Source organism: Methylobacterium sp. Leaf456 (assembly GCF_001425465.1).
In the GTDB taxonomy this organism is placed as follows: domain Bacteria; phylum Pseudomonadota; class Alphaproteobacteria; order Rhizobiales; family Beijerinckiaceae; genus Methylobacterium.
In genome coordinates this window covers 170,009-222,860 of record NZ_LMQV01000002.1, presented here as the reverse complement: position 1 = coordinate 222,860, position 52,852 = coordinate 170,009, and the positions used below count along the sequence as shown (strand labels likewise).

The window sequence follows — 52,852 nt, the reverse complement described above, 5'->3', positions numbered from 1 at the left end:
GCCCCAGACCACGACGACCGGCCGCGGACCCTCGACCGCCTTCGGTGCGAGTTTGGGATCGGCGCTCGCCCCGGCGCGGGCGACCGGCAGCAGGCCCGAGGTCGCCACCGCGAGCGCGACCTCGCTGCCGGGGCCGCGCATCGCCGTCACCCGGAAGGGCAGATCGATCGGCTCGGCCGACACGGAGGCCGGCTCGGCCAGGACGGGTAACGCGACAAGGGCCAGCAGGGCGGTGGGCGCCAGCAGGGCGGCGAGCGCCGCCCGGCGGTCACACATGCTGGCCGCCGTTGATGTGGAGTTCGGCGCCGTTCACGTAGGAGGAGGCCTCGGTGCAGAGGAAGTAGATCGCCTTGGCGACCTCGTCCGGGGTGCCGAGGCGCCGCTGCGGGATCTGCTCGACCAGCTTGTCGGTGCCGGGCGAGAGGATCGAGGTGTCGATCTCGCCCGGCGAGATCGCGTTGACGCGCACGCCGAGCGGCCCGAAATCGGCGGCCATCTCGCGGGTCAGCCCGGCGAGCGCCGCCTTCGAGGTGCCGTAGGCCGCCCCCGCGAAGGGATGGACCCGCGAGCCCGCGATCGAGGACACGTTGACGACCGAGCCGCGGGCGCGGGTGAGTTCATCGCGCAGGCCCCGCGCCAAAAGAATCGGCGCGAAGAAGTTGACTTGGAACACGCGGGCCCAGTCGGCGTACTCGGTGCCGAGCGCCCCGAGCCGCGCGCCGCCGGGGCCCTTCGGCGAGATGCCGGCATTGTTGACGAGCGCGTGCAGCAGCCCGCCCTCGGCGGCGAGCCGCTCGGCCACCTCGCGCACGCCGCGCACGGTGTCGGCGGCATCCGCCAGATCGACCTGGAGGTGGTCCTCGGGTCCCATCTCCCACGGGCAGTTCTCGGGGAAGGGGTGGCGCGAGCAGGTGATGACCCGCCAGCCCGCGGCGGAGAAGCGCTTCACCGTGGCGTGCCCGATGCCCCGGCTCGCGCCGGTGAGCAGCATCACCCGTCGACGTTCGTTGGAGGCCAAGGCCGGTCCCTCGCTGCCCCGTTTCGCGGCATCGCGTGAGGGGCCTGTCCGGCTTCAGGTCTAAGCCGCACGGGGGCGGAAATCCAGGGTCGCCGCTGCGATGCGAAAGAGGAAGCGGGCGGCCCGTCCGGCACGCGGAATTGTAAGGCGGATCGGCGGGGGCCTGCTATCCGTTGGGGACGGTTGCCGGGGCGGGCGTTCCGTGCGACCGGACGCCATGGGCGGGCTCTCGAGAGGGTCGGGGACAAGACGTGTGAGCGAGGCGCTGCCGAGGCCGACCGTGCTCGTGGTCGAGGACGACGCCGTCACCCGCCATGCCGCGGTCGCGATGCTGGAGGACGCCGGCTACGCCGTGCGCGAGGCCAGCAACGGCAACGAGGCGATCCGCCTGCTCGACCGGGAGGTCGGCATCCGGGCCGTGGTCACCGATATCGACATGCCGCTCGGCATCGACGGCATCAAGCTCGCCGCCTGCATCAACCGGCGCTGGCCGGAGATCGGCATCGTCATCACGTCGGGCAAAGTGCGCCCCAAGGACGGCGACGTGCCGGCCCAGGGGCGCTTCGTCCGAAAGCCCTACACCGAGGAGCAGGTGCTCAACGCCATCCGGGCCGTGCTGGCGCCTCATCTCTAAGTTCGTCGATCCCGACGAGGTCGGGTTCGACGGCCCGGCGGACGACCGCCGCCGCGCCTTCGCGCGGGCGAACCGTGTGACGAGCCGGCTCGTCACACGGTTCGAAGTCAGGGATAGAGCCGCGACCGGCTCCACCCCTCGCCCTCGCGGGTGAAGCGCACCCGGTCGTGCAGGCGGTAATCGCCGTTCTGCCAGAACTCCAACCGCACCGGATCGAGGCGGAAGCCGCTCCAATGCTCGGGCCGCGGCACCGGGCCGTCCTCGTACTTGGCCGAGAGCTCCGCCACCGCGGCCATCAGGGTCGGGCGGTCGGCGAGCGGGCGCGATTGTTGGCTGGCGATGGCACCGATGCGGCTGTCGCGGTGGCGGCTCGAAAAGTAGGCGTCGGCCTCCTCCGGCGTCACCGGCGAGACCGGGCCGCGGGCGCGGATCTGGCGGCGCAGCGACTTCCAGTGCAGCACGATCGCCGCCTGCGGGTTGGCCGCGAGCTGCTCGCCCTTGGCCGATTCCCGGTTGGTGTAGAACACGAATCCACGCCGGTCGAAGCCCTTCAGCAGCACCACCCGCACGTCGGGCAGGCCGTCGGCGTCGGCGGTGGCGAGCGCCATGGCGTTGGCGTCCTCGGGCTCGGCGGCTTCGGCCTCCGCCATCCACACGTCGAACAGCGCGAAGGGGTCTGACGACAACGTGAAATCGCTCGGGTCCACGCCGGCGCTGGCGGGCTCACCGTCTCTTAACCGTTCGATGGCCATTTTCACCCCTGTGGCATCCGGGTCGGGGGGCACCGGCACGGGCAACACACCCCGACGCGCATTCCGACGAAGTGGATACCGGTTCGTCGCCCGGAATGCGCGTCAAAATACGAACTGGGAGCCGTGCCCGGCCGGCAGGTCGGGCCTGGCTCCGGACGGACCCTTCAGTCTGCCTTGAGTTCAGGTGTAATGCGTCTGCGTCTGTGTAAAGCCCTCGACCGGGCGGTCCCGGTGGCCTTCGCGTGGATGGCGGCGGGTTTCGCCGTCGCGTCCTGCACCGGCTGCAGCGGCCCCGTGCTGTCCTTCCAGGCGAAGGAACCCGCGGCGGCGCCCGAGCCGCTGGTGACCGGCAGCATCGCCAAGCGCCCGACCCGGTTCGGCGCCGACCTCGGCGACGAGGATTGGCGGCGCGCCCACGGCGCCCTGTCGATGGCGCTCGACCCGCAGGGCAACGGTCGCCCGGTGAAGTGGGACAACCCCGAGACCGCCATGCGTGGCTCGGTCAACCCGACCGGCCTGCCCTACGTCGCGGGCGACGAGATCTGCCGCGACTTTTTGGCGACCGTGGTCGCGGGCGGGGAGGGCAAGGGTGAGAGCAAGGGCCGCTTCCTGCGCGGCACCGGCTGCAAGCTCAGCGGCGGCGAGTGGGAGCTGAAGCGGCTGCGCTCGGCGCGATCATGAGGCTGCCCAAAGGCGTGCAGACGGGTGTTGCAGAACCGCAACGCCCTTCCCACGTTGAAGCGAGGCGGCCATAGCCGTATCTCTCGATCGCTGACCCCACAAAAGAAACCCGATGCGCAACCCCTACGACGTGCTGGGCGTGCCGAAAGGCGCGAGCGAGGCCGAGATCAAGAAGGCCTTCCGCAAGCTCGCCAAGGCCTACCACCCCGACAGCAACAAGGACCCGAAGGCCAAGGAGCGCTTCTCGGAGGCGAACACCGCCTACGAGATCCTCGGCGACAAGGACAAGCGCGGCCAGTTCGACCGCGGCGAGATCGACGCCGAGGGCAAGCCGCGTGCGACCGGATTCGAGGGCTTTTCCGGGTTCGGCGGCGGCGGCGGCTTCGACGGCTTCACGCAGCGTCGCGGCGGCGGCGGCGGGGCCGGCCCCGGCGGGGTCGGCGAGGATTTCCTCAGCAGCATCTTCGAGCAGGCGTTCCGCGCCGGCGGTGCCGGGTCGGGCGGCATGGGCGGGCGCGGCGGGCCGGCCCGCGGCGAGGACGTGGCGGCCGAACTCGGCGTGACCCTCGAGCAGATCGCGGGCGAGGAGAAGATGCGCATCGGGCTGCCCGGCGGGCGCGACGTCGACGTGATGGTCCCCAAGGGCGTCGTCGACGGCCAGACCATCCGCCTGCGGGGCCTCGGCGGCTCCGCCGGCCCCCGCGGCGAGCCCGGCGACGCGCTGCTGACCATCCGCGTGCTGCCCCATCCGGTCTTCAAGGTCGAGGGCGCCGACCTGCGCGCCATGGTCGATCTGCCGCTGGAGGACGCGGTGCTGGGCGGCCCCCTGCGGGTGCCGACGCTGACCGGCGCCGTCGAGATGAAGGTGCCGGCGATGACGGGTTCCGGCCGCACCTTCCGCTTGCGCGGAAAGGGCCTGCCGAAGAAGGACGGTACCCGCGGCGATCTTTTGGCGACGACCGCCGTGACCCTGCCGGCAGGCGAGGACGCGGCGTTGGTCGACTACGCCCGCCGTCGCCGCGAGGCGAAGGCCGGGACGGCGTAAGCCGGCCGTCCCTCCCACCCAATCCCCTCATCCTGAGATGCCCGCGACGCTCCGCACCTCAGGATGAGGGGGATGGATCGGAGGAGCCGATGCAAGGACCTCCCCCATCAAGCGACCTTCAGGCTTCCCCCTCCGCCGCCCCTCCGCTAAGGAAGCGGCCTTGCGCGGGCGGCCTCCGGCAGGGCTGGCCGCTTGGCCGAAGCGAAGGTGACGCATGTCGGATCAGAAGGCGGGCGGATTGCTCGCGGGCAAGCGCGGGCTGGTGCTGGGCGTAGCCAACAACCGGTCGATCGCCTGGGGCATCGCCCGCAGCGCCGCGCAGCACGGGGCCGAGCTCGCCTTCACCTACCAGGGCGACGCGCTCAAGAAGCGGGTCGAGCCCCTGGCCAAGGAGTTGAACGCCAAGGTCGTCGGCCATTGCGACGTGACCGACCCGGCGTCCATCGACGCCGTGTTCGCGGCGACCGCGGACGCCTTCCCCGGCGGGATCGACTTCGTGGTCCACTGCATCGCCTTCTCCGACAAGGACGAGCTGACCGGCCGCTACATCGAGACCTCGGAGGGCAACTTCACCAAGTCGCTCCTGATCTCCTGCTACTCGTTCACGGCCATCGCCCAGCGCGCGGAAAAGATCATGCGCGACGGCGGCTCGCTGCTGACGCTGACCTATTACGGCGCCGAGAAGTGGATGCCGCACTACAACGTCATGGGCGTCGCCAAGGCCGCGCTGGAGGCGAGCGTGCGCTATCTCGCCGCCGACATGGGCCCCAAGCAGATCCGCGTGAACGCGATCTCGGCGGGCCCGATCAAGACGCTCGCCGCGTCGGGCATCGGCGACTTCCGTTACATCCTCAAGTGGAACGAGTACAACGCGCCCCTGCGGCGCACCGTGACCATCGAGGAGGTCGGCGAGACCGCCGCCTACCTGTTCTCCGACATGTCCAAGGGCGTCACCGGCGAGGTGCTGCACGTGGACGCGGGCTACCACGTCGTCGGCATGAAGCACCCCGACGCGCCGGACATCGCCCGCGAGCGGGAATAGGGCTCAGCCCTCCTTCGCCTCGCGCCGCAAGCGGGCGGCGTCGCGCACCAGCGCTTCGTTGATTCGGGTCTGCCAGCCGGGCCCGGTCGCCTTGAACGCCGCCAGCGCCTCGGGATCGATGCGGAGCGTCACCTGCACGCGCTTGTTCGGCGAGGCCGGGCGACCGCGCCGCGTCAGCGCCTCGTAGAGCGCGGGCGGCAGCACTTCGCGGGCCGGCCGCAGCCCAGCCAACTCCGCGTCGGTCAGTTCGGGGGCATCCGGGTCGGCGGCGATGCTGGCCTGAAGTACGGCCTCTTCCGCCGCGTCGAGAAGCGGCACGTTCTTAACTTTGCTCCGCGGCATAGGCCTTCCTCTCGCGGTTGCTGGCGATCCGCAGACTGATGGCGGAGACGGCCTCGGTGCCGAGCGGCGAGAACACCAGCGTCACCAACCTGCCGTCGAGGAGGCCGACCGCCTTGAAGCGCCCTCCACCGTGACGGCTGGGATGGCTCGGTGCGATCACCGCGGTCTCCCAGATGAAGCGGTCGCGGGCATCCGCAAAGTCGAGGCCGTGCCCGGCCGGCGGCGGCTGCCGATTCTTCTCCCGCTTCGGCTCGTCCCAGACCATCCACACCGATTAAAGGTAGCTACGAAAAATCGGAGCGGCAAGGCGGCCACGATATCCGGCGACCCTCCGCCCTTTCATTCCTCGTCCGAAAAATCGCCGCCGAGGCGCAGCCCCTCGATCCAGGTCGCACCGTCGCGCTTCGTCACCACGCGCGGGCGCACGCTGCCCTCCTTCGCCACCGCCGCGGCAAGGCGCTCGGAATGGGTTACCAGCCAGACCTGCGTGCGCCGCGCCGCCCGCACGATCATCCGGGCGAGGGGCTCCATCAGGTCCGGATGCAGGCTGGCCTCGGGCTCGTTCAGGGCCACGAAGGGCGGCAGGCGGTAGGCGAGCAGCGCGCCTGCGAGCGCGAGGTAGCGCAGGGTCCCGTCCGACAGCTCGGACGCCTCGAATACCCGCTTCGGGTAGTCGGGCAGGACGAGGCCGAAGCGCGCCTCGCGCCCCGGCTCGGGCACGACGAGGCGGGCGCCGGGAAAGGCCTCGTCGATCGCCGTGTCGAGGTCGGCGGTGTCGCCGCGGATATGGGCGAGCGTCGCGAACACCGCGGCGAGGTCGTGGCCGTCGGAGGCCAGCGTCGGCGCCGTCACGGCGAGGCAGGGTTTGCGCAGCGGCGAGCCCGCATCGGTGCGGACATCGTGATAGAAGCGCCACGCGCCCATCGCCTGCCGGACGATCTGCAATTCGGGGAAGCGCATTCCGTCCTGAAGCGCGGCGAGCGCCGTCTCGGTGGCGAGGAGCCCCGTGCCGAGCGGACGCTTGCGGCCTTCCTCGTCGCGCACGAAGCCCGATGGGCCGTCGCGGTCGAGCACGACCGAGGGGCGGGCGCCGGCCTGGACGGTGAGCCGCTCCGCCTTCACCTGCGGCTCCAGGCGGAACGCCGCCCCGTAGGTCGCATCGCCGGTCTGCTGCACGAGGCCGACCTCGACGGCGTAGCCGTAGCTGCATCCGGTCTCGTCGTCGGACAGCGCCGCGCGCAGGCTCACCCGGGCCGGCTCGCCCCGGCGGCGGGGGCCGGCCCACAGCACCGATTCCATCCCGCCCTCGGCGGCCAGCTCGCGGGTCAGCGTGCCGGCGGAGGCCGCCTGGAGCAGCGCAAGCGCCCGGTAGAGGTTGGTCTTGCCCGTGCCGTTGCCGCCGACGAAGACCGAGAGCGGGCCGACGGGAAAGCGCAGGCTCCGCAGCGAGCGGTAGCCGGCCGCCTCGATGTCCCGAACCGTCGGCATCCGCGCCTCCCCCCGCCTGAGAGGCCTGAGCCTAGACGGTTCGGGGACGGGCCGTCAGCGTCTCCGACTAGGCTCGCGACCCTCTGATGCCGGGCGAGGCCCCTACCGGAACGCCAGCACCAGCGCCCCCACCGCGATCGCCCAGAGCGCCAGCGTCGACCACAGCGCCCGGCTCTGCTCCAGATGGGCGATGCGCTCCAGCGCCTTCACGTCCCGCGCGCCCTCCTCGTCGAGGCGGATCATGATGCGGCGGATGCGCTGGGCGATGTCGGGGATGTCGGCGACGACCTCGGAGAGCGTCAGGGCGGCCCGCGCCCCGCCCTCGATCCGGCCGATGGGCCCGAGATGGCGGGTGATCCACGAGCGCACCACCGGCTCGGCGCCGGTCCACATGTCGAGCTGGGGATCGAGCGAGCGGGCGACGCCCTCCACCACCACCATGGTTTTTTGGAGCATCACCAGCTCGGTGCGGGTGCTCATGTCGAACAGCGCGGTGACGTCGAACAGCAGGGTCAGCACCTTGGCCATCGAGATCTCGTCGGCCCGGCGCTGGTGGATCGGCTCGCCGATGGCGCGGATGGCCTGCGCGAAGTCGTCGACCGAATGGTGGCGCGGCACGTAGCCGGCCTCGAAATGCACCTGCGCCACGCGGCGGTAGTCGCGGGTGATGAAGCCGAGGAGAATCTCGGCCAGGAAGCGCCGCTCGGCGTGGCCGAGCCGGCCCATGATGCCGAAATCGACCGCGACCAGGATCCCGTCCCGGTCCACGAACAGGTTTCCGGGATGCATGTCGGCGTGGAAAAAGCCGTCGCGGATGGCTTGGCGCAGGAAGGACTGGATCACCGTGCGCCCGAGGGCCTTCGGATCGTGGCCCGCCGCGACGATGCCGGCGCGGTCGTTGAGGCGCACCCCGTCGATCCACTCACTGGTGAGCACGTCACGAGCCGTCAGCGGCCATTCGGGGCGGGGCGTGCGGAAGTCGGCGTCGCCCGCGGTGTTCTGGGCGAGTTCCGACATCGCCGCCGCTTCGAGGCGCAGGTCCATCTCCATGGTGACGGAGCGGGCGAGGATTTCGACCACTTCCCGCGGGCGCAGGCGCTCGGCGTCGGGCAGCAGCGCCTGGACGATGCGTGCCATGAAGCGCATCGCCTGGATGTCGCGGGCGAACCGCTCGCGCACGCCGGGGCGCATCACCTTGACGGCGAGCGTCCGCTGCGTGCCGTCGGCGTCGAGCACGGTCGCCTTGTGGACCTGGGCGATGGAGGCCGCCGCCACCGGCTCACTGAAGGCGGTGAACAGGGCCGAGACCGGCTTGCCGAATTCCTGCTCCACCACCCGTAGGGCGATGCCCTGCGGGAAGGGCGGCACCCGGTCCTGAAGGCGTTCGAGATCGCGGGCGGCGGCCATGCCGACGATGTCGGGCCGCGTCGCCAGGAACTGGCCGAACTTGACGTAGGAGGGCCCGAGCCGGGTCAGCGCCCGCTCCAGCGGGCTGGCGCCCGGATCGGCGGCGATGCCGCGCCGCTCCAGCGAGCGCCCGAGCCGGAGCGCGAGGCGCAGATGGGGGGGCAGGCCGGCCGGATCGATCAGCGCGAGCCCGCCCTCGCGGGCCAGCACGAAGCCGACATGGGCGCCGCGGGCGAGGTGGAAGACCGCGCCTAGCATGGCTCGAGCCCGCCCTGCGGTAATGCCGAATGCCGGGCGCGAAGAGCGCCCCGCGCAGCGGCCTCGGCGTCAGCCGAGGCGTCTAGCGGAGCGAAGCCTAAGGCCGCGGATGCGGCCGCCGGCGTCTGAGGCCGGAAGAAAATCAAGTGATTTTCCAGCCCGAGTGAATGGCGACGATCCCGCCCGACAGCCGGCGGTGGGTCACGTGCGAGAAGCCGGCCGCCTGGATCATGCCGGCGAAGGCGCCGGGGGAGGGGAACTTGCGGATCGATTCCACGAGGTACCGGTAGGATTCGCGGTCGCCCGCCACCCGCTCGCCGATGCGCGGGATCACGTGGAAGGAATAGGCGTCGTAGATCTTTTCCAGCACCGGCAGGTCGACGCGGGAGAATTCCAGGCACAGGAAGCGCCCGCCGGGCTTGAGCACGCGCTTAGCCTCGGCCAGCGCCGCATCGATGCGCGGCACGTTCCTTATGCCGAAGGCGATGGTGTAGCTGTCGAAGGTGTCGGCCGGCAGCGGCAGGGTCTCGGCGTTGCCGGTGACGAAGTCGATGCGGCCGTCGTACTTGTGGCCCGCGCGCTCGGCGCCGACGCGCAGCATCGCCTCGTTGATGTCGAGCACGGTGACGTGCGTATCCGGCCCGCCGGCTTCCAGCGTGCGGAAGGCGATGTCGCCGGTGCCGCCCGCCACGTCGAGATGGCGGTAGGGCCGCGTGCGCGAGGGGCGCAGCATGCCGATGAGGTGGGACTTCCAGGCCCGGTGCAGGCCGCCCGACATCAGGTCGTTCATCAGGTCGTAGCGGCGGGCGACCGAGCGGAAGACGTCGTCGACCCGGGCCTGCTTCTCGGAGAGCCGGACGCGCTCGTAGCCGAAATCGGCGGTGTCCTCGCCGCTCGCCTCAGAAGCCGCGTCTCGGCCGATCCCGGTGCTGTTGCCGCTCATCCGATTCCGTGCCGTCCGCGCCGCTGCATCCCCTGGCCGAGCCTCATAGCGAAACCGCGCGGGAACCGCCATGCGGCAGGGGGAGCGGCGGAAGGCGCCGGTGCGGATCGCACCGACACAGCCTATGATGCCCCTGCTTCCTACCCCTCTCCCTCATCCTGAGGCGGCGGCGCGCAGCGGCGCCCTCGAAGGAGGGCTCCAGCGCATCGCGCGATGCCTGGAGCCCTCCTTCGAGGCCGCTGCGCGGCACCTCAGGATGAGGGGGGAGGGGTGGGGCAGCCCATCCTGGTGAAGTCCAAAAAGAATGCCCGAACTGCCCGAAGTCGAGACCGTGCGCCGGGGCCTCGCGCCCGCGATGGTGGGCGCGCGGATCACCCGCGTCTCCTTGCGCCGGCCGAACCTGCGCTTCCCCTTCCCCGAAAGATTCGTCGAACGGCTGGAGGGGCGGCGCGTCCTCGACCTGTCGCGGCGGGCCAAATACCTGATTGCGGCGCTCGATTCCGGCGAGAGCCTGATCCTGCATCTCGGCATGAGCGGGCGCTTCGACGTGGCGCGGCCCGACGGCTCGAACCTGTCGCCGGGCGACTTCTACCTCGACGGGGCGCTGGGCACCCCGAAGCACGACCACGTGGTGATGGCGTTCGAGACGGGGGCCACCGTCACCTACAACGACGCCCGCCGCTTCGGCTTCATGGACCTCGTGCCGACCCAAGACCTCGAACGCTGCCGCCACTTCGCCCAGATGGGGATCGAGCCCCTGAGCGAGGCCCTCGACGGCGCGGCCATCGCCCGCCTCTTTCACCACAAGATCACGCCGTTGAAGGCCGCCCTCCTCGACCAGCGCCTGATCGCGGGTCTGGGCAACATCTACGTCTGCGAGGCCCTGCACCGGGCGGGCCTGCACCCGGCGCTGCCCGCGGGCACGCTCGCCAAGCCCGACGGCAGCCCGACAGCGAAGGCGAAAAAACTCGCCAAGGACATCAAGGCGGTGCTGACCGAGGCGGTCGCCGCGGGCGGCTCGACCTTACGCGACTACGCCCACCCGGACGGCCAGAGCGGCGGCTTCCAGCACGTGTTTCGGGTCTACGACCGTACGGGCTTTCCCTGCCAGGCGCGGGGCTGCACCGGGCATGTCACGCGGATCGTGCAGGGGGGGCGTTCGACGTTCTTTTGTGAGGTTTGTCAGGTGATGCCGGGTTCGTGATCGCACACGGAACGGTTTTCCCGCGCCCACCGTTCGACCTGGACAAACAAACGGAGAAACCGCCCGCCATGCGTATCGCCCGGCTTCTGCCCGTCTTCGGCCTCCTTGCCCTGGGCCTCGCCGCCTGCAAGGACGAGAAGAAGGACGCTCCCCCGCCCCCGCCGCCGGCCACCACCGCGCCGACCCAGCCGAGCGCGCCGCCGGCCACCGCGCCTACCCCGCCGCCGGCCAACAAGCCGGCCGGGCAGTAATCGCTGAAACGAGGAAGGGTCCGCCGCCCCGGCGGGCCCTTCGTCGCAGGTTGAGGTGAACGATCGGACGATGCTCGCGTTGGTTCGGCTGAATCCACCGAACGGGAGCAACCATGAAACCGCTGTTCCTCGCCGCCCTCGCCCTGCCGTTGGCAACCGCGGCTTTGGCCCAAGCCGGCCCCGCCGAGATCAAGCCGCCTGGTCCGAAGCAGACGCTCGGCCCCGCCGACGGCACCACCGCGGTCGTCCAGCCGGGGGGCGTCGACAACGGCGGTCCGGGCTCGGTCGGGACGGTGGCGCCCGGCGCCACGGGAGCTACGAACATCACCAACAATCCCGGCACCGCGGGCAACTCCGAAAAACCGGAGCAGCCGATCGGCAATGCCGGCTCGCCCGACACCGCGGGCGGCGGCTGAGCCTCCTACTTCCCCGTCACTTTGCCGGTCACTTGCCGTAAGACTTCGGACAGCTCCTGCGCGGAATAGGGTTTGCGCAGGAGTTCGAAGCCGTGCGCATCGTCCTGCGCCAGCACGTGGCTGTAGCCGGAGGTCAGCACCACCGGCAGCTCCGGAAACTTTTGGCGCAGGAGGCGGGCGAGGGCGATGCCGCCCATGCCGGGCATCACCACGTCGGAAAACACCGCGTCGAACGGCTCCGCCGCGGCGGCGAGCGTCGTGAGCGCGGCCTCGGCGTTCTCGGTCCAGACCGGGCGGTGGCCGAGGTCTTCGAGGATCTGAGTGCAGAAGCGCCCGACCTCGAGATTGTCCTCCACGACGAGGACGCGCAGCGCCGTGGCCGCGCCGCCGGACAACACCTCGCGGCGGGCCGCGGGCGCGTCGGCGGGGGCGGGGACCTCGGGCAGGTAGAGGGTGAAGGTGGCGCCCGCGCCCGGCTGGCTCTTCACGTCCACGTCGCCGCCCGATTGCTTGGCGAAGCCGATCACCTGCGACAGGCCGAGCCCGGTGCCCTTGCCGACCTCCTTGGTGGTGTAGAACGGCTCGAAGATCCGCATCAGGTCGGCCTGCGGGATGCCGGCGCCGGAATCCGCCACCGAGACGGCGACGAACGCGCCCGCCGCGCCCGCGTGTCCCCGGATCGGCGGCAGGGCGAGCGGCGCGTCGAGGCGCAGATGCAGCGTGCCCTCGCCGTCCATGGCGTCGCGGGCGTTGACCGCCATGTTGACGAGCGCGGTCTCGAACTGGCTGGCGTCGGCGCGGACGAAACAGGCACCGCCGGGCAGGTCGGTGACGACGCGGATGCGGGCGCCGGTGACCGAATCGAGCATCTCCGAGATGCCGCGCAGGCGTTCGCACACGTCGAAGGTCTCGGGCTTGAGCGCTTGGCGCCGGGCGAAGGCCAGCAGCTGCCCGGTCAACTTGGCGGCGCGGTCCACCGTGTCGGAGACCGCATCGAGGTAGCGAGCTTTCCGCGCCTCCGGCAGCTCGGGGCGGCGCAGGAACTCGACCGAGGAGCGGATGATGGTGAGCAGGTTGTTGAAGTCGTGGGCGACGCCGCCGGTGAGCTGGCCCACCGCCTCCAGCTTCTGCGACTGGCGCAGGGCCTCCTCGGCGTGGCGCTGCTCGGTGATGTCGCGGCCGAAGCCGTAGAGCAGGCCGTCCTCCGGCACGATCGTCCACAGCACGCGCCGCGGCTCGCCCTCAGTGGCGAGGCAGGTCAGCTCCAGTTCGAGCTCCCGGCGGGTGTCCGTGCCGTCGGCGAGCCCGTCGAGGGCCGCCGTGAGGGTGGCGCGCTCCTCGGGGACGACGAAGGCGTCGAGCCTCCGGCCGAGCGACTCAGGCATGGGCCAGCCGAGCGCGCGGGTCCACGAGGGGTTCACCGCCGCGATCCGCCCGTCCGGGCCGGTCACGGCCTTCAGCACCGGCGAGAGCGCCCAGACGCGATCACGGTCGCGCCGCTGCGCCGTCACCTCGGCTTCGAGATCGGCGGTGCGGGTGTGGAGCCGATGCTCGACCCGGCGGCGCGCGGTGATGTCCTGGAACAGCACCGCCACCTGCCGCCGCTGCGGCGGCTCGATGCGGAACGCGGCGAGTTCGAGATAGCGCCCGGTCTCGACCAGCTCGCGCTGGAACCGGATCGGCGTGCCGCTGCGCAGAACCTCGCCGTAGAGGGCGAGCCAGCCCGCCGCCTCGTCGCCCGAGACGATCTCGCGCAGGCGCTTGCCGACGACGTTCTCGATGCCGGCATGCTGGGCGTAGGCGCGGTTGGCCTCGACGTGGACGTAGTCGTCCAGGGCCCCGCGCGGGCCGTCGAGGAACTGGATGACGCAGTAGCCCTCGTCCATCTGCTCGAACAGGGTGCGGTAATGCCGCTCGCGCTCGAACAGTTCGGTCTCGTGGCCGCGCTCCGCGCTCACGTCGCGCACCACGCCCGCCCATCCGCCCGGTGCGGGAACGAGGGTGCGGTGCAGCCACACCACCGCGCCGGTATCGGCCCGCCGGATGCGGTAGACGGCCTCGTTCGGCGGCGCCTCGCCCGAAAGGGCGGCCCCGTCCGCGGAGAAGGCCAGCGCCTCGACCGCAGCCAGCGGGAGGGCGGCCTGGGGCTCGAGGCCGTGCAGGCGGCAGAAGGCCGGGTTCGGGCGTAGGGTCGTGCCGGACGCCTCAACGGTGAACAGGCCGAGACCGGCTGCATCCTGGGCGCGGGCGAGGGCGGCGGCCTCCGGGGAGGCCTCGTGCGGCGGGTCGTCGATGGGGCGTGGGCTCTCGGTCTCGGTCACGGCGCCATCCTACTCCGCCGGGACTGGCGTGGAGCTGACCTAAGATAGCGGCAGCCGCGCTTCCGGACAGCAACCGAGGCGCGCAGGGCCGTCGCTACCATCGACGCCCCTGCCGTCCTGCCGGCCTCAAGCGCCGGCGGTCGCGTCCGCGGGCATCGCATCCCCTTGGGCTTCTTGGTCTGCAAGACGCCTCGGCGGAGCCGAGGCCGCTGCGCGGAGCGCTCTTGGCGCCCGGCCATACGGCATCGGCTCGACCCTCAGTTTTCGTCCAGCTCCGGGTAACTGCGAAAGACGCCGTCCTCGCTGAACGGGCGGCGGCGCTCGCTCGCGAGGTAGGCGGCGATGCGGGGCAGGCGGCCCACGCGCTCGACATGGGCAACGATCCGCGGCGTCGCGTCGAGCGCCCGGGCGGTCGCGTTGGGGAAGGCGTAGCGCAGACCCTCCACGAGTTGGAACAGCGAGGTGTCGGCGTAGGAGACCGCGTCCCCCACGAGATGGTCCGGCCCCGCCGGGTTGCGGGCGAGCACGCGCTCGAACCACGCGAAAAATTTCGGGATGCGATTGTCGCCAAAATCCCGTGCCCGGCGCAGGGCCTCGGGCTTCTGGTCCTCGTAGTACAGCCCGACGCCGACCGGATGGTGGGTGTCGTGGGCCTCCGCCACCATGTCGGCGACGGTGAGCTGGATCTGGTGGGTCCAGACCCGGTCGGCTTCGCTCGCGCCGACGAGGCCGATGCGGGGGCCGAGATAGAGCAGAATCGCCGCGGTCTGGCCGACGACGACATCGCCGTCGCGCAGGAAAGGCGGGGCGAAAGGTGGGCGGAGCGGCTCGTCCTCCAGCCGGTCCATCATCGCCTCGATGCCGCCGCCCGCCTCGTGCGGCAGGCGGGCGACGTCGATGTACTCGGCACCGGCCTGTTCCAGGGCGAGGCGGACGAACTCGCCCCGCCCCTGGATCATCGGCCAGTAGTGTAGCTCGTAGGCCATGGATTGCTTACCAGCCGCGGGAATCCTCGCGGCTCGGGGGGCGGCCCTGCGGGGTGAGCGCGTCGATGACGCCGGGGAGCGCCTGGGCGAGCTGCCCGAGCAGGTCGTCGCGCGACAGGCCGGTCTCGCGGCTCAAGTTCTCGACGGTGTCGGGGCCGAGCGCCTCGGCGAGGCGGTTCGGCTGGACCGACTGGTTCGGGCCGTGGCCGATCCACGAGCCGATCACGTCGCCGAGGCCACTGCGCTCGAAGCTCTGGATCAGGCCACCGAGCCCGCCCGCGGCTTCTTGCCCGGCCGCATCCACCTGGTCCCTGTCGAGCCGGGCATAAGGGCCGGCGCCGGGGGCACGCTCGCCGCCATCGCCCGGCCCGTCGAGCATGCCGGCGAGGTCGCCGAACTCGCCGCCTTCGTCACGCTGCACCGGAGGACCGCTGCGGCGGCCCTGGCCGAACCCGCCGAGATCGCCGTCGTCGGCACCGGGGTCCGGCATGGGGGGACGGCCCTCGTTGCCGCCGCCCTCATGCCCGCCGCCGAGCCGGCCCAGGATGTCGCCGAGCCCGCCGCTCGCGCCCTTGGCGAGCAACAGCATGAGCACCGCCTTGACGATCGGCGAGGACAGCGCGCCGCCGCGCCCCCCGCCCAGAACCTGTCCGACGACCCCGCCGATGACCTGATCGAGCAATCCCATGCGGCTCTCCCTTGTCCGATCTCGGTCAAACGGCTGTGACCGGGCCGCGGTTGCGGCTCAGTTCTCCAGGCTGGAGCGGTAGCGCGCGGAAAGGTGGTCGAGGGGGTTCGTACGGGTCTTGCCGCCGTCGGGCACCACGGAGGTCGAGGAGCGGATCGCGCTCGGCGCCCTCACGTCGCCGGTCGGCCGGTCGGGGGCGGGGTCCTGGCGGGGCAGAGTGCTCGTGCCCGAGGGCAAGGTGCCGGCGGTGGGCTGGTCGTTGGGGTTGGCCACGCTCTGCGCCAGCGCGGCACCGGGGAGGATCGTCGCGGCGAGGAGGGCCGCCGCGAGGGGACGTCGAAGGGTGGGGCGCATCGGAGGGCTCCGTCGTGCGGCAAGCGGATCTGACAAGCCAATCCGAGCCTGCGGCCGAGGTTCCGATCTCGCCCTGCCCGAGTTTCGGGCAAGCTTCTTCGTCAGCCCCGTTTACGCCCGCCGCCGCCCTTGTAGCGGGGCTTCTGGCCGCCCAGCCCTTGCGTCGAGCGGGCCTTGGGCCGCTCCTGCCAGGGCACGGCGCCGGCGGGGAGTTCGCGGTCGGTGCCGGGGCCCATGTTGTCCAGCGTCGGCTTCGCGATGCGGCTGCCCTTCTGGCCGTAGCGGCCGGCCTCGCGCTCGATGTCGCCCTGGCGGGCCATGGGGTCGTCGGAGACCATCAGTTCGGTCGTCTGGAGCCGCTTCAGCTCGTCGCGCAGGCGCGCGGCCTCCTCGAAGTCGAGGTCGGCGGCGGCCGCCCGCATCCGCTTCTCGAGGTCGGCCATGACGGCCTTGAGGTTGTGGCCCACCGTGATCGCGTCCTTGGCGAGCCCGGTGTCGATGCGGACGTGGTCGCGCTCGTAGACGCTCTCCAGAATGTCGCTGATGCCGCGCTTGACCGATTGCGGCGTGATGCCGTGCTCCTCGTTGTAGGCGAGCTGCTTGGTGCGGCGGCGCTCGGTCTCGGCCATCGCCCGCTCCATCGAGCCGGTGATGTTGTCGGCGTAGAGGATGCAGCGGGCATCCGCGTTTCGGGCCGCGCGGCCGATGGTCTGGATCAGCGAGGTCTCGGAGCGCAAAAAGCCCTCCTTGTCGGCGTCGAGGATGGCGACCAGCGCGCATTCCGGGATGTCGAGGCCCTCGCGCAGGAGGTTGATGCCGATCAGCACGTCGAAGGCGCCGAGCCGCAGGTCGCGAATGATCTCGATGCGCTCCAGGGTGTCGATGTCCGAGTGCATGTAGCGCACCCGCACCGAGTTCTCGTGCAGGTACTCGGTCAGGTCCTCGGCCATGCGCTTGGTCAGCGTCGTCACCAGGGTGCGATAGCCGGCCTGGGCGACCTCGCGGACTTCCCCCAAAAGATCGTCGACTTGGGAGCGGGCCGGGCGAATCTCGATCACCGGATCGACGAGGCCGGTGGGGCGGATCACCTGCTCGGCGAAGACGCCCTGCGTGCGCTCCATCTCCCACTTGGCGGGCGTCGCCGAGACGTGGATCGACATAGGCCGCATCGCGTCCCATTCCTCGAAGCGGAGCGGGCGGTTGTCGAGGCAGGAGGGCAGGCGGAAGCCGTATTCGGCGAGCGTGGCCTTCCGCCGGAAGTCGCCCCGGTACATGCCGCCGATCTGCGGCACGGTGACGTGGCTCTCGTCGGTGAAGACGAGCGCGTTGTCCGGCAGATACTCGAACAGGGTCGGCGGCGGCTCGCCGGGTTTGCGCCCCGTCAGGTAGCGCGAATAGTTCTCGATGCCGTTGCAGGCACCGGTGGCCTCGATCATCTCGATGTCGAAGGTGCAGCGCTGCTCCAGGCGCTGCGCCTCGATCAGCCGGCCCATCTTGGTCAGTTCCTCGACGCGGAGCTTCAGCTCGGTCTTGATGCCCTTGATCGCCTGCTGCAGCGTCGGGCGCGGCGTAACGTAGTGCGAGTTGGCGTAGACCTTCACGAACTTGAGTTCGTTGATCTTCTTGCCGGTCAGCGGGTCGAACTCGACGATGGATTCGATTTCGTCGCCGAACAGGCCGATGCGCCAGCCGCGATCCTCCAAGTGGGCCGGCCAGAGTTCGATCACGTCGCCGCGCACGCGAAAGGTGCCGCGGGCGAAGTCCGACTGGATGCGCTTGTACTGGAGCGCCACGAGGTCGGCGATGAGCTGGCGCTGCTCGATTGTTTCACCCAGCGAGACCGTAAACGACATCGCCGTGTAGGTCTCGACCGAGCCGATGCCGTAGATGCAGGAGACCGAGGCGACGATGATGACGTCGTCCCGCTCCAGCAGGGCGCGGGTGGCCGAGTGGCGCATCCGGTCGATCTGCTCGTTGATCGAACTTTCTTTTTCAATGAACGTATCGGAGCGGGCGACGTAAGCTTCCGGCTGATAATAGTCGTAGTAGGAAACGAAGTACTCGACGGCATTATCCGGAAAAAAACTCTTGAACTCGCCGTAGAGCTGCGCCGCGAGCGTCTTGTTCGGCGCGAGGATCAGGGCCGGGCGCTGGGTCTCCTCGATGACCTTGGCCATCGTGAAGGTCTTGCCCGAGCCCGTGACGCCGAGCAGCACCTGATCGCGCTCGGTCCCCTTCACGCCCTCGACCAGGGCCGCGATGGCGGTCGGCTGGTCGCCCGCGGGGGTGAACTCGGATTTCAGGGTGAATGTGTAGCCGCCCTCCGACTTCGCCGGCCGCTCGGGCCGGTGCGGCACCCAGGCCTCGCCGTTCTTGAACAGCGGGTTGCCCTCGGTGAGCAGCCGTTCCAGCGCCTCGACGGTGGCCGACACGCCTTCCGTGGCGAGCGAGGGCGCCTCCTCGGGCGTGTTGCCGGGGGCAGGGCCATCGTCGGGCGGGGTCAGGCCGAGCGCCTGGGCCAGGCGCGGATCGACATCGGCCGCGTCGCCCAGGGCGAAGCCCGCCTGCGGCGCCTCGGCGAAGCCGTCCTGCGCGATGCGCTTGTAGGCCGTCGCCTCGCTCTTCGCTTCACCTTTGGCCTCGCCCTTGCGGCCACGCCCCTTCCGCGGCGGCTCCGGCACCGGCTCCGCCGGGCGGATGCGGTCGCGGTTGAGCGCCGGGTTGAGCAGGGCGGCCAGATGCTCGTCGAGCGGCTTCAGTTCGGGCTTGTCGGCCCGCGCGGTCGCGGCGCGCGGTTTCTTCGGTGCGGGCATGGGGGCAATATGGGCCGTATCGACGGCAGGCGGAAGACGCGCGCGGGTTCGGTGTTGCCGCGCCCTGTGGGCTCGAACGTCCCGCTCGACGGAGTTGCGAGCAGCGCCTCCTGATACGGGCTTCCGAAGGGCGAGCCCTTCGGCGGGTCGCCAGGGCGGAGCCCTGGCCAATCGAAGGCGCTTGACGACTCTGCATTCGCGTGTACTTTGCGATGCAAAGTATGGCCGGCCTCGGAGGGGCGCCCCATGCGGGATCTGGACAGAGCCTTGGCCGACATCGTCGCGATCCGGATGCAGATCGCGCGCGACACCGCCTTCCGCGGTCTCGGGGCGGCGACGCTCGCCGCGACGGGCGCGCTGGCGCTCGCGGTGGCGGCGGGGCAGGCGTTCGTCCTCGACGATCCGACCGGGCGGCCGGTCGCCTTCTTCGGCCTGTGGATCGCGACGGCCATTGCGGCCTGCGCGCTGATCGGCTTCGAGGCGGTGCGTCGCTCGCGGCGGGTCCATTCGGGGCTCGCCGACGCCATGGTGTTCAACGCCATCGAGGGCTTTTTGCCGGCCGGTGGAGCGGGGCTCTGCCTCGGGCTCGTCTTCGCTCGGTTCGTGCCCGAGGCCTTATGGATGCTGCCGGGGCTGTGGCAGGTGCTGGTCGGGCTCGGGCTGTTCGCCTCCGCCCGCATCCTGCCCCGCCCGGTCCAGATCGTCGGCGCGTGGTACCTGCTCGCCGGCCTCGCCGTGCTGGCGCTGGCGAGCGAGGGCCGCCACCTCTCGCCCTGGCTGATGGGCCTGCCTTTCGTGGCCGGCCAGGGGCTGCTCGCCGTCATCGTCCACCGCCAGAGCGAGGGAGGCCTCGATGCCTGACGCGACGGAAGCGCGCTTCTCCTACGAGGGGCTCGACCGGGTCATCCACGAGCGGGCGCGGCTGTCGGTGCTGACCTCGCTGGTCGCCCATCCCCGCGGCCTCGCCTTCCCCGATCTCAAGCGCCTGTGCGGCCTCACCGACGGCAATCTCAGCCGCCACCTCGCGGTGCTGCAGGAGGCCGACCTCGTCGCCCTGGAGAAGGGCTACGACCACAACCGCCCGCAGACCCTGTGCCGGCTGACGCCCTCGGGCCGCGCCCGCTTCCTCGACTATCTCGCGGTGCTGGAACAGGTGGTGCGCGACGCCCAGACCGCGGGCGGCAAGCTCGCCGGCAAGGACGCCGCGGCCGCCGGTGGCAAGAAGGCCACAGGCCTCGCCGAGCCGGCCTGACCGGCACCGAATTCGCATCCAATCCGCGCGATTGTCCGTTCTCGTCTTCGATTTCGTCCGGGAGCTTTACGATGCAAAGCAATTTCGACCGCAGATCGAAGCTCCACGCCGCCATCATCATGGACGGCAACGGCCGCTGGGCCAGCGCCCGCGGCCTGCCGCGCGGGGCGGGGCACCGGGCCGGCGTCAAGACGATCCAGCGGGTGGCGGAGGCCGCCTCCGATCTCGGCATCGGGACGCTGACACTCTACGCCTTCTCCGCCGACAACTGGCGCCGCCCAGCCGACGAGGTCGGCGGGCTGATGCGCCTGCTGCGTGCCTATCTCCGCAGCGAGACCGACCGACTGGCCCGCACCGGCACGCGGCTGACCGTGATCGGCCGCCGCGACCGCCTGCCCGACGGCATCCCCCAGGCGATCGAGCGGGCCGAGGCCGCCACCGCCGCCGGCACCCGGCTGAGCCTGCGCATCGCCGTCGACTACTCCTCCCGCGACGCGATCCTCTCGGCCGCCGCCCGGCTCGGCCCGGACGGTTTGTCCCGCGAGGCGATGAGCGGCGCCCTGGGCGAGGCCGGCGACGTCGATCTGCTGATCCGCACCGGCGGCGAGAAGCGCTTGTCCGACTTCCTCCTGTGGGAGGCGGCCTATGCCGAACTGCACTTCACCGACCGGATGTGGCCGGATTTCGGGGAGGCGGATCTGGCGGCGGCGGTGAGCGATTTCACCGCGCGGGATCGGCGGTTCGGGGGCCTGAACGCGCCGCGGGTGCCGGAGGCGGCGTAAAGTCCGGGTTCCCAAAGGGATCATCCCTTTGGCGGGGTTTGGGGCGGAGCCCCATGATGGCTTCGCCGACCAGGGCTTTGCCCTGGACCCACGAAAGGACTCGGTCCTTTCGAAACCGGGACTCAGCCGTAGGCCGCCATCGCCCGCACGCCGCCGGGCTCGGCCACCTGCACCCCGGCATCCACATACTCGTTGAGCTTGTTACGCAGCGTGCGGATCGAGATGCCGAGGATGCGGGCGGCGTGCGTGCGGTTGCCCAGGCAGTGGTCGAGGGTGTCGAGGATCAGGTCGCGCTCGACGTCGGCCACGGTGCGGCCGACGAGGCCGCGGGTGGCGGCTTCCGCCAGGCTCGCCGCGCGCTCGACCGGACCAGACGGGGCGGGCGGGCTCAGCGACTCGCCCTCCGGGCTCAGGATCGCGTCGGGGCCGATCTCGGCGCCTTGGGCGAGCAGCACGGCGCGGTGGATCGTGTTCTCGAGTTCGCGCACGTTGCCGCGCCACGGGTTGCGGGCGACGAGGCCTTGCGCCTCGCGGGCGAGCGCGCGCACCGGCACGCCGTTGATCTCGGCGTATTTGCGGGCGAAGTGGGCCGCGAGTTCCAGGATGTCGGCGGGGCGCTCGCGCAGCGGCGGCAGGCGCAGGTGGACGACGTTGAGGCGGTAGAACAGGTCCTCGCGAAAGGTGCCCTTCTTGACCTCCTCGGCGAGGTTGCGGTTCGAGGTCGCGAGCACGCGGATATCGACCTTGACCGGCGCGGCGCCGCCGACCCGGTCGATCACCCGCTCCTGCAGGGCGCGCAGGAGCTTGGATTGCAGCCGCACGTCCATCTCGGAAATCTCGTCGAGGAGCAGCGTGCCGCCGTTGGCCTCCTCGAACCGGCCGATGCGCCGGGCCACCGCGCCGGTGAAGGCGCCCTTCTCGTGGCCGAACAGCTCGGATTCGAGCAGGGCCTCGGGGATCGCCGCGCAATTGACGCAGACGAAGGGCCGGCTGCCGCGGTTCGACTTGGCGTGCACGTGGCGGGCCAGCACCTCCTTGCCGGTGCCGCTCTCGCCGGTGATAAGCACCGAGGCCTCCGAGCGGGCGACCTGCTCGGCGAGCTTCACCACCCGCTCCATCGACGGATCGCGCCAGACGAAGCTGCGCGCGTCCGCCGCCACCGCCTCCAGCACCGCGGCGATCAGCTCCGGGTCCGGGGGGAGGGGGATGTATTCCTTGGCGCCGGCCTGGATCGCGGCGACCGCGGCGCGGGCGTCCGAGGCGATGCCGCAGGCGACCACGGGGGTGCGGATGCGCTCCTCGGCCAGCGCCCGCACGAGCCGGGCGATGTCGAGCCCGACATCGGCCATGACGAGGTCGCCGCCCTTGGCGCGCAGCACCGCGAGCCCCTGCTCGATGCCCTCGGCATGGGTCACCGAGGCGCCGCGGTGCATGGCGATCTTCGAGGCGGTGACCAGCTCGCTCGAGAGCCGTCCGACGATGAGGAGCCGCATGGTGGGTTCTCCAGAACTTTTTTTCGTGACGTCCGTTCGGATCGCCCCTTCCCACCCGCTCCCCTCATCCTGAGGTGCTGCGCAGCAGCCTCGAAGGAGGGCTCCAGAGGCCGCGCGATCCCTGGAGCCCTCCTTCGAGGCCTCCGCTTCGCTCCGGCACCTCAGGATGAGGGGGTTGGATAGGAAAAGCGTCGATCGAAGCGGCTAGTGATCGTTCTTGATGATCTCGGTCATGGTGACGCCGAGGCGTTCCTCGACGAGGACGACCTCGCCGCGGGCGACGAGGCGGTTGTTGACGAAGATGTCGATGGCCTCGCCGACCTTGCGGTCGAGCTCCAGCACGGCGCCGGGGCCGAGCCGCAGCAGGTCGCCGATCGGCATGCGCGAGGAGCCGAGCACCGCCGAGACCACCACCGGCACGTCGAAGACCTGCTCCAGGTCGGCAGCACTTTTCGGCGCTGTCGGCACATCGCGCACCGAACCGGGGCCGCCCTCGTCGTAGGCGAGGTCGGTGTCGCTGAGCTGGGGCAGGCTGAAATCGTCGCGGGACATCGGAGCCTCAGATCTCGGAAGGAAGGCAAGGCGTCAGGGCCTCGGTGACGGCGGCCTCGATGCGGGCGCGCTCGCGGACCACGCCGCCGTCGGCCCATTCGAGGCGGGCGTCGCCCGGCGGCATGTCGGGCTCGCCGAGCACGACGAGGCGGCCCTCGAAGCCGTGCTCGCGGGCGAGCCGGCGCATCAGCGTCTCGGCCTCTTCGACCAAGCTTTCGTTCAGGCGCAACACGAGATGGGGCACGCCGCGCAGATGGCGCAAAGCGGCGCGGGCCGCCTCCTCGACGCCCGCGAGCGGGCGCGCGTCCAGGGCCTCGCCCGCGATGCGCTTGGCGAGCGCCGAGGCGAAGGCCAGGGCCTGCGCCTCGCGCTCGGCGTCGCGGGCATCCGACTGGTGGATCAGCCCGGCGGCGGCGAGGCCAACGCGGGTCAGCGCGTCGGCCAGCCGCGCCTGCCCCTGGGCGGCGGCCTCGGCGCGGCCCTCCTGCAGGCCGCGGGCATGGGCCGTGGCCGCGGCGGCCTCACGGTCGGCGGCGGCGCGCGCCTCCGCTTCGGCTTCCGCCGGGGAGGGGCCGCGGGCGCGGCCGAAATCGGTGTCGAACAGGAAGGGGCGGGAGGCGCGCATCAGTAGACCAGCTCCTCCTCGCCACCGTTCTTGGCGATCATGATCTCACCCTTCTCGGCCAGTTCCTTGGCGAGTTCGGTCATCTTGGCCTGGGCCTCGTCCACCTCCTTGAGGCGGATCGGGCCCATCGAGCCCATCTCGTCGGTGAGGTTCTTGGCGGCCCGGCTCGACATCTGGCTCATGAAGAAGCGGCGCACCCGCTCGTCGGCACCCTTCAGCGCGCGGCAGAGCGTGTCGTTGTCGACCTTGCGCATCAGGGTCTGGACCGAGCCCGGATCGAGCTTGAGCAGGTCCTCGAAGGTGAACATCAGCTGGCGAATCTTCTTGGCCGAGCCGCGGTTGGCCTGATCGATCGCGGCGAGGAAGCGCGTCTCGGTCTGGCGGTCGAAGGCGTTGAACACCTCGGCCATCAGCTCGTGGGCGTCGCGGCGCGTGGTCTGGGCGATGGTGGAGACGAACTCGACCCGCAGGGTCTCCTCGATGTGGCGCAGGGCCTCCTTCTGCACCGTCTCCATCCGCAGCATCCGGTTGAGCACGTCGATGGCGAACTCTTCCGGCAGGATGGTGAGCACCTTGGCGGCGTAGTCGGCGCGCACCTTCGACAGCACGACGGCGACCGTCTGCGGGTACTCGTTGCGCAGGAAGTTCGCGAGAATCTCGGGGTCGATCTGGACGAGGCTGCCCCAGACGCGCTTGCCCGACGCCCCCTTGATCTCCGCCATGATCGCCGAGACCTGCTCGGGCGGAAAGATCTTGAGCAGCAGCGACTCGGTGCGCTCGAAGTTCGAGGTCATGCCGCCGCCCGACGACAGGCGCGAGACGAAGTCGACGATCAGCTTCTCGACGGTGCCGGCCTCGAGCGAGCCGAGCTGCACCATCGCGTGGGAGACGATCTTGACCTCCTCCTCCTCCAGCCGCTGCCAGATCGGCGCGCCCTCCTCCTCGCCGAGCAGCAGCAGCAGCGCGGCAGCGCGCTGCGGCCCCGTCATCTGCGCGAAGGCGGCGGACGAGTCGATGCTCTCCATAGCGGCGTTGAAGTTTACGCCCGCGGACACGATTCACTCCCTCTCGGATGGCGGATGGTCATTTTCATCCGTTCAGGAATCGTGGATCCAGTTGCGCAGCACCTCGACCGTCTCGGTCGGGCTCGCCCGCACCATGTCGACCACGCGCTCGACCGTCTCGGCCTGGATCTGACCGTTGATCTTGGCCGATTCCAGGAACTTGTTGGTGCTGCTGACGCGCACCGGCTCGGAGCCGCCCTCGCCCGCGGCGGCCTCGCCCCCGCCGGCCAGCGCCAGCGCCCCGGCGGGCCCCATGATCGCGGCCATCGGCGCCTCGGATTCGAGCACGCGCTTGAGCAGCGGGCGCACCACCGCCATCAGGACGATCAGGGTGAGGAGGCTCAGCACGGCGAGTTCGACCATGCGCATCACCTCCTCCTTGCTCGGGCTCATGAGCGATTGGAGCAGGCCGGGCTCGGCGAACTCGCCGGCTGCGGGGGTCTCGGCGAAGCGCAGATTGACCACCTCGACCTGATCGCCGCGCGCCTTGTCGAAGCCGACGGCGGTGCGCACGAGCGCGGCGATGCGCTCGATCTCGGCCGGGGGGCGGGGCTGGTAGGTCGTCTTGCCGTCGGCGCCGGGCACGTAGACGCCGTCCACCACGACGGCGACCGAGAGCCGCTTGAGGCGCCCGCCCTCCAGGGTCTCGACGCGGGTGACGCGGGAGATCTCGTAGTTGGTGGTCTCCTCGTTCTTCTGGCTCTGGTCCTTCTGCGCCGCCTGGCCCTGCCCCTGGCCGGCGCCGGGCAATTCGTTGCCGACGGTGACCTGCCCCTCGCCGCCCCCGGTCTGCGCGTTCTCGGAGCGGGTCTGGGTCGAGCGTACGACGCGGCTCTCGGGATCGAAGCTCTCGGAGCGGCTCTCGACCCGGTTGAGGTCCATCTCGGCGGCGACCTGCACCCGGGCGCGGCCCTGGCCGACGATGCCGGCGACGATCTCCTCGATCTGCGAACGCAGGCGCCGCTCGATGCCGCCCTGGCGCTCCTCCATCAGGCCCGCGCCCTCGGCCTCGGCGCCGCGCGCGCCGTCGGCCAGCAGCCGCCCGCGCTCGTCGACGATCGAGACCCGCTCGGGCTTGAGGCCCTCGACCGCCGAGGCCGCGAGATGGCGGATCGCGCGCACCTGGCTCGGATCGAGGTCGCCCATCAGCTTGACCACGATGGCGGCGGACGGCGCCTCGCGGTCGCGCTCGAACAGGCGCCGCTCCGGCATGACGAGATGGACGCGGGCCGCCTGGACCCGGCCGATGGCGCGGATCGAGCGGGCGAGTTCGCCCTCCATCGCCCGCAGGTGGTTCACGTTCTGGACGAAGCTGGTGGACGAGAACGCGTCGCCCTTGTCGAAGATCTCGTAGCCGACGCCGCCCTGGCTCGGCAGGCCCTTGCCGGCCAGATCCATGCGCAGCTTGGCGAGGTCGGCCCGCGGCGCCATCACGGTCTGACCCGAGTCGCCCTTGGTCTCGTAGGCGATGCCCCGCGCATCGAGCTCGCGCACGACGGCGGAGGAATCCTGCATCGACAGGTCGGAGAACAGCACGCCCATGTCGGGGCGCGAGACCCGCAGGATCACGAAGGCGAAGAAGCCGACGAGCGTCAGCGTCACGGCCGCCATCGCGGCGATGCGCGCGGGGCCCAGCTTCGTCACCAGTTCGAGGATCGGCTTCACGGTCGGTCACAGCCCGCGGCAGGAGGCGCAGGCCCGTTCCGGCACCCACCCGGCAAGAATTGCCCAGGTGGTGGTTAGCGGGTGGTTAATGCGGGGTGAGGTGGGGCCGCTTGCGCAGGTCGGCTCGAACGGCGATCCATGACGGCCACGCTTCGCCCCGATGAGGTCGCACCGGGGATCGCTGCACGTCCGCTTGCCGTGACGGCTTGAGACAGATGCCAAGCCAATCCGCCACCATCTTCACTCGATCAATGACTTGAAGGAATTTCTTCAGATGGATGACGAGGAGATCGAGCGGGAAACGCAGATCCACAACGAGCCGGTCGAGCTGCTCGCCGCCTGCCTGAACATCATCGCGGCAGGCCTGACCGTGACGGGCGTGATCGGTCCATTCACGACGATCGGCATGCGGATCGCTCCGGGCACGACCATCGACGAGCGGGCGCTGGCGCTCATGCTCGTTTGGATCGCGGGCGGGATCGTTCTACTTCTGGCAGCCTCTCTCGTGCTGAGGAACCTGCGATGATCAGCGTGACGACCTACGCCCTGGTGGTCGTGCCGGCCGTCTGCATCGGCCTCGGCTTGGCGGGCTATGCCTGGGCGCGGTTCAGCGCCGGACGTCTCGACCGGGCGCGCGCCGCCGCTGAGGCCCGGCCGCTCGGCCCGGCGGCCTCGAAGCGCGCGTGAGGCGCCTGCCTCCGGCTCCCTGACGCGAAAAAGCCGCCCTGCGTCTCCGCGAGGCGGCTTCCTGACGGGCCGGGCGAGACAAGCCTCGCACCAGCCTGATCCGACAAACGATCAGTGCCGGTAATGCTGGATGCGCGTGGTGCGCAGGCCCGCGAGTCCGTGCTGATCGATGGAGTACTGCCAGCTTAGGAACTCCTCGGTGGTGAGGGTGTAGCGCTGGCAGGCTTCCTCCAGGCTGAGGAGACCGCCGCGCACCGCGGCGACGACTTCGGCCTTCCGGCGGATGACCCAACGGCGGGTGGAGACGGGGGGAAGATCGGCGATCGTCAGGGGGCTGCCGTCGGGCCCTATCACATATTTCACACGCGGCCGGGGGGTCTCGGTCATGATACGCTCTACACTCGACTGACCTGTCGAGAGCCAAGCTACTTGCGCCCGCTTAAAAGTTCTTGAAGTGGGTGCGTACAATGCGATTCGTCGTTTTGGGGCAGGTGTGGAAAACACTTGCTGCATCGCACTAAGAGGCTGACGCCACGAGGGATTTCACCGCCGACGCCGGAACGCGGGACGCGCCGATCGTCAGCACCGGTTCGGTTCCGCTGAGGTCCACCCCATCGACCTTGCCGCTCACCTTGGTGTCGACGGCGACCTTGGCGCCGGTGGCGTCGATGGCGTCCACCGTGATCGTGTACTGTCCGTCCTTGGCGGTGAGGCCCGACGCGGTGGCGCCGTTCCAGTCGAAGGATTGGGCGCCGGCCTTGAGCGTCGTCGTCTTGGTGGCGACGACGTTGCCGTCCGATCCCTTGATGGTGACGATCGCCCGCGCGGCGGCGCGGGCCGGGTTGAGGCTCCAGCTCGCCTTGCCGCCGTTCAGATCGGTGGTGGCGCCGTCGGCGACCACCGAGCGGCCGATCAGGCTCGAGGTCGAAGCCGCGGCGGAGGCCTTGGAGCTCGCCAGGATGGTGCCGAGCTGGTCGTTGGTCTTGAGCTGCTGCTCGACGCCCGCGAACTGCACCAGCTGCTGGGTGAACTGGTTGGTGTCCATCGGGTCCAGCGGGTTCTGGTTCCTGAGCTGCGTGGTCAGCAGGGTCAGGAACTGGGTGAAGTTGCCCGCGATCGCCTTGGTGTCGGCGGTGGTCGTGGCGGTCGCGTTGGCGATGCTGGTGGTGCTGGCGATGCCCGCGGCCATTGTGATTGATCCTAGATGCGGAGGTCGAGGCCGCCGACGGCCCGCAGGCGCCGGAGGGCGGAGGGATCGAGGATGGTCTCGGTGTCGCGGCCGGGCGCTGTGCCGGCTCGGGCACCGGGCGCGCCGCGGTCGGGCTCGCGCCCGGAATTCTGGTCGCTCTGGCCGCCGGCCTCACCGCGCAGCGACAGGCCGATGCCCTCAGATGCCTCGAAGCCGGCCTGCGCCAGCGCCTGTTGAAGCGCGCCCGCGTCGCGCTGGAGCAGGGCCAGGGTCTCAGGCCGATCGACGGTGAGATGCGCGCGCGCCCGCCCGGCCTCCCGGTCGAGATCGAGCGAGACCTCGATCGCACCGAGTTCGATCGGATCGAGCCGGATCGCGAAGCGGGCGGCCCCGGCCAGCGTGCGCAGCCCGATCGTCATCGGCACGGCGCCGAGGGGGATCGGGGCGGGCAGGGCAGGGGTGCTTTGCGTGTTGGGCGCGGTTTCCGCCGTGGCCGAGGGGCCGCCCGGCGCGGCGGTGTTCTGTGATGGGGGGGAGGCCGCGGGTGTGGGGCCGGCCTCGCTCGCAGCCGCGGCCAGGGCCGCCTCGAACGCCTTGGCCCCGGTGCCCAGCGCGGCGCCGTCGATCGCATTCTCCTTGGCCGAGGCGGCTTCGGCCGTGTCGCCGGCCGCTTCTACTCCTACTCCGGGCGCCCCTTCGCCGACCGGCACGGCCGCCGCAGCTTGGCCCCCCTGCGCGGCGACCGGCTGCGCCGAGAGCGCGGCGCCGGGCCGGCCCGTAGCCGGCATGACCGAAGCCGCCGCAGGCGCGAGAACCGGCATCGGCACGGGGCCGGCGACGCCCTCGGGCGGGCGCTCGACCGTGGCGGCCTCGTCCTCCTGCGTCGCGCGCTCGGCAGCCGCATTCTTGCCCGTTGCATCGGTAACGGCGTCCGCCTTCGTGCCCTCCGGCGCGGACGACGCCTTGCCCTCCGCATCGCGCTCGGCGCCCGTCACGTCGGCGCCTCGCGCCTTGGCGCCGCCAGTGGGACGCGACGCGGTTTCCTTCGAAAGACGCGTCGTGGTGCCATTGGCCGCGCTCTCCGCAGCCGCGGAGCGCGGCGCCGCCGCCTCGGCGCTCGATGCCCCGGCCGTCGGTGCGCGTTTCGCCGCCGCCTCGGCGAGGGCCGCCCGGTCTGAATCCTCCGCCCGGCGTGCCTCGCGCCCGGCCTCGGCTTGGCGTGAATCGGCCAAGCGCCCACGGTCCTGCCGTGCGGCGGCGATCCGCGCATCCGCCCGTGCGGCGTCGAGGCGGTCCTGCGCGAGGCTGAAGCGCTCGCCGGCCCCGGCCGAGCGGGTCGGCGCGGCGGGCCGCGCAGGCGCCCAGCCCGTCCCCTCATTCCTGTCCGTGCGCGCGACCGTCATGCCTCGACCTCGTTCCGGCTGGCCCCGCGCAAGCCGCGCGCCAGCCGGCGGGACCGGCCAAGCCCCTCCCGGATCGAGCGAATTTTTCGATGATCCCCGAATCGCCGGGCCTCGACCCAGCCGAAAATGCCGCCCATCCGGCAGCTTTTGCCGGTCTTCGCCCCCTTTGCGTCCCTGGAAAACCCGGACCGGGATCGCTATAGACTCCCGCACACGCGCCGGGCTTGAGCCCGCCCGCGCCCTCGCGACGGCCCCCACGGGCCCATCACGGCCCATGAACTCGCTCGATCTCCCGAAGCCTCCGCACGAGACGCGCGTCGTCGTCGCCATGTCGGGCGGCGTCGATTCCTCGGTGGTGGCCGGGCTGCTGAAGCGCGAGGGCTACGACGTCGTCGGCGTCACGCTCCAGCTCTACGACCACGGCGCCGCGACCCACCGCAAGGGCGCCTGCTGCGCCGGCCGCGACATCCACGACGCCCGCAATGTCGCCGAGACGCTGGGCATCCCGCATTACGTCCTCGACTACGAGGATCGCTTCCGCGAATCGGTGATCGACCGCTTCGCCGAGAGCTACCTGTCGGGCGAGACGCCGATCCCGTGCGTGGAGTGCAACCGCTCGGTCAAGTTCCGCGACCTGCTCGGCATGGCCCGCGACCTCGGCGCCGAGGCGCTCGCCACCGGCCACTACGTCGCGAGCCGACCGGCATTGGGGGAAGGGCGCGCCCTCTACCGCGCCCTCGATCCCGCCCGCGACCAGAGCTACTTCCTCTACGCCACCACGCCCGAGCAGCTCGCCTTCCTGCGCTTCCCGCTCGGCGAGCGCCCCAAGGACGAGACCCGCGCGCTCGCCCGCGAGTTGGGGCTGACGGTGGCCGACAAGGCCGACAGCCAGGACATCTGCTTCGTGCCGCGGGGCGGCTATGCCGACGTGATCGCCAAGCTCAGGCCCGAGGCGACGCGCCCCGGCGCCATCGTCGATCTCGAAGGCTGCCAGCTCGGCGAGCACCAGGGCATCGTCCACTACACCGTCGGCCAGCGCCGCGGGCTGAAGCTCTCGGTCGGCGAGCCGCTCTACGTCGTGCGGCTGGAGCCCGAGACCGCCCGCGTCGTCGTCGGCCCCCGCGCCGCGCTCGCCACCCGCCGCATCCGGCTGACCGACCTCAACTGGCTCGGCGAGGGCACGCCGGAAGACCTCGCCGACCTGCCCGTCGCCGTGCGGGTGCGCTCCACCCGCGAGCCCCGCCCCGCCCGTCTGTCGTGGAACGCGTCCGAGGCTTGCGCGGAAGTCGAACTCGCCGCACCCGAGGACGGCGTCTCACCGGGGCAGGCCTGCGTGATCTACGCCGACGACGGTCCCCGCGCCCGCGTGCTCGGCGGCGGCACCATCCGCCGCATCGGCGCGTTACAGGCCGGAACGGCCGAGGCGGCCTAATGGCAGGCCGGAACGGCCGAGGCGGCCTAATGGCAGGCCGGAACGGCCGAGGCGGCCTGATGCGGGCTGTCGCGCAAAGCCCGTCGCAATCCGGTTTTCCGATACCTCTATCCTTCGCCCCATGCCGGCTTGCGCCCGGTTCGCGGCGCGACGGGACGATCTGAGAAAAGGGTCACGCACGAGATGCTGAACCAGCGGGCGCCCGAGGCCGGGCCGACCACCGACCTGATGCGCAAGGCCTATGCCCGCTGGGCGCCGGTCTACGACGTCGTCTACGACAAGCTGACCGAGCCCGCCGCCCGCGCCGCCGTCCAGGCGGCGGTCGCCCACGGGCCGCGGGTGCTGGAGGCCGGCGTCGGCACCGGCCTCTCGCTCGGCTACTACCCGCGCGACAGCTTCGTATGCGGCGTGGATCTCTCCGAGGACATGCTCAAGCGGGCCAACCGCAAGGTCGTCCGCCGCGGGCTGACCCACGTCAAGGGCCTGCAGGTCATGGACGTGTGCCGCCTCGGCTACGCCGATGCCAGCTTCGACGCGGTGGTGGCGCAGTTCCTCATCACCCTGGTGCCGGACCCGGAAGCCGCGCTCACCGAGTTCCTGCGGGTGGTCCGCCCCGGCGGCGGCATCGTGCTCGCCAACCATTTCGGCCAGTCCAACGGCCCGGTCGCCCGCGTCGAGGAGATCGTCGCCCCGCTCTGCACCAAGATCGGCTGGTCCTCCGACTTCAAGGCGACCCGCATCGAGGCCTGGGCCCGGCGCAACGGCGTCGAGGTGATGGGGCTCGCCCCGACCTTCCCCGGCGGCTTCTTCAAGATCCTCCGCATGCGCAAGCCGGGGTGATGGGTGATTCCGGGTTCCCAAAGGGATCATCCCTTTGGCGGGGTACCGGGGCAGGGCCCCGATTTCCCTTCCAACCAGGGCTCTGCCCTGGACCCGCGAAAGGACTCGTCCTTTCGAATCCCATGATCTTGCGATGAGCCAGGAGGGCGGTCCTCGCCGCGCTTGGCTGCGCTGGCTGCCGCTCGCTGTGCTGCTGGCCCTGTCCCTCGGGATCGCCGCCGCCGGCGGCGCGCGCCTGCTCGATCTCGACCGCATCGCCGAGGCGCGCGCCTCGCTCCAGGCCGCCGTCGCCGAGGATCGGGCGCGGGCGATCGGGCTCATGACCCTCGTCTTCGTCTCGGGTGTGGTCGTCTCGATCCCCGCCGTCACCGTGGCGCTCACCGCCCTGTCCGGCCTCCTGTTCGGCACGCTCACCGGCGCCCTGATCTCGGTCGGCTCGGCGACCACGGGGGCGATGATCGTGTTCTCGATCGGACGGCTCGCCGCGGGCGACTTGATCCGCCGCCGGGCCGGGCCCCGCCTCGGGCGCTTCGCCGAAGGCTTCCGCCGCGACGGGTTCGGCTACGTCCTGACCCTGCGGCTGCTGCCGATCTTCCCGTTCTGGATGACCAACCTCACGCCCGCGGCCTTCGGCGTGTCGGTCCGCAGCTTCTTCCTGGCCACCCTGCTCGGCCTCACGCCCGGCGCCTTCATCTTCTCCGGCCTCGGCGCCGGCCTCGACGAGCTGTTCACCGCCCGCGAGGCGACCCGCGCGGCCTGCCTCGACGCGGGCGGCACGGACTGCGCGGTCGGCCTCGACCTGCGCTCCCTGGTGAGCCCGACCCTGATCGCCGCGCTCGCCGGGCTCGCGGCCTTCGCCCTCCTGTCGGTTTATCTACGCAGACGTCTTGAGCGGCGGACGCTCCGGGCATAATACTTGTGCACAAGCGAGTGGTGCACACTCCCTCGCCCCGGGCGCCTCGGCCAGAGGTCAGGCCGGGCGAGGGATGCGCCGCTCAGATCGACAGCCACAACAACGGGTGACGCTTGAGACGGCCCCGCTTTCCGTTTCCGCGCCGGGCTGGCACCCCGGAGCGGACGGACCGGCACGAACCGGCGGCTTTGGCCGCCCTGCCCGTGCCCTTGAATAGGCAATGTGAGACCTCGGCCGGGACTGCGACGACGGGGGGAGCAACCCGCTTCCGTCCGCGGTCCCGCCTGGGCCTGTCCGGCCGGTTGTTCCTCCTCACCGTGGCCTTCGTGGTCCTGGCCGAGATCCTGGTCTTCGTCCCCCTGCTCGCGAGCTACCGGCTCTCGCGCCTGTCCGACCGTGTCGCGGCGGCCCAGGTCGCCGCCCTGGTGCTGCGGGCCGCCCCCGAGGGCAACGTCTCCGACGACCTCGCTCGGCGCCTGCTGGCGGAGCTAGGCGCGCGCGCCGTCGCGGTGCGCGACGGCGAGGCGTGGCGCCTGCTCTCGGTCGAGCCGATGCCCGAGACTGTGGCCGAGACCGTGGACCTGCGCGAGCAGGACTGGACCGGCGCCATCCGCGGCGCCTTCCGCACCCTGCTGTTTCCCGCCGACACGCCGATCCGGGCGGTCGGGAACGGGCGCAGCGGCGTCGGCGCGGTCGAGGTGCTCGTGGACGAGGGGCCCCTGCGCGAGCGGCTCATCGCCTTCGCGCTGCGCCTGCTCGCCGCCTGCGCCGTCATCGCGACGCTGGCCGCCGGCCTCGTCTTCTTCGTGCTGCAACGGACCATCGTGCGGCCGGTGCTGCGGCTCGCCCGCAACATCGCGGCCTTCGCCGACGATCCCGAGCGGCCCGACCGCCCGGCGGCCTGCGCGCCGCGCACCGACGAGATCGGTCAGGCCGAGGCGGCGCTCGCCCGGATGGAGGTCGCGCTCGGCGGCGAGCTGCGCCAGAAGCGGCGGCTGGCCGAACTCGGCCTCTCGGTCAGCAAGATCAACCACGAGCTGCGCAACCTGCTCACCACCGCCCAGCTCCTCGGCGACCGCTTCGAGAGCGTCGCCGACCCGGTGGTGCAGCGCGTGGCGCCGCGCCTCGTCGCGACGCTCGACCGGGCGATCCGCTTCTGCGAGGCGACGCTCGCCTACGGCCGGGCGACCGAGCCCAGCGCCCAGCGCCGCATGGTGCCGCTGGCCCCACTCCTCGACGAGCTGACCGATCTCGGCGGCCTGATGCCGGCCGCGGGCGTGCAGGTGAGCGTGCGCGCGCCCGACGACCTGGAGATCGACGTCGATCCCGAGCAGCTCCTGCGGGCGCTGACCAACCTCGTGCGCAACGCGGTCCAGGCCCATGCGGCCGCGCGCACGCAGGGCGCCCATGTCGAGATCGAGGGGGCTCGCGAGGGCGCCCGCGGCTCCGGCCGTGTCACGATCCTGGTGTCGGACAACGGCCCCGGCGTGCCGCCGCGCGCGCGGGCCAACCTCTTCGCCGCCTTCCAGGGCTCGACCCGCCCCGGCGGCACGGGGCTGGGCCTCGCCATCGCCTCGGAGCTGGTCCGCCTCAACGGCGGCACCTTATGCCTCGACGAGACCCCGAGCGGCGCCCGCTTCCGCATCGTCGTCCCGGACCGGGCGGCGCAGGCGAAGGCGGCGTGAGACGGGCCTTCTCCTCCCCGCAAGGGGGAGGGGACAAGCGCTACTCCGCCGCCGCCAGCGTCACCTCCGGCACCGGCACGCCGATGTCGCGCAGGAGGGCGGCGTCCTCGTCCGCCTCGTTGTTGGCGGTGGTGAGCAGGCGCTCGCCGTAGAAGATCGAGTTGGCGCCGGCCAGGAAGCAGAGGATCTGCGCCTCGCGGGTCAGGCTCTTGCGGCCGGCGCTGAGGCGTACGCGGGCCCTCGGCATGACGATGCGGGCGGTGGCGCACATCCGCACGAGTTCGAGCGGATCGATCGGCGGGCGATCCTCCAGGGGCGTGCCCTCGACGGCGACCAGCGCGTTGATCGGCACGCTCTCCGGGTGCGGCGCGTGGTTGGCGAGCACGAGCAGCATCTCGGCGCGGTCGCGCACCCGCTCGCCCATGCCGACGATGCCGCCGCAGCAGACGCCGATGCCGGCTTCGCGCACGTGCTCCAGCGTCTGGAGCCGGTCCTCGTAGGTACGCGTCGAGATGATGTCGCCGTAGAATTCCGGGCCGGTGTCGAGGTTGTGATTGTAGGAGGTGAGCCCGGCCTCGGCGAGGCGCTGGGCTTGGGTCTGCGTCAGCATGCCGAGCGTCACGCAGGCTTCCATCCCGAGGCCGCGCACGCCGCGCACCATCTCCAGCACCGCGTCGAAATCCGGCCCGTCCTTCGGCTTGCGCCACGCCGCGCCCATGCAGAAGCGGTGCGCCCCGTTGGCTTTCGCCGCCGCGGCTTCCTTGAGCACGGCCTCCACCGGCATCAGCCGCTCGCGGGGCAGGTTCGCGCCCTTGTGGTGGGCCGATTGCGGGCAATAGGCGCAATCCTCGGGGCAGCCGCCGGTCTTGATCGACAGCAGCGCCGCCCGCTGGATGTCGGCCGGGTCGTTGTGCGCCCGATGCACGAGGCCTGCCCGATGCACGAGATCGAGCAGCGGCAGGTCGTGGATCGCCTGGATTTCGGCAAGCGTCCAGTCATGCCGGATGTCTTGCCGGATCGCGGCCGGGGCGGCGGAAGAGGTGAGGGGGACAACGGTGTCGCTCATGGACACCTTTGAGAGCGAAGGCGGGGGAAAAATCAAGCCTTGCCGTGGGGTGAGCGGTTGTACAATGCTTGACCGGCAACCCTTCGGGGTCGCGCGTTGTCGCTGGACGGTGATTTGCCTAGATGTGGACGGCGGATCGGATCACGATCGACATCGACGAGGCGGAAGGCTCCGAGATGATCGTGGTGATCGGGACGCCCTCCGGTGTCGTGCGACTCGCCGGCGCGGTGCGGCTGTCGGGCGGCGTTCTGACGATCGAAAGCGCGCATGTAGAGGGACTTGTACCGGGCGCACTCGGGCGCGGCGGCCTGAATGCGAGCGGTTCGAAAATCCTGGAGGTGACCGGTGCCGACTCGCTTGTCCTTCAAGGAAGCCCTCGCACGACGGGACGAAACCCCGGCCGAGCCCCCCGCCTTATCCGGTTCCCTCGCTAGGCTGCGGCTGTCGATGGCGGGGCCGATCCCGCAGCCCGTCACGGCGATCCAGACCATCAAGTCGCTCGGCACATCCCTGCGCGAAGCGCACGCCGCCATGGACCGGATCGTGGCCGGCCACGCCGTCACTCTCGCTCTCACGATCCCGGACGAGCGCGATGTGCAGGCCGAGTTCGCCGCCCTCGGCATTCATGCGCAGATCATGGACGCGGACATCGATGTCCGCGCAATTCGCCAGGGGCTCGACCTGACGATTCAGGAATTCGCGATCCGCTTCGCGCTCGATCCCGCCACCGTCCAAAGCTGGGAGCAAGGCCATACCCGGCCCGACCCCGCCGCCGCCGTGCTGCTGCGGGTGATCGCGACGAACCCGGCGGCGGTGGACGCCGCACTGATGTCCTAAAAAAATCAGTTCGTCGGCTCGCCCGCGGCGACCTTCGCGGTCCAGTCGTCGAAGGCCACGACCCGCTGGCGCTGCTCGCCGAGACCGTCGATCCGCAGCACCATCTCGTCGTCGCTCTTGAGGTAGCGCGGCGGCTTCATGCCGAGGCCGACGCCCGGCGGGGTGCCGGTGGTGATGACGTCGCCGGGCTCCAGCATCATGAAGTGCGAGACGTAGGCGACGATCTGCGCCACGTCGAAGATCATGGTCGCGGTCGAGCCGGTCTGCATCCGCTGGCCGTTGAGGTCGAGGCTCATGCCGAGGTTCTTCAGGTCGGGAATCTCGTCGAGCGTCACCAGCCACGGGCCGAGCGGGCCGAAGGTCGGGCAGCCCTTGCCCTTCGTCCACGTGCCGCCGCGCTCCATCTGGAATTCGCGCTCCGACAGGTCGTTGCAGATGCACACGCCCGCGACAAAGCGCAGGGCCTCGTTGGCGTGCACGTAGGACGCGCGCGCACCGATCACCACGGCAAGCTCCACCTCCCAGTCGGTCTTGGCCGAGCCCTTGGGCAGGATCACCGTGTCGTTCGGGCCGACGATGCAGGACGGCGCCTTGTTGAACACGATCGGCTCGGCGGGAATCGCCGCGCCGGTCTCGGCGGCGTGGTCGGCGTAGTTGAGGCCGATCGCCACGAAGTTGCGGGTGCCGCCGACACAGGGGCCGAGCCGGGTGCCCGCGGGCAGGAGCGGCAGGCTCGCCGGGTCGATCCGCGCCAGCCGGTCGAGCGATTCGCGCGACAGGCCGGGGCCGGCGAGGTCGCGCAACACCCCTGAGAGGTCGCGCAGACCGCCGTCGCGATCGACCAGACCCGGCCGCTCCTCACCGCTCTCGCCGTGCCGGATCAGCTTCATCGCGCGATCTCCCTCAAGCCCTTTTGAAGCGAGCATGGCCGCCGTGGGGACGGGGCGCAAGCGATGAAGGCCCAACGCCGGCACCGCTCTTCCCGTTTCCCACGTGGCGGCAGTGTCCCCGCGGCCACGGAAAACCGATCGCGGCGGAACCGTGGCAAAAACCCCGCGGTCGGCAATTCTTCGTTCATCCGGCCGTTGCACCCCTCGACGGAACACGTGCGAGCCGCTTCCATCGTCGCACGCCACAACGATCAAGAAACGGTGGGGTCACGACATGACTGGGGTTACGATCCGCGCGCTCGCCGTGGCCGGCGCGGTCGCCGCGATGGGCGCCGCGACGGGGGCGCAGGCCGGCGCCTTCGGGCTGCGCGAGCAGAGCGCGCAGGGGGTGGGTCTCGCCTTCGCGGGCTCGGCCTCGGGCGCGGCGGGCGTCTCCTCGATCTTCTGGAACCCGGCGACCGTGACGATGCGGCCGGGCTTCAACTCCGAGCAGAGCCTGACCTTCGTCGACCTGTCGGGCGAGATCCGGCCGACCGTCGGCACCGCCCCGTTCCTCGCCCCCTTCGGCGATTCCGGCGAGATCGGCCAGGGCGCGGTGCTGCCGTCGGGCGCGACCTCCTACCAGCTCACCGACCGGCTTTATGTCGGCATCCAGACCGGTGCGCCCTACGGCCTCGTCACCAAGCCGCGCCCGGACTGGGCCGGCTCGATCTACGGCCGCTCCTCGCGCATCTTCTCGCTCTCGTTCAACCCGGTCATCGGCTACCGGGTGAACGACTGGCTCTCGGTCGGCGTCGGCGCCAACGTCGAGTATTTCCGCCTGACCCTGCGGCAGGCGATTCCGGTGCCCGGCCTCTCCCCGGCCTTCTACCCGCCGGCCTTCATCAAGGGCGAATCGTGGAGCGCGGGCTGGACCGCGGGCGCGACGATCACCCCGTGGGAGGGCACGGTGTTGGGCGTCGGGTACCGTTCCTCGGTGCACCACGACATCGAGGGCTCGTTCGCCCTGCCGGCCTTCGGGCAGCAGGTCACGGCCAACCTCAACACGCCGGAAAAGCTCAGCGTCGGCCTGACCCAGGCGCTCAACCCGGTCACCCGGATCAATCTCGGCTTCGAGTGGGACAACTGGTCGAGGCTCGGCAACGTCGCCATCGTGTCGCGGCAGTTCGGCGTGCCGGTCACCAGCCTGCCGCTCAACTTCAAGGATTCCTACTTCTACTCGGTCGGCCTGGAATACGACTGGTCACCGAGCCTGACCGTGCGCGGCGGCTTCGGCTACGACGACGGACCGATCGACAATTCCAACCGCTCGGTGCGCCTGCCCGACGGCGACCGCTACGTCGCCTCCGTCGGCGCCAGCTACCGCTGGAGCGACAAGCTGGTCCTCAACGCCAGCTACGCCCACGTCTTCCTCGGCAAGAACCGGATCGTGGCCGGGCCGGGCCAGAACTACAACGTCGCCAACATCCCGTTCGCGGCCGTCGCCGACGGCAGCGCCGACGTCGTCTCGGTCGGCTTCCGCTACGCCTGGGACAGCCCGGCCGCCATCGCCCCGGCCCCGCTGGTGCGCAAGTACTGAAGGCGTCGCTCGGCGCCGTCGGCAGACGGTTCGTGCGCCGCCTCGGCGAGGATGCGGATTCGCTCACCATCGTGCGCGCGATCACCCATCTCGGGCACAATCCCGGCCTTCAGGTCACGATGGAGGGGGTCGAGACCGCCGAGCAACTCGCGATGCTCCGCACCCTGGGCTGCGACCAGATGCAGGGCTAGAGCATCGTCCCGAAAGGTGGTTTCCGGCTTTCGGGAAAAAGACGATGCGGCACAAGGATACAGAGCATCGTCCTGGATCCGATATCCAGGACGATGCTCTATCTGTTCGCCCGGCCGAACGCCGCGACGGCCTCGGAATGGGAGTGCGCCCGGCTGCGGGGCCTCTTCGCCGAGACGCCAGCGAAAATCTGCGCGTGAGGATGTCATGGACGCGAGCGAGGCCGCACGGGTCGTGCTCGCGGGCGATGCGGCGCACGCCACCGCGCCGGTCTGGGCGCAGGGCGCCGCGCTCACCCTGGAAGATGCCCTGGTGCTGGCGGACCTTCTCGCCGGGCGCAGCGATTGGAGCGAGGTCGGCGCGGCTTACGAGACGCGGCGGCGCCCCCGCGTCGCCCATGTCCAGGCGATGACCGACCGGATGTCGCGCTCGGGCGCACTTCCCGGCTGGGCGCGGCGCCTGCTGCTCCCGGTGATCGGCCCGCGCAGCTACCGCGCGACCTACGCGCCGCTGCGCGAACCCGTGATCGCCTGATCGCAGGCTCGGTGCGCCGCTCAGGCCACGTTCGGCAGGGCGGCGGCCTGGTTCTCGTCCAGCGTGCGGTTGCGGCCGGCGCGCTTGGCGGCGAACAGGCAGGAATCGGCCCGCTCCAAGAGTGAGACCGCGTTGTCGTCCGGGCGCTGCATCGCGACGCCGAGGGACACCGTGACCTTGCCGAGCGACTCGCCGGTCGAGCGCTTGACCAGCTCGCGGCCGGTCACGCTGGTGCGCACCCGCTCGGCGATCTCGCGGGCGGTGGCCCGGTCGGTCTCCGGCAGGACGATACCGAACTCCTCGCCGCCGAAGCGGGCGAGCGTCGCGCCCTTCTGGCCGATATGCTCGCGCATCACGATGGCGACGAGGCGCAGCACCTGATCGCCCGTGAGATGGCCGTAGAGGTCGTTGAAGCGCTTGAAATAGTCGATGTCGAGCACGATCAGGCTCGACGGGCGGTGCCCGGCCCCGGTCTCGATCGCCCGGCGCAGGCCCTCCTCGAAATTCTTGCGGTTGCCGAGGCCCGTCAGCGGGTCGGTCAGGCTCTCCAGGCGCGTCGCCTCCAGCGTCTCGCGCAGCGTCTCGATCTCGTTGCGGCTCTCGCGCATGCGGGCTTCGAGGGTGCGGTTGTTGGCCGTCACGTCGCGGGTGTTGGCGATGATCGCGGTGACCACCTCCTTCAGCCGCGCCCGGCTGGTGGCCGCGTTGGCGATGTCGTGGGTGAAGGCCTGGAGCGACTCGCCGTACTGCGTCGTCGAGTGGATCGACACGTCGATCATGTCCATGATGCCCTCGACCTCGGCGATGAGGGTCGAGTTCATCCGGTCCATCTCGGTCGCGAGGCGGCGCCCGTCGATGTAGGTGTCGTGGAGCCCGTCGATGTCGGCGCTGGTCAGCGTGCCGTTCTGCGTGGTCAGGCGCTTGATGGCGTCGTTCATCAGCGGCTGGCTGCCGGCCACGTAGGTGTACCACACGGCGTAGGCGCGCGGCGTCGCGGTGCTGCAATAGTCGCGCATCAGCTCGAAGCTGCGCTGCGCGAGGACGAGGCTGCGCTCGCGGTCGAGGTCGGGGCTCATCCGGCGTTATCCGCTCCTCCGGACGAGGACCGTCCTTCGAGGGAGTATCGCCTCGCGATCCTCGCCAGGACGTTAAGAGGCCCGCAGGAAAATCCCGAGAGACACCCCAAAGAAAAGCCCGTTCCCCGGCGCCTCGGGAAGCCCTCGGGGGAGGGGCGCCCTCAGTCCTTGCTCTTGCGCGGTGCGACGGGCTTCAGGAGGAAGGCCGGCACGTGCGAGCCGAGGCCCACCGGGGTGTCGTCGTCCTCGTCGCGGTGACGCCCGCGCGGCTCGCCGCGGCTGCGCTCCGGCGCCCGGCGCGGCTCGCGGGCCGGGGCGACGGGCTCGGCCTCGCGGCGAGGCTCAGGCTCACGACGCGGCTCCACGTTCCGGCGAGGCTCGGCCTCGCGGCGGGCTTCCGTCTCGCGGCGCGGCTCCTCGGAGCGGGAACGCTCGGCCCCGGAGCGGCGACCGCCGCGGCTGCGGCCCTCGGAACGGGCGCCCTCACGCTCGGAGCCCCGGTCGGACGAACCTCTGTCCGAAGAACCCCGGTCCGAAGCCCCCTTGCCGGTGGCGCTGCGGCGGGTGCCGCGGCGGCGGCGCGGCTCGGATTCGTCCTCCGCCGGCTCGGCCAGGCTGGCGAGGTCGCCGTCGAGCCATGCGATCGGCTGGCCGATCAGCGCCTCGATCGCCGAGAGCGAACGCTCGTCGGAGCGGTTCGCCAGGGTGAAGGCGTTGCCGGCCCGGCCCGCGCGGCCGGTGCGGCCGATGCGGTGGACGTAGTCCTCCGGGTGGTGCGGCACGTCGAAATTGAAGACGTGGCTCACCGCCGGGATGTCGAGGCCGCGGGCGGCGACGTCCGAGGCCACCAGCAGCGGAACCTCGCCGCTGCGGAAGCCGTCGAGCGCCGCCGTGCGGGCGCGCTGGTCCATGTCGCCGTGGAGCGCGGCGACGTTGAAGCCGTGGCTGGCGAGCGACTTCTGCAGCAGCGCCACGTCGCGCTTGCGGTTGCAGAAGATGATGCCGTTCTGGAGTTCGTCCGCCGAGCGGATGAGCTGGCGCAGGACCTTGCGCTTCTCGTGGCCCTCCGAGCCCGTCGCCACGAGACGCTGCTCGATGGTGGTCGCGGCCGACGCCGGACGGCTGACCTCGACCCGCTGCGGGTTCGACAGGAACATGTCGGCCAGCCGCTCGATCTCCGGCGGCATGGTCGCGGAGAAGAACAGCGTCTGGCGCGTGAACGGCACCATCTTCACGATGCGCTCGATGTCGGGGATGAAGCCCATGTCGAGCATGCGGTCGGCCTCGTCGATGACGAGGAGTTCGACGCCGGTGAGCAGCAGCTTGCCGCGCTCGAAATGGTCGAGCAGGCGGCCGGGCGTGGCGATCAGCACGTCGGTGCCGCGGGTGAGCTTGGCGTCCTGGTCGGCGAAGGAGACGCCGCCGATGATCAGCGCGACGCTGAGCTTGTGGTTGGTGCCGTAGCGGTCGAAGTTCTCCACCACTTGGGCGGCGAGTTCGCGCGTCGGCTCCAGGATGAGCGTGCGCGGCATGCGGGCGCGGGCGCGGCCCGATTCCAGCATGGTCAGCATCGGCAGGGTGAAGGCCGCGGTCTTGCCGGTGCCGGTCTGGGCGATGCCGAGGACGTCGCGGCGGGCCAGCACGTGCGGGATCGCCTGGGCCTGGATCGGCGTCGGCTCGGTGTAGCCGGCGGCGGTGACGGCCTGGAGGACCTTGTCGCTCAGTCCGAGATCGGCAAAAGACATCTGGTGCAGGGAACCATCGCGCGTGGGATCGGCGGGTCGGTCGAGGCCGGGCGCGTTCCGCCGGACCTCGCGGTGCCGTCGCGCGAGCCGTCGTCGCGCAGTCCCGACGCGCGCGACACTTAGAGGCCTGCACGAGCTTGTCAATCGAGAGCGCGGGCCGAGCCCTCCTCTACAGGGCCGGGCACGGTTGCACGCAAGACATCAGACGGGCGCCGCGCCCTTTATCCATCAGCGTCCGCGCAGGACGCAAGGGTCGAGGGCGGTCGCCCGCGCCGAAGGCCCGATCGAGCCCGTGACCACGGGGTCGATGGCGAGGGCGGCCACGCGCGCGGCGTCCGCATCGATGGTGCGCGAGAGGGTGTGGCCGAGCACGATCGCGGCGAGGCCCACGGCGAGCGTCACCCTCACGGTCCACGAGAGCAGCGGGCGCGTCGCCCGCGGTTCGGGATCGAGGGATTCGGGTTCGAGCGACATCGGCAAGGGTCCAGGAGGGTAGGGGGCCGGGAGGACAGGGCCGGGCGCTCGCCGATCTTGCCCCGACATGGTTAACGCCACCTTCACTCCCTCGCGCTCGCGCGTGACCCGTGCGCGCGACCAGATCAGGATGCGCGCACGGGTCCTCCGAAAGCTTTCGTTAACCACGCCGCAAGATCGAATCCCGATCAAGTCTTGACTTGCCCCGCCGAATAAACCCGCACCGCCAAGATGTGCGGCATGACACATCCGGTCCGGCCGGGCGCAAACGGGCGCGTAAGCTTCACGTTTCGTTGACGGGTTCGGCCTAATTGCTTGGTTCATCGCAGGAGGGCGACGACATCCGGGGAATGTCCCCGGCACTCACCGGCCAGGATGCAGGCCATAACACCCGGAGCGCACGGCGCGCCGGCTCCCGCCGAACCCGTAGGAACCCGACCCCATGAAGACCCTTCTCCTCGCCTCGACCGCCCTCGTCGTCGGCACCATAGCCGCTTCGGCCGCCGACCTTCCCCGCCGCATGGCCCCGCCGCCGGTGTTCCAGCCGGTGCCGGTGTTCACGTGGACCGGCTTCTACGCCGGTTTCAACGCCGGCTACGGCTTCGGCACCAACGACAACCGCAACGCTCCGACCGTGCTCGGCCTCAACGACGCCTCGGGTCTCGTGCCGGCCAACACCACCGCGGTCGTGGCCTTCAACAACAGCCGCACCAACGAGGGCTTCGTCGGCGGCGGCCAGATCGGCTACAACTACCAGTTCACGCCGGGCTCCGGCTTCGTCGTCGGCGTCGAGGCCGATGCCCAGTACGCCGATTTCGGCCGTGAGCGGAACCGCTTCCAGGTCGTCAACAGCGCCGCCGGCATCAACGGTCTGGCCGCCCAGCAGGTGTTCAACCCCGCTGGCATCGCCGGCCTCGACTACTTCGGCACCGTGCGCGGCCGCATCGGTTACGCCTTCGACCGCACCCTGGTCTACGGCACCGGCGGCTTCGCCTACGGCGGCGGCGGCGGTCGCGACTTCGGCACCGGCGTGTCGAGCAACGACTTCCAGACCGGCTGGGCCGCCGGCGGCGGCATCGAGTACGCCCTGCCGACCGACAGCTTCCTGAACTTCTTCCGCTCGTCGGCCGTGACCCTGAAGGTCGAAGGCCTGTACGTGAACCTCGACCAGGGCTCGGCCCGCAACGGCGCCTTCGCCGTCGACAACGCCGGCCGCACCGTCACCGTGAACAGCCCCGGCGTCCTGCTCGCCAGCGGCGGCCAGCAGGTTCGCGAGAGCGAGTTCGCCGTCGTCCGCGCCGGCATCAACTACAAGTTCGGCGCGTACTAAGCCTCACCACCGCCCCAGGGCGGACTCACGGGAAGTCTCGACACCTTCCTCAAGGCCCGGCGGCTCGCACGAGCCGTCGGTCGCTCCCTGGACGGTCGTCCTGGATATCGGATCCAGGACGACCGTCCAGGTTCTTGTGCCGCATCGTGTTTTTCCGAAGCCGGAAACCACCTTTCGGGACGATGCTCCAGCCCGGCGCCCCCAGCGCCGGGCTCTTTTTTTCGTGTCCGCGCCGCGACGGCGCCGCGCCCCGGCCTTCATGTCCGGTTTACCATAGAGGCCGATGCTGCCGGTCCGGATGCTCGCGAGCGGGCCCGCCGGTTCCCGCGAATGCCAGGGCGAGGCCGCGCATCCGATGAATCAGGGCAAGGACGACCGGTCGGCGTCGATGCGGGGGCGGGCCCGCGCCGCCGCGCTCTTTGCCGCCGTCGCGCTCTCGGCTATGCCCGCCGCTGTCCGCGCGGAGGGACCGCTCTACCTGCGGATTCGCCCCAACCCGGTCCCCGACGCGTCGATCGGATCGGGGCAGGGGCGGGCCGGCGCGGCGGGGCAAGGGCGTGAGGCCGGGCGGGAGACCGTCTGGGAGCGGGCCGACCGGCGCGCCCGCACCGCGATCGCCTCGGTCTGCACCGGATGCCTCGATCCGCGCTTCCTCGCGCGTCCGGTCGAGGTGGCGGCCCCGCCCGTGCGTGCGTCCCGTCCTCTGAGCGCGGCCCTGGCCGTGGCGGAGGACGACACCTCACCCTTCAACCCTTCGCCAGCAGGTGACCCATGAGCCAGGCCCACCCGACCACCGGCGCGACCGTCGATCCGGAATGCCCGGTCTCCCTCGAACTGCTCGGGGAGGTCTACCGCGCCGACGACTACGATCTGCCCTACATCCTCGAGACGATCCCGCCGCTGATCCGGGCGAAGCTCGCGACCTACCTCTACGGCAAGAGCCACATGCACCAACTCGGCCTCAAGGTCGCCCGCGCCTGCGAGCGCGACGACCTGATCCGCGTCGCGGGCGAGATCGGCTCGGTAATCCACGGGCAGTCGCACCTGAAGGCGGCCCCCGTCGCGGCCGAGCCCACCGCCGCCCCCACCGGCCGCGGCGGCCGGCCGACGCCGGCTCCGAAGAAGATCAGCCTCGGCGGCTCGGCCGCCAAGGGCCGCAGCTTCGACTGACGCCACATCCTTGTTGTGACGCGCTCGACCGACGAAGCGGCTGTCCGCGTCGTCGGCGAAGCGGTTCGGGGAGCACCCAAAGAAATGTTCGGACCGTGGTGGCAGCTCGGGGTCGATGCGACCCTGCTGGCCTTCGAGTCGCAGGCGGTGATCGGCCTGCGGCTGACCAAGCTCGCGGCGGGCGGAACCGCCGCCCAGGCCGAGGCGCAGCGCATGGTGAGCGAGAAAATCTTTGCCGCGGGCGAGGCGGCAATGCAGATCGCCACCGGCGCCTCGACCGGGGCCGTGGTCGCGGGCTACCGCCGCAAGGTGCGGGCGAACCATCGGCGGCTCTCGCGGGGCTGAGAAGCATCGGGGGATGGAGTGCTGTCGCCCGAAGCCGCGTCGGCGGCTTCCAGCGCGAAGAGCGCCGCGCGCAGTGTGCCTCGGCGTGAGCGGAGGCGTCGAACGGAGGCGTCGAGCCGAAGCGTCGAGCGGAGCGAAAGCCTAAGCCCGCGGAGGCGGGCGCCGGCGATTGAGGCCAGCCATGAAACGGGATGGGGTCGCCGAGAGCGACCACTTCGGCGCGATTAACCGCCCCTTAACCATGACCTCCCCATCGTTCGGGCTCACGCCGGACGACCATCAGGAGGCTTCATGCCGTTGTGCGAGCACCAGGTGCGCGAGCGCGCCTACTACATCTGGGAAGACGAGGGCCGGGGCTTCGGCCGGGCCGAGATGCACTGGCTGCAGGCCGAGGCCGAGCTGAGCCGCACCGCCGCAACCTCCGTCGAGATCGTGGCCGAGGCCGCCCCGGTCAAGGCGCCGAAGGCGTCGAAGCCCCGCGCCGCCAAGCCGGCCGTCCGCACCCCCGCCGAGGCGCTGTCGGGCGTGGCCGAGGCCGCCAAGTCGCCCGCCGCCCGCACCGCGGTGAAGCCGGCCAAGGTGGCTGCCAAGACGACTGAGAAGACTGCGACCAAGACTGCCGCGAAGGCTCCGGCCAAGGCCGCCGCCAAGACGACCGCTTCGAAGGCCACCCGCGCAAAACCCCGCGCCGCCGCCGAGGCCGTGTCGCTGCACTGAACCCGTCCCTCTTCCGGTACGGTTCGAGAGCCCGCCGCCCTTCGAGGGACGGCGGGCTTCGTCGTTTCAGGGTGGGAGCCTGCCTCGGGAACGCTGGGCAGGCTCGACCGTTTGAACCTCACCGCCCGGACCGGGCGACGTTTCGCGAGGACAAGCCATGCGCGCCCTGACGATCGGATTGCTGGCCGCCACCCTCAGTGTGACCCTGGCCTCCGGCGCGGCCGAGGCGGGCCCGCGGCGCGAGGCGGTGTTCGAGGGGCCGGCGGTGCCGGCGGTGAGCGGGCGCGCGCCCTGGAACACCCCGTGGGAATACGATTCGGGCAGCGACAACGACCGCCGCCCCGAACTGCCCTATTACCAGCAGGGCCGCGGCCAGCAGACCGGCGGGCCGGCCCGCAACCTGCTGCCCGACGACGGCCTGCACATCTTCCCGCGCTGAGGTACGCATCCGTGGCATCGCCCCGAGGCGCCGTCGTCTTCGACATCAACGGAACGCTGCTCGACAGCGTCGATCAGCACGCCCGCGCCTGGGTCGAGGCGTTCGCCCATTTCGGCATAGCGACCGAGGAAGCCGCGGTCCGCCGCCAGATCGGCAAGGGCGGCGACCAGCTCCTGCCGGTCTTCGTCGATCAAGACCGCCTCGCCCGCGAGGGCGAGACCATCGAGGCCTATCGCTCCGACCTGTTCAAGCGGCGCTACCTCGACCGGGTGCGGCCCTTCCCTGGCGTGCGCGACCTGCTCACCTACCTGCGGGCGGAGGGGCACACGATCGCGCTGGCCTCGTCGGGCAAGGCCTCGGAGGTCGAGAACTACCAGAAGATCCTCGGTATCGAGGATCTGGTGGACGCGGCGACGAGTTCGGACGACGCCGACCGCTCCAAGCCGCATCCGGACATCTTCGAGGCGGCTTTGGCCAAGCTCCCCGACTTGCCGAAGGACAGGGTGATCGCGGTGGGCGACACGCCCTACGACGCCGAGGCCGCGGGCAAGGCGGGCATCCGGACGATCGGTCTGCTGTGCGGCGGCTTCCCCGAGGCCGACCTGTCGGCCGCCGGTTGCATCGCGATCTACCGCGACCCGCAGGACTTGCTCGACGGCTACGCCCGCTCGCCGCTCGCGGTAAAGAGGCTGTGAAGAGCGGTGCTGCCATGCAGGGAAGCGGGTAACCGCGAGCCGGCAAACCTATAGCCATTCCAGTCGGAAGGGTCTATCAGCGCGCCCCGCGGGGGGCCAAAGCCCGCTCTTGGGATGCACGCGATGCCGACCACTGCCGAGACGCTTTCGCCGACCGCCGCCTTTTCGGGCAAGTCCCTGCACCAGCAGGTCGCCGAGGCGATCGAGGACCGGGCTCAGCCGATCAGCCGCCTGCTGCGCCTGATGTGGGCGCTCGACGCCGATCGCAACCCCGCCAACCAGAACCTGCGCGCCCGCCTGCGCGCCCGCATCGGCGAGCCACTCAGCGCCTGATTTTTTGGGTTTTGCAGGAACACAGGCCTTTGCCGACGCGCGGCAAAGGCCGTGTCGTATCAGGCGCTTAGGGCGACGCATTGATTGCCTTCGGCCCACTCCGTCATTGCCGAGGTGGAGCCGCCTTCGACCCGATATCTCAGCGGTGACGCCGACGGCGCTGGCTCTTCTTCGTCGGAGCAGCCTTGCGCTGCATGCAGGAGGCCCAGATCCGGCGGCCGATCTCGTGCAGGCCGAGATTGAGCGGGTCGGGCGCCGAAAACACCTGCGCCTTCGCCTCGCTGCGGCAGAAGGCGTCCTCCGCGCTGCGGATCGGCGGCTCGGCGCGAGCGCCCGTCGCGATCAGCGACAACCCGGCCACTGCTGCCAGCAGGGCGAGCCTTCCGGCCCGCTCACGGGTGATTCGCCGGATGGTTGGCAAAGCGTCCTCCCCTCGTCACGGCGTGATCCGCGTCGTTGAGGGAAGTGGTGCCGACAAAGCCCGGCCTTGCCAAGCGCCGCCGGGTGAAATCCCGGGAAGATTGCGTAGTTTGCCCGGAGGTTCGCGGCGCCTCGCGCCGTTGTGTTCGGGCCAAAAAAACGCGCCGGGCTCGAAGCGTCCGGCGCGTGTGATCTCGGTTTCGTACGGAGACCGCCCGTTAGCGGCGAATCTTCACGTTGGCCTTGCGCGCCGCGTAGCGGGCATCGCGGGCAGCCTTCTTCTCGGCGGCTTCCGCCGCCTTGCGCTCGGCCAGTGCGGCGGCCTCGGCGGCCTCGCGAGCGATCTGGGCGGCGAGCTCCGCCTCCTCGCGGATACGCTTCTCTTCCGCCGCCTTGCGCTCAGCCTCGATGCGGGCGCGTTCACGCTCGCGGGCCCGCTCTTCGCGGGCGCGGGCGACTTCGGCGCGCGCCTGAAGCTTGGCACGTATCTCCGGATCGTCCACCGGGGGACGGGCCTTGAATTTCTCGAGCAAGGCCGCCTTGGCCGCCTGCGAGTTCTGACGACGATCCTCGAAGTTCCTAAAGTCGAATGCGCTCATATGGCCTTTCTCGTGTGGTGATCGGGCCGGCCGCCGGATGTCTCGATCGCTGTTCGAAAACGCGCGAATCGAAGCGTGGGCCGGGCAGCCGGGACGCGGCGCGAACCTTATGCAACCGGCGCAGTGGATGCACCAGTGCGCTGCAACACGCAACAGAGTCGCAAGGTTCCACGCGCCGCTGCGGTAACTTTTTCAGCCCTGTTGCGGCAAATCTTCGATCATCGTGAAAGCCGCAACGACGTCGGGCCTCAGGATGCCTGAAGATTGATCGCCGCCGGCTTGCCGCTGCGCCGGTCGTTCTCGATGTCGAACGTCACCTTCTGGCCCTCGGCGAGGCCGCGCAGGCCCGCCTGCTGGACGGCGGAGATATGGACGAAGACGTCCTTGCCGCCATCGTCGGGCTGGATGAAGCCGTAGCCCTTGATCTCATCGAACCACTTCACGGTGCCGTTGCTCATGCGGGTCTCTCCTTCCCCGTCGTCGGGGGCCGCACAGGTTGCGTCCCGGCCTCAAGGCCGTCCCGATCGTCCAAGCGAGCGAGGGGTATGGTGCCGGAGCCGCATCCCGTTCGGGATATCGGGCCGGTCTCGCAAAGACCGGCCTTCGATCGACGGGGCAAACGTATGATCGAAGAGGCAAACCTGCAACCCGGCCGAAGGTTTCACGAGCGGGCCTGCGTTCTTCGCGGCAGCCCAACCTTGGCCGTACGCGGCGGGATCGTGCACGTAACTGGGGTCAGGGCATGAAAGGTCGATTTGCCGACCTATCATTTCTTATATCGACACCTGCCTCGGCACCACGACAACGCCGATTCGCAATAAACTTTGCTGTACGGCGTGCCGGCGCATGCAAAAAGCCTCCCTCGCTCGGCGCATGGGGGGCCCTCGGCGGGTGCCGGGCGGGTCGGCAGCGGGACACGAGAATTTGTGTCGCGGTGCGCCGTGAGGGATGGCTCGTCCCGAACCTCTTTCGGCACCGGAACCCGCCATGCCCGTCCGCCCCCTCGTCTTCCATCCCGATCCGCGCCTGAGCCGCCCGGCCGCACCGATGGCCCTGTCGCCGGACGACGTGCGTGCGCTCGCCGGCGACGTGCTCGACACGCTGGGCGAGGTCGGGGCGATGGGGCTCACCGCCCCGCATCTCGGCATCCTTGAGCGGATCGTGGTGATCCGCCTCCAGCCGGACGAGCCGGCCGCCACGTATGTCGATCCGGTGGTGGTGTGGGCCTCGGACGAGCGCGCCGCGCATCCCGAGGGCAGCGTCTCGATGCCCGGCGTGATCGAGCCGGTCGAGCGGCCCGCCCGCGTGCGGGTCCGCTACCGCGACCTCGACGGAATGGAGCGGGAGGAGGAGGTCGATGGCCTGCGCGCGGCCTGCCTCCAGCACGAGATCGACCAGCTCGACGGCGTGTTCTGGACCGAACGCCTGACCCGCCTGCGCCGGGACAAGGCCCTCAAGCGCTTCGCCAAGCTGAGGGGGCAGGCGGCGCGGAAGGGGGCCTGAGGTGTTCTTCGGCGAACTCTCCCCCGTACATTCCGGGGCGCTGATAAGCGAACCCGGACCCGGAGGGGCGCGCCGGAGGCGTGCAATCCACCCGTGACGCGCGGTTCTCGGCATCGCGGTGCGGCCGGTCGTGGATTCCGGGTTCGCCTGCGGCGCCCCGGAGCGACGGTGGAAGGGGACGAGCGGGCTGTGATCCCGCACCGACACGGCATCAAACCCTCGGGGAGGGCGTGCGCGGCCGCACCGGCGCATCATGCACCGTGACGCGTCTCGTCCCCGCCATGGTATAAAGGTGGAAGCTCCTCCGGGACTTTTCCGATGCGCCGCTCTCTGTCCCTTCTCGCCCTCCTCGCCGCCATCAGCGCTGCGACTGGCGCCGCCGCGCAGGGGGCGCCCGCCAAGGCGGCGTCCGAGCCGGTGATCGGCTGCACGTCGCTGGCCAACCTCCGCAGCCTCCTGCGCGACACCAAGGGCGACACCGCCGCGGCGCTGGCGACGATCCGCGACCCGAAATCCGATCTCGGCTGCAGCACGGTCGAGCGCGCGAGCGTGACCGAGATCACCGACCACGCCGCGCTCGGCGGGCGGGCCTACGACTGCCTCGCCCTCAAGGGCACGGCGGTCTGCCACTGGGTGGTGGCGGGCACGGTGACGCCGGCGGAGCCGAAAGCACCGCCGGCCAAGTCCAAGAAGTAGCCGGGGAGGGTGCCTCCCCGGCGTCGGCCTCAGCGGGCCTTCTTGGTCAGCTTCTCGGCGATCTCGAACATCTCCTCCGGCGCGTAATCCGGCGTGAAGGCCGAGGGGACGCCCGTGAGTTGGTGGATCTTGCCCCCGTCCGGCATGCCCTCGACCACCTCCAACTCGCCCGGCGGATCGCCCGGCAGCGCCTGCTCGCCGTTGCCCCACAGGCCGGCGATCTCGCGGTAATCGTTCGGGCTCCAGGTGTAGAGCCGGCGGTGCGAGCCCTCTGCCAAGTACTTCTGGCTCTCGGGGATCTTCGACAGGTCGATGTTGGGGGTGGGCAAAAACTTCTCGATCTCGACGCCGGTGATCTTCTTGAGCGCCAGCGCGTAGGCGTGGGCGTGGACCGAGCCGCGCACCAGCAGGTAGCCGCAGACCTCGCGGCCGGTCGGGTCGGTCAGCGTCTCGTAGACCCGGAGCTTGTGTAGCCGCGCGCCGCATTCGAGGTGGAAGTTGTGCAGGAGATCGACGACGACGTTGCCGGTCGAGGTGATGAAGTCGTTGTTCCACGAGGCGCCGTTGCTGTTGATCGGCGCCGCGCCGCCCCCGCCCGAGAGGAAGGCCGCCGCGAGGCGGATGTCCTTCATGTCCTCGAACGGCGCGCCGGAGATGTCGCCGCCGTCCTTCGTATCGCCGTCGTTGTCGGGCCCGTTGTTGAGCATGGCGACGCCGTTGCTGACGAGCTCCACGTGGCCGAGCTCCTCCGCGGTGATGCTGGCGACAAGGCTGTAGAACGGCTTGAGCTTGTCCTTGCTGCGGAAATTGAAGCTCTGGAACATGTAGTTGCCGAGCGTGGACATCTCGCCGTACTTGCCGCCGAGCAGCTCCTGCAGCGCGGCCGCCGCGTTGGGATCGCGGCGCTTGGGGGCGGGCAGCTCGGCCTGCAACTGATCGATGCGCATGAACATAGCAGAAGGCTCCTTCGCCGTCGCGACCGTGAGGGACCGCGATCTGGGAATCCCCTGGGGAACCCCACCCGGACACGCCCGTATCCGAGCCGCCCGGCGATTTACGAAGGTTAATGCGGGCAGGGGGCCTTAACCTGTTGCAAGGCCACGACACTTCCCCGGCTTGCCCTGCATACATGATACCGCGCGTTGAGCGGACCAAACGGCTCTGCTAGCACCCATCCATAAGGCCCGGGCAAAATAATCCGGGCATGGAGGAGGACGCGTCCATGTCGACGTGGAACCAGGTTTACGACCCATTCAACAATGCGTGGCTGTCGACGTTCGCAGCCTCGATTCCCGTGATCGCGCTGCTCGGCATGATCGCCAGCGGCAAGGTGCAGGCGCACATCGCCGCCGTGCTCGCGCTGATCATGGCGCTGGCCGTCGCGATCTTCATCTTCACCATGCCGACCGACCTCGCGCTCCGCGTGGCCGTGTTCGGCGGCGTGCGCGGCCTCTTTCCGATCGGCTGGATCATCCTCAACGTCATCTTCCTCTACCGCCTGACGGTGGAGAAGGGATGGTTCTCGACGCTGCAGCAATCGGTGGCGGGCATCACCGAGGATCGGCGCCTGCAGCTCCTGCTGGTGGCCTTCGCCTTCGGCGCCTTCTTCGAGGGCGCGGGCGGCTTCGGCACCCCGGTCGCCGTCACCGGCGCCATCCTGATCGGGCTCGGCTTCTCGCCGCTGGCCGCTTCCGGCCTCTCGCTCATCGCCAACACCGCGCCGGTGGCCTACGGCGCGCTCGGCGCCCCGATCCAGGGTCTGGCCTCGGTCACGGGCTACGATCCCTACATCCTCGGCGCGATGATCGGGCGGCAGCTGCCGTTCTTCTCGCTGATCGTGCCGTTCTGGCTGATCGCGGTGTTCGCGGGCTTCCGCGGCATGCTGGCGGTGTGGCCGCCGATCCTGGTCTGCGGCGCCTCCTTCGCGGTCGCGCAGTTCGCCATCTCGAACTACATCAACCCCTGGATCGTCGATATCGGCGCCTCGCTG

The 52,852-nt window shown here is 70.7% G+C and carries 62 protein-coding genes (2 of these 62 cut by a window edge); 32 read left to right on the top strand and 30 right to left on the bottom strand.

All coding sequences use genetic code 11. The annotated features are described in order from the left end of the window. Positions 1–276, bottom strand: partial view of a hypothetical protein gene (locus ASG52_RS03185; RefSeq protein WP_056238890.1) — the 5' end (the start) only. It extends 855 nt beyond the left edge of the window; only the first 276 of its 1,131 coding nucleotides appear in the window; its start codon is at positions 274–276; the stop codon falls past the left edge of the window. Continuing rightward, positions 269–991 (bottom strand): SDR family NAD(P)-dependent oxidoreductase, encoded by a 723-nt coding sequence (locus ASG52_RS03180; protein WP_056238887.1) that lies wholly within the window; start codon positions 989–991, stop codon positions 269–271. The genes ASG52_RS03185 and ASG52_RS03180 overlap by 8 nt, the downstream gene beginning before the upstream one ends. Positions 992–1,271: 280 nt before the next feature. Between ASG52_RS03180 and ASG52_RS03175 the strand changes: the two genes are divergently transcribed. Further along, entirely contained in the window at positions 1,272–1,652 is a 381-nt protein-coding gene (locus ASG52_RS03175; RefSeq protein ID WP_056238885.1) for a response regulator, read from the top strand. Between the two features lie 107 nt (positions 1,653–1,759). Here the strand turns inward: ASG52_RS03175 and pdxH are convergent, their stop codons facing one another. Then, positions 1,760–2,404 (bottom strand): pyridoxamine 5'-phosphate oxidase, encoded by a 645-nt coding sequence (pdxH, locus tag ASG52_RS03170; RefSeq protein ID WP_056238882.1) that lies wholly within the window; start codon positions 2,402–2,404, stop codon positions 1,760–1,762. A 246-nt stretch (positions 2,405–2,650) separates the two neighbouring features. Between pdxH and ASG52_RS03165 the strand changes: the two genes are divergently transcribed. From ASG52_RS03165 to fabI, 3 genes are all read left to right on the top strand, one after another. Beyond that, positions 2,651–3,085, top strand: coding sequence for an RT0821/Lpp0805 family surface protein (locus ASG52_RS03165; protein ID WP_286158939.1), 435 nt, complete (start codon positions 2,651–2,653; stop codon positions 3,083–3,085). Between the two features lie 112 nt (positions 3,086–3,197). After that, complete coding sequence (locus ASG52_RS03160) at positions 3,198–4,130, top strand: DnaJ C-terminal domain-containing protein (protein ID WP_056238876.1); 933 nt, start codon at positions 3,198–3,200, stop codon at positions 4,128–4,130. A 214-nt stretch (positions 4,131–4,344) separates the two neighbouring features. After that, positions 4,345–5,172, top strand: a complete 828-nt coding sequence (fabI, locus tag ASG52_RS03155; protein WP_056238872.1) for an enoyl-ACP reductase FabI — start codon at positions 4,345–4,347, stop codon at positions 5,170–5,172. Between the two features lie 3 nt (positions 5,173–5,175). On the opposite strand, the gene ASG52_RS03150 is transcribed toward fabI, so the two are convergent. From ASG52_RS03150 to ubiE, 5 genes are all read right to left on the bottom strand, one after another. Continuing rightward, entirely contained in the window at positions 5,176–5,490 is a 315-nt protein-coding gene (locus ASG52_RS03150; protein ID WP_353612448.1) for a BrnA antitoxin family protein, read from the bottom strand. Between the two features lie 4 nt (positions 5,491–5,494). Continuing rightward, positions 5,495–5,779 carry a BrnT family toxin gene (locus ASG52_RS03145; RefSeq protein WP_082552317.1) on the bottom strand — a complete coding sequence of 95 codons (285 nt, stop codon included), beginning with the start codon at positions 5,777–5,779 and terminating at the stop codon, positions 5,495–5,497. Between the two features lie 74 nt (positions 5,780–5,853). Continuing rightward, positions 5,854–7,002, bottom strand: coding sequence for an AAA family ATPase (locus ASG52_RS03140; protein ID WP_056238865.1), 1,149 nt, complete (start codon positions 7,000–7,002; stop codon positions 5,854–5,856). Between the two features lie 102 nt (positions 7,003–7,104). Then, the gene (gene ubiB, locus ASG52_RS03135) at positions 7,105–8,667 is read right to left on the bottom strand and encodes a 2-polyprenylphenol 6-hydroxylase (protein ID WP_056238864.1); all 1,563 of its coding nucleotides are present in this window, start codon (positions 8,665–8,667) and stop codon (positions 7,105–7,107) included. Positions 8,668–8,809: 142 nt separating this feature from the next. Continuing rightward, on the bottom strand, positions 8,810–9,610 hold the full coding sequence (gene ubiE, locus ASG52_RS03130) for a bifunctional demethylmenaquinone methyltransferase/2-methoxy-6-polyprenyl-1,4-benzoquinol methylase UbiE (protein WP_056238861.1): 801 nt from the start codon (positions 9,608–9,610) through the stop codon (positions 8,810–8,812). Between the two features lie 304 nt (positions 9,611–9,914). On the opposite strand from ubiE, the gene mutM reads away from it, so the two are divergent. The 3 genes from mutM to ASG52_RS03115 all read left to right on the top strand — a co-directional run bounded on the left by mutM (position 9,915) and on the right by ASG52_RS03115 (position 11,481). After that, on the top strand, positions 9,915–10,814 hold the full coding sequence (gene mutM / locus ASG52_RS03125) for a bifunctional DNA-formamidopyrimidine glycosylase/DNA-(apurinic or apyrimidinic site) lyase (protein ID WP_056238857.1): 900 nt from the start codon (positions 9,915–9,917) through the stop codon (positions 10,812–10,814). 68 nt (positions 10,815–10,882) lie between these two features. Further along, entirely contained in the window at positions 10,883–11,065 is a 183-nt protein-coding gene (locus tag ASG52_RS03120; protein WP_056238855.1) for a hypothetical protein, read from the top strand. 113 nt (positions 11,066–11,178) lie between these two features. Next, positions 11,179–11,481, top strand: a complete 303-nt coding sequence (locus ASG52_RS03115; protein ID WP_056238853.1) for a hypothetical protein — start codon at positions 11,179–11,181, stop codon at positions 11,479–11,481. Positions 11,482–11,486: 5 nt separating this feature from the next. On the opposite strand, the gene ASG52_RS03110 is transcribed toward ASG52_RS03115, so the two are convergent. The 5 genes from ASG52_RS03110 to uvrB form a co-directional block, all read right to left on the bottom strand. Continuing rightward, positions 11,487–13,775 (bottom strand): hybrid sensor histidine kinase/response regulator, encoded by a 2,289-nt coding sequence (locus tag ASG52_RS03110; RefSeq protein WP_156383775.1) that lies wholly within the window; start codon positions 13,773–13,775, stop codon positions 11,487–11,489. A 284-nt stretch (positions 13,776–14,059) separates the two neighbouring features. Then, on the bottom strand, positions 14,060–14,788 hold the full coding sequence (locus tag ASG52_RS03105; protein ID WP_056238849.1) for a glutathione S-transferase: 729 nt from the start codon (positions 14,786–14,788) through the stop codon (positions 14,060–14,062). Positions 14,789–14,795: 7 nt separating this feature from the next. Further along, positions 14,796–15,476, bottom strand: coding sequence for a YidB family protein (locus tag ASG52_RS03100; RefSeq protein WP_056238842.1), 681 nt, complete (start codon positions 15,474–15,476; stop codon positions 14,796–14,798). Between the two features lie 57 nt (positions 15,477–15,533). Beyond that, on the bottom strand, positions 15,534–15,830 hold the full coding sequence (locus tag ASG52_RS03095) for a hypothetical protein (RefSeq protein ID WP_056238840.1): 297 nt from the start codon (positions 15,828–15,830) through the stop codon (positions 15,534–15,536). A gap of 101 nt (positions 15,831–15,931) precedes the next feature. Next, a complete protein-coding gene (gene uvrB / locus ASG52_RS03090; RefSeq protein ID WP_056238837.1) occupies positions 15,932–18,643 on the bottom strand; it encodes an excinuclease ABC subunit UvrB in 2,712 nt (903 codons plus the stop codon). Positions 18,644–18,889: 246 nt separating this feature from the next. Here uvrB and ASG52_RS03085 point away from each other — a divergent pair, with 246 nt between their 5' ends. From ASG52_RS03085 to ASG52_RS03075, 3 genes are all read left to right on the top strand, one after another. Further along, on the top strand, positions 18,890–19,504 hold the full coding sequence (locus tag ASG52_RS03085; protein WP_056238835.1) for a hypothetical protein: 615 nt from the start codon (positions 18,890–18,892) through the stop codon (positions 19,502–19,504). Next, the gene (locus tag ASG52_RS03080; RefSeq protein WP_056238832.1) at positions 19,497–19,895 is read left to right on the top strand and encodes a transcriptional regulator; all 399 of its coding nucleotides are present in this window, start codon (positions 19,497–19,499) and stop codon (positions 19,893–19,895) included. The genes ASG52_RS03085 and ASG52_RS03080 overlap by 8 nt, the downstream gene beginning before the upstream one ends. A 71-nt stretch (positions 19,896–19,966) precedes the next feature. Further along, the gene (locus tag ASG52_RS03075; RefSeq protein WP_056238829.1) at positions 19,967–20,677 is read left to right on the top strand and encodes a di-trans,poly-cis-decaprenylcistransferase; all 711 of its coding nucleotides are present in this window, start codon (positions 19,967–19,969) and stop codon (positions 20,675–20,677) included. Between the two features lie 122 nt (positions 20,678–20,799). On the opposite strand, the gene flbD is transcribed toward ASG52_RS03075, so the two are convergent. From flbD to fliF, 5 genes are all read right to left on the bottom strand, one after another. After that, on the bottom strand, positions 20,800–22,170 hold the full coding sequence (gene flbD / locus ASG52_RS03070; RefSeq protein WP_056238825.1) for a sigma-54-dependent transcriptional regulator FlbD: 1,371 nt from the start codon (positions 22,168–22,170) through the stop codon (positions 20,800–20,802). 204 nt (positions 22,171–22,374) lie between these two features. Further along, complete coding sequence (gene fliN, locus ASG52_RS03065) at positions 22,375–22,722, bottom strand: flagellar motor switch protein FliN (protein WP_056238821.1); 348 nt, start codon at positions 22,720–22,722, stop codon at positions 22,375–22,377. A gap of 7 nt (positions 22,723–22,729) precedes the next feature. Then, entirely contained in the window at positions 22,730–23,347 is a 618-nt protein-coding gene (locus ASG52_RS03060) for a FliH/SctL family protein (protein WP_056238819.1), read from the bottom strand. After that, the gene (gene fliG, locus ASG52_RS03055; RefSeq protein ID WP_056238816.1) at positions 23,347–24,402 is read right to left on the bottom strand and encodes a flagellar motor switch protein FliG; all 1,056 of its coding nucleotides are present in this window, start codon (positions 24,400–24,402) and stop codon (positions 23,347–23,349) included. Before fliG ends, ASG52_RS03060 begins: the two co-directional genes overlap by 1 nt. A gap of 42 nt (positions 24,403–24,444) precedes the next feature. After that, positions 24,445–26,076: a flagellar basal-body MS-ring/collar protein FliF gene (fliF, locus tag ASG52_RS03050; protein ID WP_056238813.1), complete on the bottom strand. Its 1,632-nt coding sequence runs from the start codon at positions 26,074–26,076 to the stop codon at positions 24,445–24,447. Between the two features lie 274 nt (positions 26,077–26,350). On the opposite strand from fliF, the gene ASG52_RS03045 reads away from it, so the two are divergent. Together ASG52_RS03045 and ASG52_RS26840 are read left to right on the top strand one after the other, a co-directional pair. Then, entirely contained in the window at positions 26,351–26,602 is a 252-nt protein-coding gene (locus ASG52_RS03045; protein WP_056238809.1) for a hypothetical protein, read from the top strand. Continuing rightward, the gene (locus ASG52_RS26840; protein ID WP_156383763.1) at positions 26,599–26,763 is read left to right on the top strand and encodes a hypothetical protein; all 165 of its coding nucleotides are present in this window, start codon (positions 26,599–26,601) and stop codon (positions 26,761–26,763) included. The genes ASG52_RS03045 and ASG52_RS26840 overlap by 4 nt, the downstream gene beginning before the upstream one ends. A 111-nt stretch (positions 26,764–26,874) precedes the next feature. On the opposite strand, the gene sciP is transcribed toward ASG52_RS26840, so the two are convergent. The 3 genes from sciP to ASG52_RS03030 all read right to left on the bottom strand — a co-directional run bounded on the left by sciP (position 26,875) and on the right by ASG52_RS03030 (position 29,355). After that, entirely contained in the window at positions 26,875–27,150 is a 276-nt protein-coding gene (gene sciP, locus ASG52_RS03040; protein ID WP_056238806.1) for a CtrA inhibitor SciP, read from the bottom strand. 130 nt (positions 27,151–27,280) lie between these two features. Further along, positions 27,281–27,952 carry a flagellar hook assembly protein FlgD gene (locus ASG52_RS03035; RefSeq protein WP_056238803.1) on the bottom strand — a complete coding sequence of 224 codons (672 nt, stop codon included), beginning with the start codon at positions 27,950–27,952 and terminating at the stop codon, positions 27,281–27,283. A gap of 11 nt (positions 27,953–27,963) precedes the next feature. Then, entirely contained in the window at positions 27,964–29,355 is a 1,392-nt protein-coding gene (locus ASG52_RS03030) for a flagellar hook-length control protein FliK (RefSeq protein WP_056238801.1), read from the bottom strand. A gap of 274 nt (positions 29,356–29,629) precedes the next feature. On the opposite strand from ASG52_RS03030, the gene mnmA reads away from it, so the two are divergent. From mnmA to ASG52_RS03010, 4 genes are all read left to right on the top strand, one after another. Beyond that, a complete protein-coding gene (gene mnmA / locus ASG52_RS03025; RefSeq protein WP_056238799.1) occupies positions 29,630–30,787 on the top strand; it encodes a tRNA 2-thiouridine(34) synthase MnmA in 1,158 nt (385 codons plus the stop codon). Positions 30,788–30,970: 183 nt separating this feature from the next. After that, entirely contained in the window at positions 30,971–31,627 is a 657-nt protein-coding gene (locus tag ASG52_RS03020) for a class I SAM-dependent methyltransferase (RefSeq protein WP_056238796.1), read from the top strand. Between the two features lie 133 nt (positions 31,628–31,760). Further along, entirely contained in the window at positions 31,761–32,540 is a 780-nt protein-coding gene (locus ASG52_RS03015; protein ID WP_056238791.1) for a TVP38/TMEM64 family protein, read from the top strand. A gap of 203 nt (positions 32,541–32,743) precedes the next feature. Beyond that, entirely contained in the window at positions 32,744–34,225 is a 1,482-nt protein-coding gene (locus ASG52_RS03010; RefSeq protein WP_502691023.1) for a sensor histidine kinase, read from the top strand. 40 nt (positions 34,226–34,265) lie between these two features. Here the strand turns inward: ASG52_RS03010 and bioB are convergent, their stop codons facing one another. After that, the gene (bioB, locus tag ASG52_RS03005; RefSeq protein WP_056238787.1) at positions 34,266–35,291 is read right to left on the bottom strand and encodes a biotin synthase BioB; all 1,026 of its coding nucleotides are present in this window, start codon (positions 35,289–35,291) and stop codon (positions 34,266–34,268) included. A gap of 122 nt (positions 35,292–35,413) precedes the next feature. On the opposite strand from bioB, the gene ASG52_RS03000 reads away from it, so the two are divergent. Both ASG52_RS03000 and ASG52_RS02995 read left to right on the top strand, forming a co-directional pair. Further along, the gene (locus ASG52_RS03000) at positions 35,414–35,725 is read left to right on the top strand and encodes a hypothetical protein (protein ID WP_056238786.1); all 312 of its coding nucleotides are present in this window, start codon (positions 35,414–35,416) and stop codon (positions 35,723–35,725) included. A gap of 13 nt (positions 35,726–35,738) precedes the next feature. Then, the gene (locus ASG52_RS02995; RefSeq protein ID WP_056238783.1) at positions 35,739–36,128 is read left to right on the top strand and encodes a helix-turn-helix domain-containing protein; all 390 of its coding nucleotides are present in this window, start codon (positions 35,739–35,741) and stop codon (positions 36,126–36,128) included. Between the two features lie 5 nt (positions 36,129–36,133). Here the strand turns inward: ASG52_RS02995 and ASG52_RS02990 are convergent, their stop codons facing one another. Next, on the bottom strand, positions 36,134–37,018 hold the full coding sequence (locus ASG52_RS02990) for a fumarylacetoacetate hydrolase family protein (RefSeq protein WP_056238781.1): 885 nt from the start codon (positions 37,016–37,018) through the stop codon (positions 36,134–36,136). 274 nt (positions 37,019–37,292) lie between these two features. Here ASG52_RS02990 and ASG52_RS02985 point away from each other — a divergent pair, with 274 nt between their 5' ends. The 3 genes from ASG52_RS02985 to ASG52_RS02980 all read left to right on the top strand — a co-directional run bounded on the left by ASG52_RS02985 (position 37,293) and on the right by ASG52_RS02980 (position 39,320). Beyond that, the gene (locus tag ASG52_RS02985; RefSeq protein ID WP_056238779.1) at positions 37,293–38,597 is read left to right on the top strand and encodes an OmpP1/FadL family transporter; all 1,305 of its coding nucleotides are present in this window, start codon (positions 37,293–37,295) and stop codon (positions 38,595–38,597) included. 32 nt (positions 38,598–38,629) lie between these two features. Continuing rightward, complete coding sequence (locus ASG52_RS25880) at positions 38,630–38,788, top strand: EAL domain-containing protein (RefSeq protein WP_286158921.1); 159 nt, start codon at positions 38,630–38,632, stop codon at positions 38,786–38,788. Positions 38,789–38,993: 205 nt separating this feature from the next. Next, positions 38,994–39,320, top strand: coding sequence for an FAD-dependent monooxygenase (locus ASG52_RS02980; protein ID WP_056238776.1), 327 nt, complete (start codon positions 38,994–38,996; stop codon positions 39,318–39,320). 20 nt (positions 39,321–39,340) lie between these two features. Here ASG52_RS02980 and ASG52_RS02975 read toward each other — a convergent pair whose 3' ends face one another. From ASG52_RS02975 to ASG52_RS02965, 3 genes are all read right to left on the bottom strand, one after another. Beyond that, a complete protein-coding gene (locus ASG52_RS02975; protein ID WP_056238773.1) occupies positions 39,341–40,396 on the bottom strand; it encodes a GGDEF domain-containing protein in 1,056 nt (351 codons plus the stop codon). A 161-nt stretch (positions 40,397–40,557) separates the two neighbouring features. Further along, positions 40,558–42,141 (bottom strand): DEAD/DEAH box helicase, encoded by a 1,584-nt coding sequence (locus tag ASG52_RS02970; RefSeq protein ID WP_056238771.1) that lies wholly within the window; start codon positions 42,139–42,141, stop codon positions 40,558–40,560. Between the two features lie 228 nt (positions 42,142–42,369). After that, positions 42,370–42,615: a hypothetical protein gene (locus tag ASG52_RS02965; RefSeq protein WP_056238767.1), complete on the bottom strand. Its 246-nt coding sequence runs from the start codon at positions 42,613–42,615 to the stop codon at positions 42,370–42,372. 442 nt (positions 42,616–43,057) lie between these two features. On the opposite strand from ASG52_RS02965, the gene ASG52_RS02960 reads away from it, so the two are divergent. From ASG52_RS02960 to ASG52_RS02925, 8 genes are all read left to right on the top strand, one after another. Beyond that, a complete protein-coding gene (locus tag ASG52_RS02960) occupies positions 43,058–43,945 on the top strand; it encodes an outer membrane protein (RefSeq protein WP_056238765.1) in 888 nt (295 codons plus the stop codon). A 355-nt stretch (positions 43,946–44,300) separates the two neighbouring features. Next, positions 44,301–44,720, top strand: coding sequence for a hypothetical protein (locus ASG52_RS27780; protein ID WP_200945561.1), 420 nt, complete (start codon positions 44,301–44,303; stop codon positions 44,718–44,720). After that, positions 44,717–45,115: a hypothetical protein gene (locus tag ASG52_RS02950; RefSeq protein ID WP_056238759.1), complete on the top strand. Its 399-nt coding sequence runs from the start codon at positions 44,717–44,719 to the stop codon at positions 45,113–45,115. Before ASG52_RS27780 ends, ASG52_RS02950 begins: the two co-directional genes overlap by 4 nt. Positions 45,116–45,199: 84 nt before the next feature. Further along, positions 45,200–45,460: a hypothetical protein gene (locus ASG52_RS02945; RefSeq protein WP_056238756.1), complete on the top strand. Its 261-nt coding sequence runs from the start codon at positions 45,200–45,202 to the stop codon at positions 45,458–45,460. Between the two features lie 291 nt (positions 45,461–45,751). Next, entirely contained in the window at positions 45,752–46,177 is a 426-nt protein-coding gene (locus tag ASG52_RS02940; RefSeq protein ID WP_056238754.1) for a DUF2934 domain-containing protein, read from the top strand. A gap of 157 nt (positions 46,178–46,334) precedes the next feature. Next, a complete protein-coding gene (locus tag ASG52_RS02935) occupies positions 46,335–46,616 on the top strand; it encodes a hypothetical protein (RefSeq protein WP_056238752.1) in 282 nt (93 codons plus the stop codon). 11 nt (positions 46,617–46,627) lie between these two features. Then, the gene (locus tag ASG52_RS02930) at positions 46,628–47,311 is read left to right on the top strand and encodes an HAD family hydrolase (RefSeq protein WP_056238751.1); all 684 of its coding nucleotides are present in this window, start codon (positions 46,628–46,630) and stop codon (positions 47,309–47,311) included. A gap of 123 nt (positions 47,312–47,434) precedes the next feature. Then, the gene (locus tag ASG52_RS02925) at positions 47,435–47,644 is read left to right on the top strand and encodes a hypothetical protein (RefSeq protein ID WP_056238747.1); all 210 of its coding nucleotides are present in this window, start codon (positions 47,435–47,437) and stop codon (positions 47,642–47,644) included. 139 nt (positions 47,645–47,783) lie between these two features. On the opposite strand, the gene ASG52_RS02920 is transcribed toward ASG52_RS02925, so the two are convergent. From ASG52_RS02920 to ASG52_RS02910, 3 genes are all read right to left on the bottom strand, one after another. After that, entirely contained in the window at positions 47,784–48,065 is a 282-nt protein-coding gene (locus ASG52_RS02920) for a hypothetical protein (protein ID WP_082552315.1), read from the bottom strand. A 217-nt stretch (positions 48,066–48,282) separates the two neighbouring features. Next, positions 48,283–48,663, bottom strand: coding sequence for a DUF6481 family protein (locus ASG52_RS02915; protein WP_056238743.1), 381 nt, complete (start codon positions 48,661–48,663; stop codon positions 48,283–48,285). A 248-nt stretch (positions 48,664–48,911) separates the two neighbouring features. Then, positions 48,912–49,121 (bottom strand): cold-shock protein, encoded by a 210-nt coding sequence (locus ASG52_RS02910; protein WP_056238742.1) that lies wholly within the window; start codon positions 49,119–49,121, stop codon positions 48,912–48,914. Positions 49,122–49,650: 529 nt separating this feature from the next. On the opposite strand from ASG52_RS02910, the gene ASG52_RS02905 reads away from it, so the two are divergent. Continuing rightward, on the top strand, positions 49,651–50,166 hold the full coding sequence (locus tag ASG52_RS02905; RefSeq protein ID WP_056238739.1) for a peptide deformylase: 516 nt from the start codon (positions 49,651–49,653) through the stop codon (positions 50,164–50,166). A gap of 318 nt (positions 50,167–50,484) precedes the next feature. Next, entirely contained in the window at positions 50,485–50,862 is a 378-nt protein-coding gene (locus ASG52_RS02900; RefSeq protein WP_056238738.1) for a hypothetical protein, read from the top strand. 29 nt (positions 50,863–50,891) lie between these two features. On the opposite strand, the gene ASG52_RS02895 is transcribed toward ASG52_RS02900, so the two are convergent. Continuing rightward, on the bottom strand, positions 50,892–51,815 hold the full coding sequence (locus ASG52_RS02895) for a manganese catalase family protein (RefSeq protein ID WP_056238735.1): 924 nt from the start codon (positions 51,813–51,815) through the stop codon (positions 50,892–50,894). Between the two features lie 269 nt (positions 51,816–52,084). On the opposite strand from ASG52_RS02895, the gene ASG52_RS02890 reads away from it, so the two are divergent. Beyond that, positions 52,085–52,852, top strand: partial view of an L-lactate permease gene (locus ASG52_RS02890; RefSeq protein WP_056238733.1) — the 5' portion only. Its footprint extends 963 nt past the window's final position; 768 of the gene's 1,731 nt are visible here — the first part of the coding sequence; the start codon lies at positions 52,085–52,087; its stop codon lies off the right edge, out of view.

Excerpts from the sequence above, each read along its gene's own strand:
- ASG52_RS03180 (WP_056238887.1), bottom strand. The coding sequence starts at position 991 with ATGCTGCTCACCGGCGCGAGCCGGGGCATCGGGCACGCCACGGTGAAG.
- pdxH (WP_056238882.1), bottom strand. The coding sequence starts at position 2,404 with ATGGCCATCGAACGGTTAAGAGACGGTGAGCCCGCCAGCGCCGGCGTG.
- ASG52_RS03165 (WP_286158939.1), top strand. The coding sequence starts at position 2,651 with ATGGCGGCGGGTTTCGCCGTCGCGTCCTGCACCGGCTGCAGCGGCCCC.
- ASG52_RS03160 (WP_056238876.1), top strand. The coding sequence starts at position 3,198 with ATGCGCAACCCCTACGACGTGCTGGGCGTGCCGAAAGGCGCGAGCGAG.
- fabI (WP_056238872.1), top strand. The coding sequence starts at position 4,345 with ATGTCGGATCAGAAGGCGGGCGGATTGCTCGCGGGCAAGCGCGGGCTG.
- ASG52_RS03145 (WP_082552317.1), bottom strand. The coding sequence starts at position 5,779 with ATGGTCTGGGACGAGCCGAAGCGGGAGAAGAATCGGCAGCCGCCGCCG.
- ASG52_RS03140 (WP_056238865.1), bottom strand. The coding sequence starts at position 7,002 with ATGCCGACGGTTCGGGACATCGAGGCGGCCGGCTACCGCTCGCTGCGG.
- ubiB (WP_056238864.1), bottom strand. The coding sequence starts at position 8,667 with ATGCTAGGCGCGGTCTTCCACCTCGCCCGCGGCGCCCATGTCGGCTTC.
- ubiE (WP_056238861.1), bottom strand. The coding sequence starts at position 9,610 with ATGAGCGGCAACAGCACCGGGATCGGCCGAGACGCGGCTTCTGAGGCG.
- mutM (WP_056238857.1), top strand. The coding sequence starts at position 9,915 with ATGCCCGAACTGCCCGAAGTCGAGACCGTGCGCCGGGGCCTCGCGCCC.
- ASG52_RS03120 (WP_056238855.1), top strand. The coding sequence starts at position 10,883 with ATGCGTATCGCCCGGCTTCTGCCCGTCTTCGGCCTCCTTGCCCTGGGC.
- ASG52_RS03115 (WP_056238853.1), top strand. The coding sequence starts at position 11,179 with ATGAAACCGCTGTTCCTCGCCGCCCTCGCCCTGCCGTTGGCAACCGCG.
- ASG52_RS03105 (WP_056238849.1), bottom strand. The coding sequence starts at position 14,788 with ATGGCCTACGAGCTACACTACTGGCCGATGATCCAGGGGCGGGGCGAG.
- ASG52_RS03100 (WP_056238842.1), bottom strand. The coding sequence starts at position 15,476 with ATGGGATTGCTCGATCAGGTCATCGGCGGGGTCGTCGGACAGGTTCTG.
- ASG52_RS03095 (WP_056238840.1), bottom strand. The coding sequence starts at position 15,830 with ATGCGCCCCACCCTTCGACGTCCCCTCGCGGCGGCCCTCCTCGCCGCG.
- uvrB (WP_056238837.1), bottom strand. The coding sequence starts at position 18,643 with ATGCCCGCACCGAAGAAACCGCGCGCCGCGACCGCGCGGGCCGACAAG.
- ASG52_RS03085 (WP_056238835.1), top strand. The coding sequence starts at position 18,890 with ATGCGGGATCTGGACAGAGCCTTGGCCGACATCGTCGCGATCCGGATG.
- ASG52_RS03080 (WP_056238832.1), top strand. The coding sequence starts at position 19,497 with ATGCCTGACGCGACGGAAGCGCGCTTCTCCTACGAGGGGCTCGACCGG.
- ASG52_RS03075 (WP_056238829.1), top strand. The coding sequence starts at position 19,967 with ATGCAAAGCAATTTCGACCGCAGATCGAAGCTCCACGCCGCCATCATC.
- flbD (WP_056238825.1), bottom strand. The coding sequence starts at position 22,170 with ATGCGGCTCCTCATCGTCGGACGGCTCTCGAGCGAGCTGGTCACCGCC.
- fliN (WP_056238821.1), bottom strand. The coding sequence starts at position 22,722 with ATGTCCCGCGACGATTTCAGCCTGCCCCAGCTCAGCGACACCGACCTC.
- ASG52_RS03060 (WP_056238819.1), bottom strand. The coding sequence starts at position 23,347 with ATGCGCGCCTCCCGCCCCTTCCTGTTCGACACCGATTTCGGCCGCGCC.
- ASG52_RS03045 (WP_056238809.1), top strand. The coding sequence starts at position 26,351 with ATGGATGACGAGGAGATCGAGCGGGAAACGCAGATCCACAACGAGCCG.
- ASG52_RS26840 (WP_156383763.1), top strand. The coding sequence starts at position 26,599 with ATGATCAGCGTGACGACCTACGCCCTGGTGGTCGTGCCGGCCGTCTGC.
- sciP (WP_056238806.1), bottom strand. The coding sequence starts at position 27,150 with ATGACCGAGACCCCCCGGCCGCGTGTGAAATATGTGATAGGGCCCGAC.
- ASG52_RS03035 (WP_056238803.1), bottom strand. The coding sequence starts at position 27,952 with ATGGCCGCGGGCATCGCCAGCACCACCAGCATCGCCAACGCGACCGCC.
- ASG52_RS03030 (WP_056238801.1), bottom strand. The coding sequence starts at position 29,355 with ATGACGGTCGCGCGCACGGACAGGAATGAGGGGACGGGCTGGGCGCCT.
- mnmA (WP_056238799.1), top strand. The coding sequence starts at position 29,630 with ATGAACTCGCTCGATCTCCCGAAGCCTCCGCACGAGACGCGCGTCGTC.
- ASG52_RS03020 (WP_056238796.1), top strand. The coding sequence starts at position 30,971 with ATGCTGAACCAGCGGGCGCCCGAGGCCGGGCCGACCACCGACCTGATG.
- ASG52_RS03015 (WP_056238791.1), top strand. The coding sequence starts at position 31,761 with ATGAGCCAGGAGGGCGGTCCTCGCCGCGCTTGGCTGCGCTGGCTGCCG.
- bioB (WP_056238787.1), bottom strand. The coding sequence starts at position 35,291 with ATGAGCGACACCGTTGTCCCCCTCACCTCTTCCGCCGCCCCGGCCGCG.
- ASG52_RS03000 (WP_056238786.1), top strand. The coding sequence starts at position 35,414 with ATGTGGACGGCGGATCGGATCACGATCGACATCGACGAGGCGGAAGGC.
- ASG52_RS02995 (WP_056238783.1), top strand. The coding sequence starts at position 35,739 with ATGGCGGGGCCGATCCCGCAGCCCGTCACGGCGATCCAGACCATCAAG.
- ASG52_RS02990 (WP_056238781.1), bottom strand. The coding sequence starts at position 37,018 with ATGAAGCTGATCCGGCACGGCGAGAGCGGTGAGGAGCGGCCGGGTCTG.
- ASG52_RS02985 (WP_056238779.1), top strand. The coding sequence starts at position 37,293 with ATGACTGGGGTTACGATCCGCGCGCTCGCCGTGGCCGGCGCGGTCGCC.
- ASG52_RS02980 (WP_056238776.1), top strand. The coding sequence starts at position 38,994 with ATGGACGCGAGCGAGGCCGCACGGGTCGTGCTCGCGGGCGATGCGGCG.
- ASG52_RS02975 (WP_056238773.1), bottom strand. The coding sequence starts at position 40,396 with ATGAGCCCCGACCTCGACCGCGAGCGCAGCCTCGTCCTCGCGCAGCGC.
- ASG52_RS02970 (WP_056238771.1), bottom strand. The coding sequence starts at position 42,141 with ATGTCTTTTGCCGATCTCGGACTGAGCGACAAGGTCCTCCAGGCCGTC.
- ASG52_RS02965 (WP_056238767.1), bottom strand. The coding sequence starts at position 42,615 with ATGTCGCTCGAACCCGAATCCCTCGATCCCGAACCGCGGGCGACGCGC.
- ASG52_RS02960 (WP_056238765.1), top strand. The coding sequence starts at position 43,058 with ATGAAGACCCTTCTCCTCGCCTCGACCGCCCTCGTCGTCGGCACCATA.
- ASG52_RS27780 (WP_200945561.1), top strand. The coding sequence starts at position 44,301 with ATGAATCAGGGCAAGGACGACCGGTCGGCGTCGATGCGGGGGCGGGCC.
- ASG52_RS02950 (WP_056238759.1), top strand. The coding sequence starts at position 44,717 with ATGAGCCAGGCCCACCCGACCACCGGCGCGACCGTCGATCCGGAATGC.
- ASG52_RS02945 (WP_056238756.1), top strand. The coding sequence starts at position 45,200 with ATGTTCGGACCGTGGTGGCAGCTCGGGGTCGATGCGACCCTGCTGGCC.
- ASG52_RS02940 (WP_056238754.1), top strand. The coding sequence starts at position 45,752 with ATGCCGTTGTGCGAGCACCAGGTGCGCGAGCGCGCCTACTACATCTGG.
- ASG52_RS02935 (WP_056238752.1), top strand. The coding sequence starts at position 46,335 with ATGCGCGCCCTGACGATCGGATTGCTGGCCGCCACCCTCAGTGTGACC.
- ASG52_RS02925 (WP_056238747.1), top strand. The coding sequence starts at position 47,435 with ATGCCGACCACTGCCGAGACGCTTTCGCCGACCGCCGCCTTTTCGGGC.
- ASG52_RS02915 (WP_056238743.1), bottom strand. The coding sequence starts at position 48,663 with ATGAGCGCATTCGACTTTAGGAACTTCGAGGATCGTCGTCAGAACTCG.
- ASG52_RS02910 (WP_056238742.1), bottom strand. The coding sequence starts at position 49,121 with ATGAGCAACGGCACCGTGAAGTGGTTCGATGAGATCAAGGGCTACGGC.
- ASG52_RS02905 (WP_056238739.1), top strand. The coding sequence starts at position 49,651 with ATGCCCGTCCGCCCCCTCGTCTTCCATCCCGATCCGCGCCTGAGCCGC.
- ASG52_RS02900 (WP_056238738.1), top strand. The coding sequence starts at position 50,485 with ATGCGCCGCTCTCTGTCCCTTCTCGCCCTCCTCGCCGCCATCAGCGCT.
- ASG52_RS02895 (WP_056238735.1), bottom strand. The coding sequence starts at position 51,815 with ATGTTCATGCGCATCGATCAGTTGCAGGCCGAGCTGCCCGCCCCCAAG.